Origin of the sequence: Alterotamlana spongicola, from assembly GCF_035818475.1 — a bacterium.
Taxonomy (GTDB): domain Bacteria; phylum Bacteroidota; class Bacteroidia; order Flavobacteriales; family Flavobacteriaceae; genus Cognatitamlana.
Window position 1 is genome coordinate 2,455,745 of sequence record NZ_JAYMGV010000001.1, and the last position, 57,671, is coordinate 2,513,415.

The 57,671-nt window shown below is 34.1% G+C and carries 56 protein-coding genes and 2 tRNA genes (1 of these 58 cut by a window edge); 33 read left to right on the forward strand and 25 right to left on the reverse strand.

Annotated features, from left to right (window positions below; all coding sequences use genetic code 11):
- Window positions 1–50 precede the first annotated feature (50 nt).
- The gene (locus VOI54_RS10560) at window positions 51–518 is read left to right on the forward strand and encodes a DUF6495 family protein (protein WP_326282757.1); all 468 of its coding nucleotides are present in this window, start codon (window positions 51–53) and stop codon (window positions 516–518) included.
- Window positions 519–712: 194 nt separating this feature from the next.
- Window positions 713–2,089, forward strand: coding sequence for a histidine--tRNA ligase (gene hisS, locus VOI54_RS10565; RefSeq protein WP_326282758.1), 1,377 nt, complete (start codon window positions 713–715; stop codon window positions 2,087–2,089).
- 113 nt (window positions 2,090–2,202) lie between these two features.
- On the opposite strand, the gene VOI54_RS10570 is transcribed toward hisS, so the two are convergent.
- Window positions 2,203–3,276, reverse strand: coding sequence for a DUF3810 domain-containing protein (locus VOI54_RS10570; RefSeq protein ID WP_326282759.1), 1,074 nt, complete (start codon window positions 3,274–3,276; stop codon window positions 2,203–2,205).
- A gap of 234 nt (window positions 3,277–3,510) precedes the next feature.
- Between VOI54_RS10570 and VOI54_RS10575 the strand changes: the two genes are divergently transcribed.
- A complete protein-coding gene (locus tag VOI54_RS10575) occupies window positions 3,511–4,971 on the forward strand; it encodes an aminoacyl-histidine dipeptidase (RefSeq protein ID WP_326283154.1) in 1,461 nt (486 codons plus the stop codon).
- A gap of 163 nt (window positions 4,972–5,134) precedes the next feature.
- Here VOI54_RS10575 and VOI54_RS10580 read toward each other — a convergent pair whose 3' ends face one another.
- The 7 genes from VOI54_RS10580 to VOI54_RS10610 form a co-directional block, all read right to left on the reverse strand.
- Entirely contained in the window at window positions 5,135–6,313 is a 1,179-nt protein-coding gene (locus VOI54_RS10580) for an alpha/beta fold hydrolase (protein ID WP_326282760.1), read from the reverse strand.
- Between the two features lie 108 nt (window positions 6,314–6,421).
- Window positions 6,422–7,048 carry a Crp/Fnr family transcriptional regulator gene (locus tag VOI54_RS10585; protein WP_326282761.1) on the reverse strand — a complete coding sequence of 209 codons (627 nt, stop codon included), beginning with the start codon at window positions 7,046–7,048 and terminating at the stop codon, window positions 6,422–6,424.
- Between the two features lie 99 nt (window positions 7,049–7,147).
- A complete protein-coding gene (yidD, locus tag VOI54_RS10590; RefSeq protein WP_326282762.1) occupies window positions 7,148–7,369 on the reverse strand; it encodes a membrane protein insertion efficiency factor YidD in 222 nt (73 codons plus the stop codon).
- 86 nt (window positions 7,370–7,455) lie between these two features.
- Entirely contained in the window at window positions 7,456–8,937 is a 1,482-nt protein-coding gene (gene cysS / locus VOI54_RS10595; protein ID WP_326282763.1) for a cysteine--tRNA ligase, read from the reverse strand.
- Window positions 8,938–8,975: 38 nt separating this feature from the next.
- Window positions 8,976–9,653 (reverse strand): GTP cyclohydrolase I FolE, encoded by a 678-nt coding sequence (folE, locus tag VOI54_RS10600; protein ID WP_326282764.1) that lies wholly within the window; start codon window positions 9,651–9,653, stop codon window positions 8,976–8,978.
- Window positions 9,654–9,840: 187 nt separating this feature from the next.
- Entirely contained in the window at window positions 9,841–11,397 is a 1,557-nt protein-coding gene (locus VOI54_RS10605) for an OmpP1/FadL family transporter (protein WP_326282765.1), read from the reverse strand.
- 27 nt (window positions 11,398–11,424) lie between these two features.
- The gene (locus VOI54_RS10610; RefSeq protein WP_326282766.1) at window positions 11,425–12,549 is read right to left on the reverse strand and encodes a hypothetical protein; all 1,125 of its coding nucleotides are present in this window, start codon (window positions 12,547–12,549) and stop codon (window positions 11,425–11,427) included.
- A gap of 98 nt (window positions 12,550–12,647) precedes the next feature.
- On the opposite strand from VOI54_RS10610, the gene proS reads away from it, so the two are divergent.
- The 4 genes from proS to VOI54_RS10630 all read left to right on the forward strand — a co-directional run bounded on the left by proS (window position 12,648) and on the right by VOI54_RS10630 (window position 17,088).
- Window positions 12,648–14,126 (forward strand): proline--tRNA ligase, encoded by a 1,479-nt coding sequence (gene proS / locus VOI54_RS10615; protein WP_326282767.1) that lies wholly within the window; start codon window positions 12,648–12,650, stop codon window positions 14,124–14,126.
- Between the two features lie 193 nt (window positions 14,127–14,319).
- Window positions 14,320–14,391 (forward strand) — tRNA-Glu (locus VOI54_RS10620).
- A 25-nt stretch (window positions 14,392–14,416) separates the two neighbouring features.
- Window positions 14,417–14,668: a 30S ribosomal protein S20 gene (rpsT, locus tag VOI54_RS10625; RefSeq protein WP_326282768.1), complete on the forward strand. Its 252-nt coding sequence runs from the start codon at window positions 14,417–14,419 to the stop codon at window positions 14,666–14,668.
- A gap of 110 nt (window positions 14,669–14,778) precedes the next feature.
- Entirely contained in the window at window positions 14,779–17,088 is a 2,310-nt protein-coding gene (locus tag VOI54_RS10630) for a DUF7133 domain-containing protein (RefSeq protein ID WP_326282769.1), read from the forward strand.
- Between the two features lie 260 nt (window positions 17,089–17,348).
- Here the strand turns inward: VOI54_RS10630 and rho are convergent, their stop codons facing one another.
- A complete protein-coding gene (rho, locus tag VOI54_RS10635; protein WP_326282770.1) occupies window positions 17,349–18,974 on the reverse strand; it encodes a transcription termination factor Rho in 1,626 nt (541 codons plus the stop codon).
- Window positions 18,975–19,159: 185 nt separating this feature from the next.
- Here rho and VOI54_RS10640 point away from each other — a divergent pair, with 185 nt between their 5' ends.
- Window positions 19,160–19,570, forward strand: coding sequence for a DUF4293 domain-containing protein (locus VOI54_RS10640; protein ID WP_326282771.1), 411 nt, complete (start codon window positions 19,160–19,162; stop codon window positions 19,568–19,570).
- A gap of 109 nt (window positions 19,571–19,679) precedes the next feature.
- On the opposite strand, the gene VOI54_RS10645 is transcribed toward VOI54_RS10640, so the two are convergent.
- A complete protein-coding gene (locus tag VOI54_RS10645; protein ID WP_326282772.1) occupies window positions 19,680–20,108 on the reverse strand; it encodes an FKBP-type peptidyl-prolyl cis-trans isomerase in 429 nt (142 codons plus the stop codon).
- Window positions 20,109–20,264: 156 nt separating this feature from the next.
- The gene (locus tag VOI54_RS10650; RefSeq protein ID WP_326282773.1) at window positions 20,265–20,771 is read right to left on the reverse strand and encodes a metallophosphoesterase family protein; all 507 of its coding nucleotides are present in this window, start codon (window positions 20,769–20,771) and stop codon (window positions 20,265–20,267) included.
- Between the two features lie 398 nt (window positions 20,772–21,169).
- Here VOI54_RS10650 and VOI54_RS10655 point away from each other — a divergent pair, with 398 nt between their 5' ends.
- From VOI54_RS10655 to VOI54_RS10695, 9 genes are all read left to right on the forward strand, one after another.
- A complete protein-coding gene (locus tag VOI54_RS10655; RefSeq protein ID WP_326282774.1) occupies window positions 21,170–22,573 on the forward strand; it encodes a tetratricopeptide repeat protein in 1,404 nt (467 codons plus the stop codon).
- Between the two features lie 10 nt (window positions 22,574–22,583).
- Window positions 22,584–25,292 (forward strand): TNT domain-containing protein, encoded by a 2,709-nt coding sequence (locus VOI54_RS10660; protein WP_326282775.1) that lies wholly within the window; start codon window positions 22,584–22,586, stop codon window positions 25,290–25,292.
- A complete protein-coding gene (locus VOI54_RS10665; RefSeq protein WP_326282776.1) occupies window positions 25,279–25,854 on the forward strand; it encodes a hypothetical protein in 576 nt (191 codons plus the stop codon). Before VOI54_RS10660 ends, VOI54_RS10665 begins: the two co-directional genes overlap by 14 nt.
- Window positions 25,855–25,858: 4 nt before the next feature.
- Entirely contained in the window at window positions 25,859–26,107 is a 249-nt protein-coding gene (locus VOI54_RS10670) for a hypothetical protein (protein WP_326282777.1), read from the forward strand.
- Window positions 26,104–26,247 (forward strand): hypothetical protein, encoded by a 144-nt coding sequence (locus tag VOI54_RS10675; protein ID WP_326282778.1) that lies wholly within the window; start codon window positions 26,104–26,106, stop codon window positions 26,245–26,247. Before VOI54_RS10670 ends, VOI54_RS10675 begins: the two co-directional genes overlap by 4 nt.
- A gap of 728 nt (window positions 26,248–26,975) precedes the next feature.
- On the forward strand, window positions 26,976–27,698 hold the full coding sequence (locus tag VOI54_RS10680) for a hypothetical protein (RefSeq protein ID WP_326282779.1): 723 nt from the start codon (window positions 26,976–26,978) through the stop codon (window positions 27,696–27,698).
- An 8-nt stretch (window positions 27,699–27,706) separates the two neighbouring features.
- Entirely contained in the window at window positions 27,707–28,033 is a 327-nt protein-coding gene (locus VOI54_RS10685; RefSeq protein ID WP_326282780.1) for a hypothetical protein, read from the forward strand.
- 590 nt (window positions 28,034–28,623) lie between these two features.
- The gene (gene truA, locus VOI54_RS10690; protein ID WP_326282781.1) at window positions 28,624–29,367 is read left to right on the forward strand and encodes a tRNA pseudouridine(38-40) synthase TruA; all 744 of its coding nucleotides are present in this window, start codon (window positions 28,624–28,626) and stop codon (window positions 29,365–29,367) included.
- Complete coding sequence (locus tag VOI54_RS10695; protein ID WP_326282782.1) at window positions 29,368–31,134, forward strand: ABC transporter ATP-binding protein; 1,767 nt, start codon at window positions 29,368–29,370, stop codon at window positions 31,132–31,134.
- 133 nt (window positions 31,135–31,267) lie between these two features.
- Here the strand turns inward: VOI54_RS10695 and VOI54_RS10700 are convergent, their stop codons facing one another.
- Genes VOI54_RS10700 through folP form a run of 3 tightly spaced genes read right to left on the reverse strand, consistent with a single transcriptional unit; the run spans window position 31,268 to window position 33,602 of the window.
- Window positions 31,268–32,053 carry a diadenylate cyclase gene (locus VOI54_RS10700; protein ID WP_326282783.1) on the reverse strand — a complete coding sequence of 262 codons (786 nt, stop codon included), beginning with the start codon at window positions 32,051–32,053 and terminating at the stop codon, window positions 31,268–31,270.
- A 35-nt stretch (window positions 32,054–32,088) separates the two neighbouring features.
- The gene (locus VOI54_RS10705) at window positions 32,089–32,772 is read right to left on the reverse strand and encodes a hypothetical protein (protein ID WP_326282784.1); all 684 of its coding nucleotides are present in this window, start codon (window positions 32,770–32,772) and stop codon (window positions 32,089–32,091) included.
- Between the two features lie 5 nt (window positions 32,773–32,777).
- Window positions 32,778–33,602 carry a dihydropteroate synthase gene (gene folP / locus VOI54_RS10710; protein ID WP_326282785.1) on the reverse strand — a complete coding sequence of 275 codons (825 nt, stop codon included), beginning with the start codon at window positions 33,600–33,602 and terminating at the stop codon, window positions 32,778–32,780.
- 105 nt (window positions 33,603–33,707) lie between these two features.
- On the opposite strand from folP, the gene VOI54_RS10715 reads away from it, so the two are divergent.
- The 12 genes from VOI54_RS10715 (at window position 33,708) to VOI54_RS10770 (ending at window position 45,585) form a co-directional block, all read left to right on the forward strand.
- Window positions 33,708–34,253: a DUF1599 domain-containing protein gene (locus VOI54_RS10715; protein ID WP_326282786.1), complete on the forward strand. Its 546-nt coding sequence runs from the start codon at window positions 33,708–33,710 to the stop codon at window positions 34,251–34,253.
- A 29-nt stretch (window positions 34,254–34,282) separates the two neighbouring features.
- Window positions 34,283–35,377 carry a BT_3928 family protein gene (locus tag VOI54_RS10720; RefSeq protein ID WP_326282787.1) on the forward strand — a complete coding sequence of 365 codons (1,095 nt, stop codon included), beginning with the start codon at window positions 34,283–34,285 and terminating at the stop codon, window positions 35,375–35,377.
- A gap of 67 nt (window positions 35,378–35,444) precedes the next feature.
- Complete coding sequence (locus tag VOI54_RS10725) at window positions 35,445–36,521, forward strand: ABC transporter permease (protein WP_326283155.1); 1,077 nt, start codon at window positions 35,445–35,447, stop codon at window positions 36,519–36,521.
- A 76-nt stretch (window positions 36,522–36,597) separates the two neighbouring features.
- Window positions 36,598–37,077, forward strand: coding sequence for a TlpA family protein disulfide reductase (locus tag VOI54_RS10730; RefSeq protein WP_326282788.1), 480 nt, complete (start codon window positions 36,598–36,600; stop codon window positions 37,075–37,077).
- A gap of 66 nt (window positions 37,078–37,143) precedes the next feature.
- Window positions 37,144–37,893, forward strand: coding sequence for a triose-phosphate isomerase (tpiA, locus tag VOI54_RS10735; protein ID WP_326282789.1), 750 nt, complete (start codon window positions 37,144–37,146; stop codon window positions 37,891–37,893).
- Window positions 37,894–38,101: 208 nt separating this feature from the next.
- On the forward strand, window positions 38,102–38,539 hold the full coding sequence (locus VOI54_RS10740; RefSeq protein WP_326282790.1) for a hypothetical protein: 438 nt from the start codon (window positions 38,102–38,104) through the stop codon (window positions 38,537–38,539).
- A gap of 1 nt (window position 38,540) precedes the next feature.
- Window positions 38,541–40,592, forward strand: a complete 2,052-nt coding sequence (locus tag VOI54_RS10745) for a DUF8740 domain-containing protein (RefSeq protein ID WP_326282791.1) — start codon at window positions 38,541–38,543, stop codon at window positions 40,590–40,592.
- Window positions 40,593–40,597: 5 nt separating this feature from the next.
- Complete coding sequence (locus tag VOI54_RS10750; protein WP_326282792.1) at window positions 40,598–41,689, forward strand: LamG-like jellyroll fold domain-containing protein; 1,092 nt, start codon at window positions 40,598–40,600, stop codon at window positions 41,687–41,689.
- Between the two features lie 137 nt (window positions 41,690–41,826).
- The gene (locus tag VOI54_RS10755; RefSeq protein ID WP_326282793.1) at window positions 41,827–43,779 is read left to right on the forward strand and encodes an ATP-binding protein; all 1,953 of its coding nucleotides are present in this window, start codon (window positions 41,827–41,829) and stop codon (window positions 43,777–43,779) included.
- Window positions 43,769–44,401: a response regulator gene (locus VOI54_RS10760; protein ID WP_326282794.1), complete on the forward strand. Its 633-nt coding sequence runs from the start codon at window positions 43,769–43,771 to the stop codon at window positions 44,399–44,401. Before VOI54_RS10755 ends, VOI54_RS10760 begins: the two co-directional genes overlap by 11 nt.
- A gap of 39 nt (window positions 44,402–44,440) precedes the next feature.
- The gene (gene prmA / locus VOI54_RS10765; protein ID WP_326282795.1) at window positions 44,441–45,277 is read left to right on the forward strand and encodes a 50S ribosomal protein L11 methyltransferase; all 837 of its coding nucleotides are present in this window, start codon (window positions 44,441–44,443) and stop codon (window positions 45,275–45,277) included.
- Window positions 45,278–45,309: 32 nt separating this feature from the next.
- Window positions 45,310–45,585: an ATP-dependent Clp protease adaptor ClpS gene (locus VOI54_RS10770; protein ID WP_326282796.1), complete on the forward strand. Its 276-nt coding sequence runs from the start codon at window positions 45,310–45,312 to the stop codon at window positions 45,583–45,585.
- A gap of 3 nt (window positions 45,586–45,588) precedes the next feature.
- Here the strand turns inward: VOI54_RS10770 and VOI54_RS10775 are convergent, their stop codons facing one another.
- The 6 genes from VOI54_RS10775 to VOI54_RS10800 form a co-directional block, all read right to left on the reverse strand.
- Entirely contained in the window at window positions 45,589–45,858 is a 270-nt protein-coding gene (locus VOI54_RS10775) for a heavy-metal-associated domain-containing protein (protein ID WP_326282797.1), read from the reverse strand.
- A gap of 12 nt (window positions 45,859–45,870) precedes the next feature.
- Complete coding sequence (locus VOI54_RS10780; RefSeq protein WP_326282798.1) at window positions 45,871–47,280, reverse strand: MBL fold metallo-hydrolase; 1,410 nt, start codon at window positions 47,278–47,280, stop codon at window positions 45,871–45,873.
- Window positions 47,281–47,423: 143 nt separating this feature from the next.
- Window positions 47,424–48,215 carry a sulfite exporter TauE/SafE family protein gene (locus tag VOI54_RS10785; protein ID WP_326282799.1) on the reverse strand — a complete coding sequence of 264 codons (792 nt, stop codon included), beginning with the start codon at window positions 48,213–48,215 and terminating at the stop codon, window positions 47,424–47,426.
- A 1-nt stretch (window position 48,216) separates the two neighbouring features.
- Window positions 48,217–48,630, reverse strand: a complete 414-nt coding sequence (locus tag VOI54_RS10790) for a DUF6691 family protein (protein ID WP_326282800.1) — start codon at window positions 48,628–48,630, stop codon at window positions 48,217–48,219.
- Window positions 48,631–48,640: 10 nt separating this feature from the next.
- Entirely contained in the window at window positions 48,641–49,198 is a 558-nt protein-coding gene (locus tag VOI54_RS10795; protein ID WP_326283156.1) for a YeeE/YedE family protein, read from the reverse strand.
- A 176-nt stretch (window positions 49,199–49,374) separates the two neighbouring features.
- Entirely contained in the window at window positions 49,375–50,010 is a 636-nt protein-coding gene (locus VOI54_RS10800) for a Crp/Fnr family transcriptional regulator (protein WP_326282801.1), read from the reverse strand.
- 254 nt (window positions 50,011–50,264) lie between these two features.
- On the opposite strand from VOI54_RS10800, the gene VOI54_RS10805 reads away from it, so the two are divergent.
- Window positions 50,265–50,338: transfer RNA gene (locus VOI54_RS10805), tRNA-Arg, on the forward strand.
- Window positions 50,339–50,729: 391 nt separating this feature from the next.
- On the opposite strand, the gene VOI54_RS10810 is transcribed toward VOI54_RS10805, so the two are convergent.
- Window positions 50,730–51,626, reverse strand: coding sequence for a hypothetical protein (locus VOI54_RS10810; RefSeq protein WP_326282802.1), 897 nt, complete (start codon window positions 51,624–51,626; stop codon window positions 50,730–50,732).
- Window positions 51,627–51,670: 44 nt separating this feature from the next.
- The gene (locus VOI54_RS10815; RefSeq protein WP_326282803.1) at window positions 51,671–52,240 is read right to left on the reverse strand and encodes a dihydrofolate reductase family protein; all 570 of its coding nucleotides are present in this window, start codon (window positions 52,238–52,240) and stop codon (window positions 51,671–51,673) included.
- Between the two features lie 526 nt (window positions 52,241–52,766).
- Between VOI54_RS10815 and VOI54_RS10820 the strand changes: the two genes are divergently transcribed.
- The 3 genes from VOI54_RS10820 (at window position 52,767) to VOI54_RS10830 (ending at window position 55,245) form a co-directional block, all read left to right on the forward strand.
- Window positions 52,767–53,195, forward strand: coding sequence for a GNAT family N-acetyltransferase (locus VOI54_RS10820; RefSeq protein WP_326282804.1), 429 nt, complete (start codon window positions 52,767–52,769; stop codon window positions 53,193–53,195).
- A 494-nt stretch (window positions 53,196–53,689) separates the two neighbouring features.
- On the forward strand, window positions 53,690–54,574 hold the full coding sequence (locus VOI54_RS10825) for a helix-turn-helix domain-containing protein (RefSeq protein WP_326282805.1): 885 nt from the start codon (window positions 53,690–53,692) through the stop codon (window positions 54,572–54,574).
- 173 nt (window positions 54,575–54,747) lie between these two features.
- Window positions 54,748–55,245, forward strand: a complete 498-nt coding sequence (locus tag VOI54_RS10830) for a hypothetical protein (protein ID WP_326282806.1) — start codon at window positions 54,748–54,750, stop codon at window positions 55,243–55,245.
- A gap of 69 nt (window positions 55,246–55,314) precedes the next feature.
- Here the strand turns inward: VOI54_RS10830 and VOI54_RS10835 are convergent, their stop codons facing one another.
- The 3 genes from VOI54_RS10835 to VOI54_RS10845 all read right to left on the reverse strand — a co-directional run.
- Window positions 55,315–56,211, reverse strand: a complete 897-nt coding sequence (locus VOI54_RS10835) for an oxidoreductase (RefSeq protein WP_326282807.1) — start codon at window positions 56,209–56,211, stop codon at window positions 55,315–55,317.
- Window positions 56,212–56,307: 96 nt separating this feature from the next.
- Window positions 56,308–56,853, reverse strand: a complete 546-nt coding sequence (locus VOI54_RS10840) for a Crp/Fnr family transcriptional regulator (protein WP_326282808.1) — start codon at window positions 56,851–56,853, stop codon at window positions 56,308–56,310.
- A gap of 745 nt (window positions 56,854–57,598) precedes the next feature.
- Window positions 57,599–57,671, reverse strand: the end of a protein-coding gene (locus VOI54_RS10845) for a hypothetical protein (RefSeq protein ID WP_326282809.1). It continues 677 nt past the right edge of the window; 73 of the gene's 750 nt are visible here — the last part of the coding sequence; the start codon falls outside the window, past its right edge; it ends in the stop codon at window positions 57,599–57,601.

Consider the following 57,671-nt stretch of genomic DNA (forward strand, 5'->3'; position numbering starts at 1 on the left):
TCTTCTAAACGGTTTTTTTTTGAAAATTAATTTTATATTGAGGCAATAAAATGAAATATTCAAGACTTACAAAAGAACAGTTTGAAGAGCTTCATCAGGAGTTTATTAATTTTTTGGCTACACAATCCATTACAGCTGATGAGTGGGCAAACCTTAAAGCGAATAAGCCGGAGTTAGCTGAAACAGAGTTGGACGTGTTTAGTGATTTGATTTGGGAAGGTGTTTTAAACAAAGCCGAATACTTAGAGCATATCTCTCCGCAACACATGTATTTATTTAAATTGGGAGAGGAGAACATGCAAGCCATTGTGCTTAATCTAAAGAACGATGTTGATATAACGACTACTGAAGGGTATAATTGGTTACGTGAAAACTTGATGGATGACAATGTAGAGTTTTTACAAGCTGATAAAGATTATACAGAAGATAAAAACTTAGATAAGTTCAAAATGATTGAACAAGGCGCGGTTATAACCAAAGGTGATTTATATAGATATTTTGATAAGCTGATAAATTAATCTTTTTGTTGTTATTGTGAAGAGGTGCAAGGTGGCAATTTGTTAATTTCAAGTCAAAAAACTATTTTAAAGAACAATATAGAAATTGCTTTGCTTTTTTTATTAAAAAACTCGCCATGACGTTTGGGTTTTTTATTTTTGTCTTTTCTGTTGAGACAGGAATTCAGTTTAAAATTTTATTTCAATACTATTAAATGGCTCAAAAACCAAGTATACCAAAAGGAACAAGGGATTTTAACCCGGAACAGGTAGCAAAACGAAATTATATTTTCAATACCATTCGTGGTGCATTTGAAACCTATGGATTTCAACCTATTGAAACCCCAAGTTTTGAGAACTCCAGTACGTTGATGGGGAAGTACGGTGAAGAAGGAGATAGATTGATTTTTAAGATTTTAAATTCAGGTGATTACTTGGCAAAAGCAAACGGAGAAGCTTATGCTGAAAAAGATTCAAATAAATTAACGGCTTCAATCTCTGAAAAAGCCCTTCGCTATGATTTAACAGTGCCTTTTGCCCGTTATGTAGTGCAACACCGTAATGAGATTGAGTTACCATTTAAACGTTATCAAATACAACCGGTTTGGCGGGCAGATAGACCACAAAAGGGGCGATTTAGAGAGTTTTATCAATGTGATGCTGATGTGGTTGGTTCTAAATCTTTATGGCAGGAAGTGGAGTTTATTCAACTGTATGATACTGTTTTTTCTTCCTTAAAACTGGAAGAGGTCATTATTAAAATCAATAACAGAAAAATACTTTCGGGTATCGCAGAGGTAATTGGTGCCGGTGACAAGTTAATTGATTTTACAGTGACATTGGATAAACTGGATAAAATAGGAGAGGAGAAGGTAAAAGAAGAAATGCTTGGTAAAGGTATACCGCAATCAGGTATTGATAAGCTCAAGCCGTTATTTACATTATCCGGTACTTTTGAATCTCAAATAGAAAGTTTAAAAGCTATTCTAAGTACTTCAGAAGATGGCCTTAAAGGTATTGAAGAACTAGCGTTTATTGATAATGCTATTTCTGATTTAGGCTTATCTACAGCTTCTTTACAATTAGATGTGACTTTAGCTCGTGGATTAAATTATTACACAGGAGCTATTTTTGAAGTGTCTGCTCCTAAAAATGTGAAAATGGGATCTATTGGTGGCGGTGGTCGTTATGATGATTTAACCGGCATTTTTGGGCTAAAAGATGTTAGTGGGGTTGGTATTAGTTTTGGTTTAGACAGAATTTATCTGGTTTTAGAAGAATTGGGCTTATTTCCAGAAACGGTAAATAAAAATGTTGAAGTCTTATTCATTAACTTTGGTGAGAAAGAAGCTTTGTTTAGTTTAAAAGCCATTAAAGAATTACGATTAAAAGGAATTAATGCAGAATTATACCCTGATACTGCTAAAATGAAAAAGCAAATGACTCATGCCAATAAACGGGATATTCCTTTTGTGGTTTTAGTGGGTGAAGAGGAAGTCAATTCCAATAACTACACCTTAAAAAATATGCGTTCCGGTGAACAAACAAAAGTATCTCTTGAAACGTTAATACAAACTACAAAAGAGTCTTGAATGCTAATTCAGAGCTTTAAGTATAGTTAAATAGGGGGTGATTTTAGGTGTGAACTGATTAAAATAAGCTATTTAGGGTTTAGGGTATGTATAACAAAGCCTTGTTTTTTATTTTATGAAGCAGCCTTATTTAATTTAAAATAGTTGACTAAAAGCGCCACTACATAATTATAACTTTGTATGCCCTGACTTTGTTTGTTGGCTTTCAAAAAATTGCCGTAAAATAATTTGAATAAAGGCTCCGCAGGGTTTTGGTGAGCCTCCCAAAATTCCCGTACTTCTTCGTAATTTTTTAATATTCCTATGTTTACAGTTTCTACAATGTCTTCATATAATGCTTCGTCTCTTCTATAAATTTCATTTAAACAAAAGCGTAGTCCGAAAGTATACCCGGCATATCTGAAATGAATATCATCATGATTTATACTTGCTAAACAACCTATAAAATTTGCTTCGTTTTCGGCGGCATAGCCCAATTGATGTGCAACCTCATGAGCAGATGTTGTAGGGAACTTATAAATAGGAATTAAACCATCAACCTGAGCTTCGTTAGTTAACGGGTTTAAATACCCACTAAAGCCCATATATGTTAAAGGGTAACTAAATAAAGACCTTTTTAAACTCTTAGGATGGTATTCTAAATGAGGGAAAATGGTTTTTAAGTTTTCATAGCCCTTTGGGGTCATGCTAAAAATAGCACTTTTGCTAAAAGGAATGTCAACTTTAACAGTATCATTTTTAGTAATTTTAAAATGTAGACTGTTGGATATTTCAATTAGTTTTTCAGTGACATTGACCAATTCTTCAGTGGTGTAGTCGTGCTTGATCTTCAAACTTTTATGTAGTGGTAACCTATGGTAGTTCATACCCCAAAATAAATGGAAAGCACCATATATTATTGCTAAGGCAGCAAACACATCAATAAACCAATTTTTAGTGTCCCATCTTAGGCGTTTTCTGTTTTTATAAAACCACCTAAGTATATAAACAATGGCAGCAGTATATACAAAATCACCAAAAGAAAACGGTAGCCATCCCAAGGTAAACCTGAAACCTTTAGAGATTATTGGGTATAATCCATTACTATAATAACGCTCAATAAAATCGGGGTAGTTAGATAAAAACTTTATCAGTAAAACTTGGGGGATTAGTGATAAAGCTAATATTGTTTTTTTCTTTTTCAGCATAACCCAAAAATAGTAAAAATTTATCCCCAATAGTAATTGCTCTTTTCCAATGGATGTTCCTGTTCTAAGTTATATTTTCTGGTGTTGAATTTATTTCAGAATCTCGTCTAATTTATTTTTATTATAAGAATCAGTTGTTTTTAGCATATGCACAAGGAAGATGCTATTTCAATGCATGAATCGCAATCAAATCAGTCTGTTTTTGCTACCTTAGCAAGCAGAAAAAAAACTAAAATGAGTACAGAAATAAGACAACTGGAACCTAAAGATTTATGGAATAAATTTGCGGATTTAAATGCAGTTCCCAGACCCTCAAAAAAAGAAGAACGCGTTATTGCGTTTATGAAAGATTTTGGAAGAAATCTGGGATTGAAAACTACTGTAGATGAAGTAGGCAATGTGATTATCAAAAAACCGGCAACAGCAGGAATGGAAGATAGGGCTACTGTAGTAATGCAATCGCATTTAGATATGGTACATCAAAAAAACAATGATACGGTTTTTGATTTTGATACGCAGGGTATTGAGATGTATATTGATGGAGATTGGGTACGTGCCAAAGGCACAACTTTAGGGGCAGATAATGGTTTGGGGGTAGCTACAATTATGACCATATTAGAAAGCACAGAGATTGAGCACCCTGCTATAGAGGCATTGTTTACCATAGATGAAGAAACAGGGATGACAGGCGCTATGGGGTTAAAGGGAGGTTTGCTTTCTGGAGGCATTTTATTGAACCTGGATACTGAAGAAGATGATGAAATTGGTGTAGGTTGTGCCGGAGGAATTGATATCACTGCAACCCGGAGCTATAATCAGGAAGAAACACCTGAATTTAAAATAGGATATGCTATTTCAGTAAAAGGGCTGCAAGGAGGGCATTCCGGGATGCAAATTCATGAAGGACTGGGTAATGCCAATAAAATTATGAACCGCGTTTTATTTGATGGCTTTGAAAATTATGGGTTACGTATTTCAGAAATTGATGGAGGTAGTTTAAGAAACGCTATACCCCGTGAGAGTAACGCGGTTGTGGCGATTGATGCTGTACATGAAGATGCTTTTTTACTGGAGATGGCATTGGTTACTAATACTATTAAAAAAGAACTTAAAACTATGGAACCCGATTTGAAAATTGAGGTTTCTAAATGTGAAACACCTGAACAAATTATGGATTTAGGAGTTCAGGAAGGGGTTACCAGGGCCATATATGCAGCAACAAACGGGGTGTATAGAATGAGTGCAGATATTCCCGATTTAGTTGAAACTTCAAATAATATTGCCAGGGTAATCATAAAGGATGGTAAAATACATATAGGCTGTTTAACACGCTCGTCAGTTGAGAGTTCTAAAATGGATTTAGCCAACACATTAAGGGCTACATTTGAGTTAACCGGATGCGAAGTAGAATTTTCGGGAGCTTACCCAGGGTGGACTCCAAATATGGATTCGGCTATTTTAAAAGTAATGGCCGGGTTATATGAAGAATTAAATGGGGAAAAACCACATGTAGCAGCTTGTCATGCAGGGCTTGAATGCGGAATTTTGGGAACCAACTATCCGGATATGGATATGATAAGTTTTGGGCCGAATATAAAAGGAGCACATTCACCAGATGAACGGGCACAAATTTCATCGGTTCAAAAATATTGGACATTTGTTTTGGAAATATTGAAGCAGATACCAAAGAAATAAAAACTAGTCATTATAGGGAGTATTTCGTTTAGTAATATATAGTAACTGATTAAAAAATTTACTTTTCATTAAGAACAAGAGTTAAAGTATAAAACAAGAACGTACAAACTGTTGATGTTTGTGCGTTCTTATCTATTATTAATACAATTTATTGTTTCTGCTGTTATTGATTCTTAATTTCCATAAGAATATTAGCAAGTTTTTCCGGTTGAGAGAAGTTTGGAGTATGGCTCGAATTTAAGGTAAACACTTTTTGAACCATCCCGTTATACATCGCTCTTTGTATTTCAATTGGAATAGCTCTATCTTCTGTACATTCAATATAATATTTTGGAATATTTCCAAAATTTTCATCTGTAATCTCCAATTTATACATTAACGGAGAGGATGGTTCAGGGACTATATAAGGTTTGGCTCCATTAAAAGCTTCTTTTGGAATATCATGAGCAAAAGCATTTTGAATTTCTTCTTCTTTTACCAATGCATATGTTTTATCTTCAGAAAGATAGAAGTTATCTACTGCTGAAGAGCCTTTTACACCTTGTACTGCTTCATAAAATGAACCTCCATTTGGCAGTAAAAAGGCGGTTAAATAAACAAGTTTGTTAACTTTATTTGGCCTCAATTCGGCTGCCCTACTAATGGTTATGCCATTAAAACTATGGCCTACTAAAATTACCGGCCTATCTTGCTTATCAAGTATTTCTGTAAGTGTTTTTACATAGTCCTCCATGGTAATATCTTTAGGGGAAGTCTTATCATTTCCGTGGCCTGGTAAATCAGGAGTAATAACTGTATGTCCTTTTTCCTCTAAAGTTTTGGCTACATTTTTCCATTCCCACCCACCTAGCCAGGCAGCGTGTACTAAAACGTAGGTTTCTTTTTGTGTATTCATAGTATTATTGTTTTTATATTGTTCTTTTACTTCAAAATGATCTTCTTTTAATTTCCAGTTCCCTTCTGTTTTAACCCAGGTTTCATTGGTGATAATACCTTTGCCAACATTCATACTCCAATTAGAAGACACAATGGCTTTTTTATCACTTATTATTTTTACCTGAGTATTGGTATATTTTAGATCTGATGCTCCGGATTGAATGAAAGAGGCCCAAAACTCACTGATGGCTTTTCTGCCTTCAAAAATTCCGAAAGGTTTAGTAACCATAACTGCATCTGTAGCATAAGCATTAGAAATTTCAGTAATATTGCCTTGATTGAAATTGAAGATCCAGTTTTTACTCGCTTTTAAAACTTGCTCTTCTGCTTTTTCAATATTAGAGCAACCAAGCAGAGTTATAAAGAGTAACGTTAGAGCTATTAAATAATTAAGTTGTAATTTCATATTATCTTATTTTTAATTTGTACACTGCAAATCTAGATCAGTAAATAAGATAAAACCTGTATCTTTTGATACAGGTTATAGAATACTGTTATTTTTTGAAGGTTAACTCTAGAGTAACTCAATCTTTTTGAATCCCAGACTAAGAATACCATCCAGCTCAAATTGTTTTAAGATTTTTGAAACCATTTCGCGTGTTGTGCCAATTTCGTTAGCTAATTGACTGTGGGATAGGTTTATAATAGGAGATCGATTCTTTTTGCTTTCAGATTTCAGATAATCCAATAAACGTTTATTAACCTTATTGAAAGCTAGATTTTTGTGTGAAAGCAGTAAGTCTTCATAGCTAATAATAAATGAATCTGTAGTAAATTTATTCCAGGATTTGTATTTAAAGCTCCATTCAGAAACTAATCTAACAGGGATTTTTATAAGTGTTGTTTCTGTTTCCGTTTTAGCATTTATCACACTTTTACAATCTCTAAATGTTGCGGAAAGTGATAATGCACATGTTTGAATAGGATTAACATAGTAAAGTAATATTTGCCGATCTTCATTACCTTGCCATACCCTTACCCGTCCATTGATAACTATTGCCAGCCATTTAATGTATTTATCCTGTTCTACTATAAATGTATTTTTAGGAACGATCTGTAATTCTCCAACTTTTGTGATTTCTTTTTGAAGCTGTTCTTCTGAAATGTTTATTGCTTTAAACAGCTGGTTAAATTCATTCATTAATTGATAAAATAAAAATAAAGTTTTGTTTCATTGAACTTTATCAGTTGCAAAACGAAAGTAGTTGAAGTTTTTTATAAAACTTTGAACATATGATAACTAAGGTACTGGGTCATATCCTGATCCGCCCCAGGGATGACAACTAAAAATACGTTTAACAGCTAGCCATCCACCCTTAAATAAACCATATTTTTTTAGGGCTTCTTTACTATAGTGAGAGCATGTTGGAGTGTATCTGCATGTAGCAGGGGTTAATGGAGAGATAAAGATTTGATATACTTTTATCAAAAACAAAAAAGGCGTTATGAGTAATTTTTTCATTATAACAAAATACCAGGTTGAGCACAGTCTGAAACCTATTTTTATGTCTAACTCCTGATTGTTTTATAGCATAACCAAAAGCAAATCTAATTAACGGAAAATGTAGTACCGTCTTTACCATCTTTAAGTTGAATGCCAACTTCGGCTAACTCATCACGTATTTTATCCGACAGCGCAAAATCTTTATTGGCTCTGGCTTCTTGCCTTAATTTAATCAATATATCTACAGTGCCAGATAGTTTATCAGAACCAGAATCGTTTTTAGCAACATTTTCAAGACCCAGAACATCAAATACAAATGTATTTACGGTACTTTTTAAAATCTCCAGATCTTCAGAAGAAATAGTTTCAGCACCATCTTTTACTTGGTTAATGTACTTAGCCGCTTCAAACAAATGCGCAATTAAAATGGGCGAATTAAAATCGTCATTCATAGCATCATAACATTTCTGTTTCCATGCTAGTATATCAAATGATGATTGCTTTGAAATTGGTAAGCCATTTAGAAGGTTTACAGCATCCATCAATCTGTAAAAACCTTTTTCGCTAGCTAATAACCCATCATCTGTTAAGTCTAAAACACTTCGGTATGATGATTGTGCATTAAAGAATCTAATCACACCCGGAGCATAAGCTTTGCTGAAAAACGTATTATTACCGGATAATAACTCATCAGGATTTACAGTATTGCCTGTAGTTTTAGACATGCGCTGTCCGTTTAATTCCAGCATATTGGCATGCATCCAGTAATTTACAGGCGATTTACCTTTGGCAGCTTCGTTTTGAGCAATTTCACATTCATGATGAGGGAATTTAAGATCCATTCCACCGCCATGAATATCAAACTGTTCGCCTAAGTATTTTGTGCTCATAGCAGTACACTCTAAATGCCAACCCGGGAAACCGTCACTCCATGGCGAAGGCCAACGCATAATGTGTTGGGGCTCTGCTTTTTTCCAAAGTGCAAAATCCTGCGGATTCTTTTTGTCGCTCTGCCCGTCTAATTCCCTGGTATTGTGAATTAAATCATCAAGCTTGCGCTTACTTAATTTACCGTACTCATTGGTTTCATTAAATTTATGAACATCAAAATATACGGAACCATTGACTTCATAAGCAAAACCATTCTCAATAATAGTATTTATTAATTCAATTTGTTCAATAATATGCCCGGTAGCAGTAGGTTCAATACTAGGAGGTAAAAAATTGAATATATTTAGGATGTTGTGGAAATCTACGGTGTAACGTTGCACCACTTCCATAGGTTCAATCTGCTCTAATCGCGCTTTTTTCGTGATTTTATCTTCACCCGCATCAGCATCATTTTCTAAATGGCCGGCATCAGTAATATTTCTAACATAGCGAACTTTATACCCCAGATGTTTCAAATATCTAAATACCATATCAAAAGACATGAAAGTCCTTACATTTCCTAAATGTACATTACTATAAACCGTTGGTCCACAAACGTACATACCTATATGGCCTTCATTAATAGGTTTGAATAGTTCTTTTTTTCCGGTAAGTGAATTGTATATTTTTACTAGTTGTGACTGGTATAATGGCATGTTGGTTTACTAATGAATTATTTAATTTGCGTTAAAAACTAAAATGAAGTGTCTAATTTGATATAATCAAGAAACTCACGCCTTGTAGCCATATCTTTAAATTTTCCGCCAAATTCTGAAGTTACGGTACTACTTTCAATATCTCTAATGCCTCTTGAATTAACACATAAATGTTTTGCGTCAATAACACAAGCTACATCTTTTGTGCCTAATACGTCCTGAAGTTCTCTAACCACTTGAATGGTAAGACGTTCCTGAACCTGTGGGCGTTTAGCAAAATAGTCTACAATACGATTCATTTTGGATAAGCCCACTACCGTTCCGTTAGAGATGTATGCAATATGAGCTCTTCCAACTATAGGTAAAAGATGGTGTTCACAAGTTGAGTATACGGTAATATTCTTTTCAACCAACATTTCACCGTATTTGTACTTGTTTTCAAATGTAGAAGCACTTGGTTTTTTATTAGGGTCCAAACCACCAAAAATTTCTTTAACAAACATTTTAGCAACCCTGTTAGGCGTACCTTTTAAACTGTCGTCAGTTAAGTCCAAGCCTAGAGTTTCCATAATATGACGCACATCATCTTTAATGATATCTATTTTTTCTTCCTTTGAAAGTTTAAAGGCATCACTGCGCAATGGTGTGTTTTCTGAAGTACCAATATGCTCGTTTCCTAAAGCGTCAAAATCTTCTAAATTATTATCAAATTTCATCTGTAAAAGCTCAAAATTTAATTTGCAAAGATAAGCATTTCTCTTTTGTTATGCCTGGTGTTAGCAAATAATTAATATTTGGGTTTAGTCTGTTTTATTTGTGGTTAATTACATAATTTATTAGTAAATCAATAAAGCCTGAACTAATAGTTCAGGCTTTTCTAAAACAGTATTACATCAGGGTTTCTTATATATTGAAAGCCAAAGATAGTGTAATGTTTGAATTTTTTTGATCTATTGATGCGGTGTCTATTAATCCAAAACTGTAAAGCGGCGTAGCAAAAGAACGTTCAGCTTCATCATAAGTAATATCTAATTTGGTGTTGCCAAAATTAATGCCTATTCCAACCGAATACCCGGTTAGATCTCCAATAGTCACACCATCTGCATATGGGCTTTCTTCAAAGCGATAGCCACCTCTTAAGCTAATCTGTTGTATTTTATATTCTGCTCCAACACGGTAGGTAGAGGCATCGGTTAGTATATCGTTCATTATTTGATTTTGGTCAGCAAAAAACGGATCGGAAGTTGGTTTAAATTTTGTTTTGCTGTAGTTCTTTTTAGAATAGTCAAAACTAATAAGTCCTTGCTTAGCAAATATATATGCCAAACTTCCGGTTATCTTTGAGGGCGATTGCAATCTGTACCTTGGATAAACATTTACTACATTAGGGTTTATTGGGTCAAAACCTTGATTAGCCAATTCATTGGTGTCTATAAATTGTGTTGTTTCCTCATCAATAGAGTACCATGTAGGGGAATCATAAACAAGACCGGCTCTAAATTCAGGAGTCAGCCTTAAAATTCCTCCTAATTGAAAAGAAAACCCAACTCCTCTGGTAGATAAATTGTTTTTAAAATCTATGTAATCTACAATAGAGCCATTATTATTGTCTTCTTCCAATATGGTAGTTCGGTTATAATTGATAAAATGCGAGTTTAAATTGATTCCTAATGATAATTTATCTTCATACTGTGTAGCAAGATTAAAAGTCATTTTACCATTGTATCCGGTAGCAATGTAAGCATAGTTATGATCAAAAAAACCAGGTTCAACATTAGCAAAATAGGAAGTGTTCTCGTCATCATCCACTTCAGGATCTAAAATAAAAGATTCATACCCTAAAAAGGCTTGTTGATGAGAGAAGCCAAACGAATCACCTATAGCTCGATAGGCATCAGTTATAGATTCTCCGGGTAAAACTGAGATGTCTGCTAATCTTTTACCATCAGCGGATAAAAAAAAGTATCCAGCAATAGAATTTGCAGGAGATAAGACTTCGTTATTATCATTTACAAAAACCTCATCATTAGTATTTAAACCTCTTGCGTACCAATTATCATAGTGATTGTTAGTTCTTTCATAGTTAAAGGATAAGGCAAATTTTTTCCAGGGAGACCTTTGGTCATGGTTTGCAAATACAAATGCAACACCACCTTGATTGATGGTAAAATTAGAATCACTTGAGCTAACTAGTCCATTAAAGTATCTGGTAGTGTTATCAATGCTGCTATTAGACCCTGTGAATGAGGCATGGCTTTGGCTGAAGACAACAGAACCGGCAGGGTTTAAACTTACAGCGCTCATATCACCTCCTAAAGCCCCAAATGCTCCGCTTAACGCTCTAAAACGAGCAGTTCCTTGAATTTCATTTTGCGAATATTTCAGTGCGTCGCTAATATCTTGTGCGTAAATTGTAGACATAGATAACACACTAATGAATAGTAAATTTAACTTTTTCATATCGATTATTTTCTTTTTATGTTAGGGTTAGCGTCTTCTTCCTCCACCAGAAGACCTTGATGCACCGGAGCTTCTGCCTGAACTGGATGATCTTGACATAGAGCCGCTACTTGAACTAGAACTTCTGCTAGGTGAATAAGTAGAATTATTTGAAGATGAAGGCCTTCTATAGGTACTTCCAGAACTTGATCTACTTGTTGTAGACGGTTGTCTGTATATGGTACTTGAGCTTCTTCTTACTGTTGAAGATGAAGATCTTGTAGTTGAATTTGTTGAAGGTGTTCTGGCTACCGTTGACCGTCTTGTTGTACTTGAGTATGTACGGTTATTAGTAGGGGTAGCAGAATTATAACTTCTTCTATATGTTGTAGATGCTGTGCCTGAATTTCTGGCAACACTGCTTCTTCTTGACGTGTTGTATTTTGATTGTGTAGGGGTTTTAGAGTTCACAGAGCTACGTCTTCCCGTACTGCTTGTTCCGTTAATAGAACTACGGGCTGTAGAACCATTATAAAAAGAACTGCGTCTTCCGTTCTGTGATCTACTATAATTTCCAGCATAGTAACTTCCTCTTCTACTGGCACTATATGAGAGATGTCTTCTGCCATAATAGCCGCCTCCCCATGTAGGTGGATATCCCCATCCCGGGTACCCCCATCCCCATCCGGGACCCCAATTATTCCATCCCCACCAGCCATTCCAGCCCCAGTGGTTCCATCTCCAGCTATTCCATCCCCAGCCAAAGCCAGCATTCCAACCCCAATTGTTCCAGCCGTTATCAACATAATTGATGGTTACACTATTACTGGTTTGACCCCATCCACCATAGCCTTGATAATCATTAACTAAGGTGTCATTTTCAGCATAGTTAGGGTTCTCATAAGAGTCTATATCAGTAAAAATAGCATCTTCTTCATTAATAAAATTTTCAGATTCTATAGATTTTGTTTTAAAATAGTTTTCATAGAAATTACTATGCTTCTCCTTTGGAGCTTCAACAATTTCAACTTGATTTTGTGCTACAGGATCGCCATAAATACCATCATTGTCCACACCAACATATTGATAAGAACCACATGAAACTAAACCAAATAGCAAACCAATTAAGGCCGTTATTGGCGCTTTTCTTTTTAAGTAGTTGTTAAATCGCATATCTCTAGAATTTTATTGTTGAACATCACAAAAATAGTTAGTTTTGCTAAACTATTTTTTATTTAACTAAGTCACAACATTTGTGCCAAAAAATTAATATGAGCAAAAAACTTACTAGCAGAGCAGAAGATTATTCCAAATGGTATAATGAATTGGTTGTCAAAGCAGACCTGGCAGAGAATTCTGCAGTTAGAGGCTGTATGGTAATTAAGCCTTATGGTTATGCAATTTGGGAAAAAATGCAGGCAGAATTGGATAGAATGTTTAAAGAAACCGGGCATCAAAATGCTTATTTTCCATTATTTGTTCCGAAAAGTTTGTTTGAAGCTGAAGAAAAAAATGCCGAAGGTTTTGCTAAAGAGTGTGCTGTTGTTACTCATTACAGGTTGCAGAATGATCCTGATAAAAAGGGGAAATTACGTGTTGACCCGGAAGCCCGGTTAGAAGAGGAACTTGTAGTAAGGCCTACCAGTGAAGCTATTATTTGGAATACTTACAGGGGTTGGATTCAATCTTATAGAGATTTACCGTTATTGATAAACCAATGGGCCAATGTGGTGCGTTGGGAAATGCGTACACGTTTGTTTTTGCGTACAGCAGAGTTTTTATGGCAAGAGGGGCATACTGCCCATGAAACTAAGGAGGAAGCTTTAGAAGAAGCAAAGTTAATGAATAATGTATATGCCACTTTTGTTGAAAAGTTTATGGCAATTCCGGTGATCCAGGGTTTAAAGACAGAAAGTGAACGCTTTGCAGGAGCAGATGAAACGTATTGTATAGAAGCCTTAATGCAGGATGGCAAAGCTTTACAGGCAGGAACATCGCATTTTTTAGGGCAAAATTTTGCTAGGGCTTTTGATGTGAAATTTGCTAATAAAGAAGGGAAACAGGATTACGTATGGGCTACTTCCTGGGGAGTATCCACCAGATTAATGGGTGCTTTAATTATGACACATAGTGATGACAACGGATTGGTATTACCTCCAAGTTTAGCACCAAATCAAGTGGTAATTGTTCCTATATATAAAAGTGAAGAGGATTTAAATGCTATTACAGAGATTGCAAATAGCATTTTAAGTGATTTAAGAGGGAAAAGCATAACCGTTAAGTTTGATAACAGAACAACTCATAGGCCTGGAGCCAAGTTTGCACAGCATGAACTACAAGGTGTGCCATTGAGAATAGCTATCGGACCAAAAGATCTGGCAAATGGCACTGTGGAAATTGCAAGGCGTGATACCTTAACCAAAGAAATTGTAGCCCTTGATAATTTAAATGATAAAGTAGAAGGTTTATTAAAAGAGATTCAGGAATCCTTATTTAATAAAGCTTTGGACTTTAGAAATGAACATATAACAGAAGTAGATACTTTTGATGCATTTAAAGAAGTTTTAGATGCAAAGACAGGCTTTATTTCGGCACATTGGGATGGTACTGCAGAAACCGAAGACAAAATAAAAGAATTGACTAAAGCTACCATTAGGTGTATACCTTTGGAAGGAAAAGAAGAGGAAGGGGTTTGTATTTATTCTGGTAAGCCTTCAAAGCAAAGAGTATTGTTTGCAAAAGCGTATTAAAGCTGTCAAAATAAGGGTAAAGTAAATTTTTTTAAAAAAAGATTATTTTGCTCTTGCAACATTTAAAAATAGTTGTATTTTTGCATCCGCAATGGAAAACATTGTGAAGTTATTTGAAAAAGAGAAGTAAAAAATAAATTTAAAAGTTGCAGTTTGGCAAATTAAATTTATCTTTGCGCACTCAAAAACAAATGGCCCGTTCGTCTATCGGCTAGGACGCCAGGTTTTCATCCTGGTAAGAGGGGTTCGATTCCCCTACGGGCTACAATATTTTAATAAGAAAGAATAAAATGGCAAATCATAAGTCAGCATTAAAAAGAATTAGAAGTAACGAAGCTAAGCGTTTACTTAACAAGTATCAGCATAAAACTACTCGTAATGCAATCAAAAAATTACGCGAGTCAACTGATAAGAAAGAAGCTGAAGCTTTATTTCCTTCAGTAGTTTCTATGCTTGATAAATTAGCTAAGAAAAATGTAATTCATGCAAACAAAGCAGCTAACCTTAAATCTGGTTTAGCAAAGCATGTTGCTGCGTTATAAGAATTAAAAGCTCATAATATATAAAAGGCTTCTCATTGTTGAGAAGCCTTTTTTTATGCTCTATAAATTCAGTATTTTTACCCTTACTTATTTAATTTCCGTCATAAAAGATGCCTCAGATTAGATTATTTTTTAGATTCATTACGTTCCGTTTTTTAGGCAATGATTTATGCTTAAAATTATATGTATTATTGGTTTTGATATCAATAGCTACTGCCTGCAAACCAAAAACTTATAATGAACCTGATATCTCTCTTGAGCAGTACCAAATAGAGAATGGTTTTGAGTTACAGGTTGTAGCGTCAGAGCCATTTATTGAGGCACCGGTTGCTATAGATTTTGATAATAAGGGTAGAATATGGACGGTAGAGATGAAAGGTTATATGCAAAGCCTAGAAGGTACGGGAGATGAAATGCCTAATGGGGTTATTTCTATTTTAGAGGATTATGACAAGGATGGAATTACAGATCATTCAAAGGTATTTATAGATAGTTTAATCTTACCGCGAGCTATTGCTCATGTTTATGGCGGACTCCTATATGCCGAACCTCCTAATCTTTGGTTTGTGGAAATAAAGGATGATAAACCTTATAACAAGGTGCTGGTAGATTCTTTATATTCTGATGGTGGAAATGTTGAGCACCAGCCAAATGGTTTGATGATGCACATAGATAATTGGATTTACAATGCAAAATCCAATTTTAGATATCAGCGTAAAAACAATACGTGGATCAAGGAACCTACTACCTTTCGTGGTCAGTGGGGAATTAGTAAAGATAATTTTGGAAGGCTTTATTATAACACCAATTCAACCCAGTTAATAGGTGATTTTGTCTTGCCAAATACAATAATTAAAAATGTACACTATAAGCCTACTGAAGCTTTAAAAAGGAAGCTTACTGATAGCCAAAGAGTTTACCCTTTACATGCAACATCAGTAAATAGGGGGTATGTAAAAGGTGTATTGGATAAGGATAGCCTTTTGATAAATGTTACTTCAGCTTGTGGGCCATTAGTGTATAGAGGAGACAAGTATCCAAAAGACTATTTGGAAAATGCCTTTGTTTGTGCGCCGGAGGCTAATTTGATTAAACGAAACATATTAACCTTTGAACCTAGTAAGATTAGTGGTAAACAGGCTGTAGCCGGTAGAGAATTCATTGCTTCAACAGATGAAGGTTTCCGTCCCGTAAACCTTTTTAATGGCCCTGACGGAAACATGTATATTGTTGATATGCATAGAGGTATAATTCAGGACAAAGCGTTTTTAACCTCTTATTTACATAACCAAATTGCAGAAAAGCAATTGGATACTATTATTGGGATGGGACGTCTTTTAAAAGTTGTGAATAAGAATAGCGCTTTAACAAAGCCTATTGATCTGGAAAGGTTAAATACCTTAGAATTGGTCGGCTTACTGGATCATTCTAATGGTTGGTTACGCGATAAAGCGCAGCAGTTGTTGATTTTTAATAATGATAAGGAAACCATCCCTTTATTGTTAAAAGCACTTGATAATTCCGATAAACCTATTCTTCAAATGCATGTTTTGCATACGTTAAACGGTTTGAATGCTTTGAATTATAATGTTTTAGAAAAATTTATTTATGCTAATAACCATAGCCAACCTATAAGTCATGCATTTGTTTTGTTGGAGCAATTTGCAACATTAGACCGTATGCCTTCTTTAATTAAATTGACAGATAACCTAATATTGAAGAATAACCCAGAAATAGATTTGTATGTTTTAAGTGCATTGGGTGAGTGGATGATGCTTTCTCCCCGGGATTTATTTCCAAAAGTATTTGAGCTTTTGAATAAATATGATTACGATCTTATTTATCAAGAAGGTTTAATGAATAGCTTAAGGGGTAATGAAGAACTATACTTGTCATTTTTAAATGATCAGAAAATAGATACTGTCAACGAAGCATTTTTAGAGAACTTACAAGCAATAATTTCTAATAAACAGAAGAATAAAAAGAGTTTTATTTATACTAAAAAAGGATCAAATACAGATACCAGAACGGCGGGGTATAATATATTCAGAAATCTTTGTGCTACTTGTCATGGTATAAATGGAGAAGGGGTTGAAAATCTGGCACCTCCTTTAAAGCATTCAGAGTATATAACAGAATCGACAGAAAGGCTGGTATTGATAATATTACATGGCTTGTCAGGGCCAATTCATGTTAATGGTAAATTATATGAGTTCAATACCGTTATGCCTGGGTTGGCTCAGAATGTGGAGTTTACAGATGAGGATATTCAGAATGTTATTAGCTATGTAACCAATGCATTTTCAAATGAATCCCAAAAACTGGAATTAGATAGAATAAAAGCACTACGTAAGCAAAAGCCCAAGAATGTTGGCGGGTATACAGAAGAAGAGTTGCTTCAGTTGTTGCATAATAAATAATCTAAGATTTTTGATCCTATTAGATGATTTGCTTTGTTCTACTTAAAGTGTTCGTTAAGTTGTTGCCAAGTTCCTCTTATTTGGCGTCTATCTTTATTTTTAGTTGTTTTTTATAAGGCTCTGATATTACTGATATTTGAGTGAAAATCTCTATAATGTTTAAAAATCAAAAAAAGAGAAGCATTGCAATAAAAAAGCCTTAACAAATTTTGTTAAGGCTAATTTAGTTTAGTTAATTAGTTAGTTAGTGTAGTTAATGATTATCCATTCATGGATATTAAAAATTCTTCATTATTTCTGGTTTGTTTAAAGCGATCGTTTGTAAACTCCATGGCTTCCACTGGATTCATATCTGCAAGATATTTACGCAGTACCCACATACGTTGAATGGTCCCGTCATCAAGTAAAAGGTCATCTCTACGTGTACTTGAAGAGGTAAGGTCAATAGCAGGGAAAATTCTACGATTAGAGATTTTTCTATCCAATTGAAGCTCCATGTTACCAGTACCTTTAAATTCTTCAAAAATTACTTCATCCATTTTTGATCCGGTTTCAGTAAGTGCTGTAGCAATTATAGTAAGGGAACCTCCATTTTCAATATTACGGGCTGCACCAAAAAAACGTTTTGGTTTGTGTAGTGCATTGGCATCAACACCACCACTTAATATTTTACCAGAAGCAGGTTGTACAGTATTATAGGCTCTGGCTAAACGTGTAATTGAATCTAAAAGAATAACTACGTCATGACCACATTCTACAAGCCTTTTTGCTTTTTCAAGAACAATATTTGCAATTTTTACGTGTTCATGAGCTTCTTTATCAAAAGTAGATGCAATAACTTCTCCGCGTACATTTCGTTGCATATCAGTTACCTCTTCAGGACGCTCATCAATTAATAAGATCATTTGATATACCTCAGGGTGATTTGCAGCAATGGCATTAGCAACATCCTTAAGTAACATGGTCTTACCTGTTTTAGGTTGAGATACAATCATACCACGCTGTCCTTTTCCTATAGGAGAAAACAAATCCATGATTCTTGTGGAAATAGTACTTTGCCTTTCCGCTATATTGAATTTTTCTTGAGGGAATAAAGGGGTTAAATGCTCAAAAGAAACACGGTCTCTTACCACATTTGGGTTTTGGCCATTAATTTTACTTACTTTGATTAATGGGAAATACTTTTCACCTTCTTTTGGTGGGCGTACATGCCCTAAAACAGTATCTCCGGTTTTTAAACCAAATAATCTGATTTGAGATTGTGATACATAAATATCATCTGGTGAGGATAGATAATTATAATCTGATGATCTTAAAAAACCATAACCATCTTGCATGATATCCAAGACACCTTCACTTTCAATGATGGCATCAAATTCAAAATCAGGCTCACGATAACGGTTTCTGTTGTCTTTATTGCCTTTGTCAACATTACCATTTTTTTGGTTTCTATGCTGGTTTTTATTTTGATTTCTTTGATTTGATCGTTGCTGATTATCGTTTTGGTTCTTTTGCCTAGGGTTGTTATCCTTTTTTGGCTCCTCCTTTTGTTGATCTTTTTGTTGATTTTTTGATGTGTCGACTTTGGGTTCAGCTTCCTTTTTAATATTAGTAGCTTTAGGTTCAGCTTCTTTTACAGATTTTTGAACACGTTGTCTTGGTTTTCTTACCGGTTTTGCTTCTTTATTTTTAGGCTCAGCTTTTTCTACGGGTTCAACAGGAGCGACTACGGCTTTTACAGCTTTTGGATCTGCAGCTTGTTGATCCAGTATTTGATAAACCAGGTCCAGCTTTTTAAGCGAACGGTATTTTGGAATGCTCAGTTTTTTTGCTATCTCCTGTAAATCAGTGAGTTTTTTTTCTTTTAATTGTGAAATTTCAAACATTGATGTTTAATTGAATATTTTGTATTGAATACTATCTTGAGTAATTCTAAAAAAATGATTTTTATTCTGAAGAATTAACCACTTGTTATAGCGGTTGTTGAGAATTATTACTGCAATTATACAACTTTATTTTATTTTTTTGCATTTATTCTGTTATTTTTGCATTCTAGTTTTTTAAAAATTATATGTTACAACGTATTCAAACCATATACTTATTATGTGCTGCAGGAGTTTCAGCAGGGCTAATTTATGTTTTTGAATTATGGATTACTGAAGACCAGGTAAAAGTATTTGCAGCTGATATTAATTATGTGTTTGCAGCTTTTTTAACATCGGCATTTTTTGCTTTGGTAACAATATTTCGCTATAAAAATAGGAAGTCTCAATTTATGTTGGGGCGTCTTAACATCATATTAAACTTTTTTTTACTAGGATTTTTCGTGTATCAATCTCTAAATTTATCTGGAGAAACGGCGGTTTCTGAGAAAGGTATTGGGATGCTTCTCCCTATTGTTTCTATCGTGTTTTTGGCTTTAGCCAATAAGGCCATCAAGAAGGATGAAGATCTTGTAAAATCTGTAGATAGATTACGTTAAACCTAACATCTTAGTAGTATTAGTGCGTTAAAACCCAAAGTGAAAACTTTGGGTTTTTTGATACTTTATCTCACGCCCTTCCTTTTGAGAAGGGGTTAGGAGGCACTTTTTATTTTATTTCAATAAGTTCTAAATCGAATGTTAAATCTTGCCCTGCCAATGGGTGGTTAGCGTCTACAATGATATGATCTTCTTTAACTTCGGCAACTCTAAATTGCACTTCATTGCCATTAGGGTCTTTTGAAGCTAATGCCATTCCTACTTCAGGGGCTATCTCTGGTGGCAATTGCTCTTTTTTTACCTCATATAATAATTCTTGTTGTATATCGCCGTAAGCTTCAGAAACTGGAATATTGATTGTTTTTTTCTCATTTAACTTCATATCAATGATCCCTTTTTCAAAACCAGGAATTAGCATACCTTGACCTAAGGTAACTTCTAAAGGTTCTCTTTCTAATGAACTATCAAAAACTTGACCGTTACTTAACCTTCCTGTGTAATGCACTTTTACCGTATCATTTTCTTTTACTTGACTCATAAATAATTATGTTTTTAAAATAGGCGCAAAATTACAATTTATCATTTGAAAACAACTGATTTATAGTATAAATAAACTATAATGAAAAATATGGCATGCAATTTTTATTGCTGAGGCTCGCCAATTGATTTTGTAGCCAAAAATTTAAATTTTGAACTATAATTTAGGATGCCTTACAGGAAACTCAATGACTTCTAAACCATCTATTTTTTTACCATCAATAGTAAACCTAAGCATGGTTCTGGTTTTATGAAACCCATGTTTTCCAACGGCTCCGGGATTCATATGGATCAAATTCAGCTTTTTGTCAGGCATAACCTTTAAAATATGGGAATGCCCGCAAATAAATAACCGTGGCGGATGTCTTGTAATACCGTCTTTTACTCTACTGTTATATTTTGGAGGGTATCCACCAATATGGGTTATCCATACATCAACTTCTTCACACATAAACCGGTTATGTTCCGGAAATTCTGTACGTACTTTGGTGTCATCAATATTACCATAAACACCTCTTAGCGGTTTTAAGGCTTTTATGGCATCCGTAACACTTAAATCTCCAATATCGCCGGCATGCCATACTTCGTCAGCTTGCCTTACATATTTGAGTATGTCCTGATCTATATAGCCATGAGTATCTGATAAGAGTAATATGTTTGTCATTTTTGGAGCTTTAAGTTTGTCGGGTAAAGTTATAGAAATGTTTTAATCATTAACAGGTAATGGTTATGGATTTTCTTTTAACCGGCTTATTTAAAAATACAGAACAGTGCTTATATGGGATAGAAAACATACTATGTCGAATTTGTTTCAGTATTAAACAAAGCATATTTTTTAGGGATAATGGGTTTAGTATAAGCCTTGTAAAACACTTCAGAATATTTTTTTTAATGAAAGGCATGTAAAGTAATAATTTATCATATGGTAAGTTTTTTCTTTCTTTTTTGTTTTAATCTTGTATTGGTAGTCAAAGATTTAGTCCTGATTATCAACAAATCAAGAAAACTATTATGGAACAAAAATTAAGCTATAAATTCATCTGCACATGTTTGTTTTTAAGCATGACAATTAGTGCTCAGAAAAAAGTAATAGACTGTGGGGTACATATCCGTGAAGCCATCACATACCTTGAAGGTACTCCGGAGGTAGTTAGAGACTCCTTAAAGGCAATTAACTACTTAAAACCCTGTGTAGCACAAGCCAACCCCAATGCCCAATTATTAATGGCGCGTTTATATTTACATAGTGGTAAGCCAAAGCATTATAAAAAAGGATTTCAATTAACAAAAAAAGCAGCCAAACAAAACCAGGCAGTAGCAGCCTCAGATTTAGGTGATTTGTTTAAATATGGTATAGGGTGCAAACTAAACTATAACAAAGCCAAAAGATGGTATAGAAAAGCCCACAGGCTAGGAGATACTAAAGGAACTTATAGCCTGGGCTATATGCACTATAAAGGCCTGGGAGCAGTAAAACAAAACTATAAAAGAGCAGTAAAGCACTTTAAAAACAGTACCCATCCTATGGCAAAGCATTGGCTGGGTGTTTGTTATTACTTTGGTTATGGTGCCAAAACAGATAAGCAAAAAGCACTTGAGTTATTAAAAGATAACCCCATAGAAAATAGTGATGTGATGTTAGACTGTATGACATTCCATTTAAAAGCAACTCAAGATACAAAAACAAAATCCCATTTAGACAAACATAAAATCCTGGATGCTGGTATAGCACCAAATCAGGAATTTTCAGCAACACAATTACAGGGAAGCTGGGAAGGTTCTTTAATGAAGCTGGATTGGTCCGGTAAGCAAGTGGAACAAACCTTTCCATTAACACTAAGATTGACTTATAATACAGATGCGGAAACCACCGATTATACATTGATTCTTAATGAAAACAAATACAGCGGAACAGCGATCAATAACAACAATACACTATTCTTTGAAAATTTAAAAATAAACCTAAAACGGCTATACTTTAATGCTAAAGAAGAACAATATATAGATTATAATTTACGCTCAGGTCATTTTGCTTTTAAAACCTATAACGATAAACCTTATTTAACAGCAAGTATAGAGACTTATATAGAAAGCATGAAAGAACCTGGTAATAGGTTTGCTTTAGTTTTAACAAAAAAAGTAGCAAGTAAGACAGAAAACGGAAACATGCTCTCTGAAGAAGCGGCCTTAGAGCTTGCTAAACAATCAGATAGTTTTATAAAACTCTATCCCAATCCATTTCAAACCCATTTATACATAGCCTATACATTAGAAACTCCTGGATTTGTACAAGTAAAAGTATCTGATTTGCATGCCACCGGGTATCATGTTATAGAACAGGATAAAATGCAAACCCCAGGAGATTATATCTACTATTTTGATGGAACAGCACTTAAAAAAGGCATCCATATCATTACCCTGTCAGTAAATGGAAGCACACACACCAAACGCATTATAAAAAAATAGAACCCCCAAAATGAAAAAAATATACAAACACATCCTTATAGTCTTTCTGTTTATTGGAATTGGTATCTCTGGTTTTGGACAAATAAGAAGGTTTCAGTACCAACATTTTTTAAGGCATTATAAATTAGCAGAATACCAAACTCCGGATGCAAGAAACATATATCGAGGCATTAGTCGCTCATGCAATTGTGAATCCGGTAAAGTTCCTGATTTTACATTCAAGACCCACGGTTTATCCAACGCTCTTTACTTAGACGGCTTATTGCAGCGTGCCAGAGATAAACGGTTAACCCGATGGTTCAATGACCAAAAAAACATCCTTAAAAAAGAAATAGAAAAGCAATTAGGTAGAAAATTCACAAATTTTACAGCAGCTCAAAAAGCCATTTATAAAAATAGAGAAAGGACCAATGTTTTAAATAGCATAGGTAAGGTTAGTAGAAATTATAGAAATAAAGTAGATGTTAAAAACAAGACAAGAGCCAGATGCCTTAGAAACCTTAAACTTTTAGATTTTAGAGCTAAGGAGATAAAATCCGGAAAAATCAAAAACACCCAATATGGGCATTTAAAGTTTAAGAGTACCCCTTTAAGCCAAATAACATCCATAAGTCAGATAAATACTTTAAAAAAAGCTGAAATACATGAATTTACTAATAACCAATGGCGCTTAGATAAAGAATTAAAGGCTCAGAAAGTGCTTAATGAAATAAACTCTAATGCGTTTCACAATAACCCAAATCATGAGTTGTTAAATGAGTTATATAACAAACAACTGTCTTATTATAACAGTTATGGCTGGGATAAATGGAGGCAGTTAAACCTTATGCAGCTATATGTAAATGATGTAGATGTATCTGTTTTGATAGTTAAAAATACCCGGTTAAAATATTATGGATACAGTAATTATGTAGAAAACTATGCACTGAGAAAAAGTCCTGCAAACCTATCTGTATTCCATAAGGATTATTGGAGGCGTCTGGTACCTTATTATCATCGACAACGAGTACCAAACCCGTATTCTGCGGCACAGGCGCAAATGCAAAAATTAAGAATTGAAGCTATTGATGCTGCTTTAAACACCCTATCTACTGATACACTTTTAAGAGACGCTGCCATTGCCGGATTAGGGGGCAGAAATGAAAAATATATAAAAGAAAGGCCTAATCTAAAGGCAGAAATAGCAAACTATTTTAAGCTTAACAATTATTCAAAAACATCAAATGATTGTATTAATTATTTACTAAACCAGTATCTGGGTAACGGACATTTTTCTCTAGACAAAGATTACTATACATCCAAAGCAAATCCTGTATTTAACAGTGCAACAAATCCAGGTATTGCTATGGGAACATCCCTGAATAAGATAGCTGTACAAGACGCCTTTACCTATTTTAACAATGTACTGGCAGCCCTTTTAAACGATAATGTACACAGACCAGAGTATAAAGGGCAGATTATAAGGGAAATGTTCCAGGCCAATGGTGTAAACGTACCCGCAGGAATAGATAATGCCCAGTTAAGCAACTATTTTAATTTTGCACACACGACCGGTAACAAGATACAAATAGACCATACCAGAGGACATGGCAATAAATCTAATTTAGACCGGTATTTAAGAGACTTAAAGGAGTTTCATAATCAGGTACAGGGTTTACTTAGCAATTCACCTCCTGCGGGCTCCAGTGCTTTTGCCTATATAGATTATGAAAACCGGATAGCTGAAGTACTTCAATTCACCAATGACAGTGATGCTTTAGAGGTTGCCAAACTCTTCCAAACCGATGCCGCACAAGATGCCTTTTTAAACCTGACACATCATAATGCCATAGCACATTGTGGGCGCAATATACTTCAAACAGGCTTTTCAGAACAACTGGAGTTTAAAAAACTGGATGCAGAAGGGCTTGAAATTATAGCCAAAGAAGCCGCCCAAGTAGCAGCAATAGAAGACATAGCTGAAGAACTAAACCAAAACAGTAGCTTCTGGCCACAAAATGCACAGGAATGGGGAGCCTTTGTAGAAATTATGGCTCCATTAATAGGGGAGCTGGTCTTAGGTTTTGTACCGGGCAGTGATGCTATAGAGCTATTTAGGTCTATAAGTAATAAAGATGTGTTGGGTGCTTCAGTAGCTATGGCGGGCCTTATTGTAGATATTGCCGGACTGAGTGCAGTTAAAGGTGCTATAAAAGGTGTTAAGGTTTTTAGGAAAGCTTTAAAAATTTCCCGTAAATTAGGCCGTGTTTTAAGAGCTGCCGGTAAAGCTGCTAAAAAAGGGTTTAAAACAACCCTGGATGCCGCTGGAAATTTAGTTCTTAGAAAAGGGGATAAGGTTATCGCCCAAGGGGATGGGCCTGTTAAGGAATTCCTTGAAAAAGCAGCAAGGTGGACAGACGAAGCAGGTAATATTAAATGGCCACCTAATAATGGGTTTAAAGGAGCTATTCAAAATATCAATTTACCAGTAGGTCTTCGAATTGATAGATACGGAAAGCCTACAGGTAAATTTACTTCTCCTACTGGTACTCCGAGAGGTCAAAGAACATTAGCTCCAGGGACTACCGAAGAATTAAGCTCTTATAGAGTGATTCAACCAATTCCAGCAAAAGCAGGAGAAGTAGCGCCTTGGTTTGATGAAGTTGGAGGTGGTACTCAATATCAATTTGAAAACTCTATTCAATGGTTATTAGATAATGACTTTCTTGAAAAAATATAAGTTTATGAATCTAAATAAGTTAAAAATTATATTCTCAGAGAGAAATGTTGATAGTTCATCATATTCAATAAATCAGACCTGTTCTGAGAATACTTATTGTGCTAATAATTCAAGTGGAAAGTGGGAGGTTTTTTATTTTAAAAACAGAGAAAAAAACATGCTAAAGATTTTTGCTTCAGAATCAGAAGCAGGAACATACCTTTACGATCTTGTGTTTAAAGACCCTAGTACTAGAGTAAAAAGAAATATTAAAGATATTGATGCTCTCAAAGAAAGACTCAATGACTTAGGAGTTAGAGAAAGTGATTATGTTTTAGGGTTTTTTTGGGATGATAAATTCTCTATAATAAAAAATGAACAAAACAAGTGGGAAGTTTTTTTTAGTGAAAGAGGAAATAAAAATGACTTACAAGTATTTGATACAGAGTATGAAGCTTGTGAATACTTTTTTAATTATATCACTGGTTTTGATTTTATAATGAATGATTTAAAACCAAAAGAAGAACCTAAAAAAAAGGGTTTATTGGGTAGGTTAGGATTTAAATGTACCAATACTGAATAACAGAATGATACAAATTTTGCAAAATTTTGGAAACTTTGAAGCCTTTTTTACCCCTGCAATAATGCTAGAAGATATTTACATAGGGGATGTATTTGATAAAAATGGTAATCTAAAAACAGATGTAAAAAGAAATGATGACTATCAAATATTGACATTAATTAATAGAGAAGAGTGTTTTAATTATGAACTCTCTGATTTTTTACCATCTGAGTTAGACCCCAAAAAGCCAGGTTTATTAAAAAATATGTTTTGAATTATTCGGAAGATTTACCTCCTATATTTAGAATAAATGAATCACCTAGTAAGATTTTTGTAACAGATAAAGCAAAAGAAGCATTAGAAACTAATGGTGTTAGAGGATGTGTTTTTGAGAAAGTTGAAGTAATATCTTAGAAAAGTTGTTCTAGTATATAAATTACAGAGAGATTAATAAGGTTAGTTGTTACTAGTTAAAGTCAGGAGCTTTCTTAACTAGAAAAGGTCTCTATTCTAAACTTTAAAAGTAGATAAAATATGCAGTTACATTTTAAGCAAACAATTACATTAACAATAAATACAAACACATGAAAAATTACAACACTTTAAGACAATGGATGGGCATAATAGCCTTTACCGTATTTGGGGCAATGATGCATTAATCCCGAAATAACATTAGAAGTTACAGGACGCTGGCAAGGCATGAAAACGCTTTTAAATGATATATGGGGTATCCCTGCGGGCATTGTTCTTGTATTAATTGCACTTGTATGGGCATATTTCCTTTTAAAAAAACGTGCATAATGGCTTTACTAAATTAAAATCACCTTTAAAAGGTACATCTTAAAAACGGTCGGCTACCGCCCGTTTTTAACGAGTGGCGTCAACAATAAACTATAACTTAATATAGGAAACACTTTTACGTTTATGTAAAGGTGTTTTTTTATATAGCTTTAATTTTACGTTATTAATCATAGCATCGAGAGCATACAAAATACATCCCTTGTCTTTATCAGGAAACTTGGTAATATCGTTAAGCCTATTAAGCCTTTCAGGGTTACTTGATAAATTAGTTTGCTCTACAAGGTTTTGTACCGGGCAGTGACGCCATAGAATTATTTAGGTCTATAGGTAATAAAGATGTGTTGGGCGCCTCAATAGCCATGGCGGGCCTTATTGTAGATATTGCCGGACTGAGTGCTGTTAAAGGCGCTATAAAAGGGGTTAAAATTTTTAGGAAAGCTTTAAAAATTTCCCGTAAATTAGGCCGTGTTTTAAGAGCTGCCGGTAAAGCTGCTAAAAAAGGGTTTAAAACAACCCTGGATGCCGCTGGAAATTTAGTTCTTAAAAAAGGGGATAAGGTTATTGCACGTGGGGATGATGCTGTGAAAGCTTTCTTAAAGGCTTTTGGAACAAGGATAGATGATGCAGTTGTTGATATTACAAAAGTAGATTTACCTCCCTCTGTAGCAAATACATTTACTGATGGTGCTTATAGAACAGTAAAAACATCCGAACCAGTCAGTTTAAACAGGGCATTTGGAGGAGATGCTAAATTGAATGGTGGTTTTGCCACCACAAAAGTAGATGCTACAAGAAGTGAATTAGCATTATTGGATGAATGGAATAATACTATGCGTTTTGAAGCCAAAATAGACGTTCCATCGGGAGAGACATTGAATATAGGAAAAGTAGCACCTCAAACGAGTTCTGATGGCTTGCAAACTTTAGCTGGTGGTGGAGACGAAATTTTAATGCCTCAAAATTGGGATGCTCAAAATTGGGTGGGTGAAATCATTGATAAAACAACAGGGAATACTTATACTTATGAGCAATTCATAAATGCTTTCCCTAATTTGATTAATTAATAATATGTATGGATTTAGATAAACTAATAGATGCTTTTAAAAATAAAGAGCTTCAAACCATAGGTACTATATCTATTTATGGTAATTATTTTGGTAAACCAGGAGATACTATTTCTAAGATAAAAGATGTTTCTATGGAAGGGGAAATCTTAGTAATATCATTAAGTGACAAAACTATTTTCGTGTCATCACCAAAAAAAGTAAGTTATAATTATTATTCAATTGATATAGAAGATTGCGATAGTGTAAAAGTTGATGATAAAGAATATCCTTGTAAAGAAAATGAAAAAGCTTTTCATCTTTATAATTGGTCAGCAAAATCGAAAGGTCAGTAGTTGATATTTTTTATATGCTATAAGCAAGTTTGATTTTGGCATCACGGATATTATTGTTCATTTTCTTGAAGGTTTTGAGATTTGAAGTAGTTCTTTGTGTTTTTTGGAGTGATTAGCATTTTTTTCTTTAACTGAAAAATCTGCGGTAGTGATAAAGTGATTACTAGTGGAGATGATGCGATAAGACGAGTTTTAACAAATCTGCAGTTTTAGAGTTGCAACCTTAAAAATATTTAAATACGAATATAAAACCGAAGTTTAACAGCTTCGGTTTTTTTACGCTACATAATAGCTTTTAATTTAGATTGTTTTATGAATGCGTCAAGCATTGCAAATATGTGTTCTTTACTTTCTTTAGGTAGTTTTTGAATACCCCGTAAGCGTTGTAAAGTCTCTTTGTCAATTTGCTCGCAACCTCTATAGAAGATACCATTATCATATTGAACAGAAGCGAATTTTATGGAGCAGAGCTAAGTAAGCGGATGGCGAATGCCTGTAAAAAAATCTTTTAATATTTAATTAAGACTTGAGGTGTTTTAAGAATAACAAATCTGTCTATCTTTGTGTTTTTACAAAAGTATTAAAGCACGTTGAGGTATTTTATAGAACTTTCTTATAATGGTAAATCTTATCATGGTTGGCAAAATCAGCCCAATGCTATATCCGTTCAGGAAGTTATAGAAAAAGCACTATCAACATTACTGGGAGAGCAAACTGCTATTGTTGGAGCAGGGCGTACCGATGCCGGGGTGCATGCTACTCAAATGTTTGCCCATTTTGATACAGCAGTTCATTTGGAAAACTCTAATCTGGTATACAAACTAAACGCGTTTTTACCTGTTGATGTGGCTATACATCATATTTTTGCTGTAAAACCGGAAACACATTCCAGGTTTGATGCTCTAAGCAGGGCTTATTTATACCGGATAACATTAACCAAGAATGTGTTTAATTATGAAAAGGCTTATTATATAAAACAGGAACTGGACGTAGATAAGATGAATACTGCAGCAAAAATTCTATTTGAGTATAAAGATTTTCAATGCTTTTCCAGGACTAATACCGATGTAAAAACGTATAATTGCGACATCATGGAAGCCAAATGGATTTTTAAAGATAATGAGCTTCATTTTGTGATTAAGGCCAATAGGTTTTTACGTAATATGGTAAGGGCCATTGTGGGTACTATGATAAATATAGGGCTTGGAAAAATTGAAGTTGATGCATTGCACAGTATTATTCAATCCAAAAACAGAAGTAAAGCTGGGTTTTCTGTTCCTGCTCATGGCCTGTATTTAACTGATATTGTATACCCTGATGATATAAAATTATAGATGAGTAAAGCAAAAGAAAATATTTTTGATTTTAAATTGTTCAAACGTCTTTTTGAATATATAAAACCCTATCAACTCGTATTTTTTTCATTGATTGTTTTGGTGATTATGCTAGCTATATTTAGTGTTGCCACACCAAAGATCACAGAATATGCCATTGATGATAGTATTGCAAAGCAAGACGCTAAGGATTTTTTGTTTTATATCATGATCATGCTTGGTGTACTGGTTTTTCAAACCGTTTTTCAATTGTTTTTTATTTACTATGCCTCTTGGTTAGGACAAAACCTGGTTATGGACGTAAGGGTAAAACTTTTTGATCATTTGCTTAAATTTAAAATGAAATATTATGATAGTTCCTCTGTAGGTGTCCTGATAACAAGAGCTGTTACAGATATGGAGCGTATTGCAGACATTTTTGGGCAGGGTCTTTTTATGATTGTAAGAGATTTGTTGACCATGTCTGTAGTTTTTGGTGTTATGGTATATACCAACGTCAAACTAAGTTTGATCGTTTTTTTAATGCTCCCGGTATTGCTTTATGCCACACGAATTTTTCAGAAGTATATGAAGAAGGCATTTGAGGAGGTAAGAACAGAAGTATCTAATTTAAATTCATTTGTTCAGGAGCGCCTTACGGGAATGAAAATTTTACAGTTGTTTACACGTGAAGTTATAGAATCTGAAAATTTTAAAACTATTAATGAACGTCATAAAAAGGGATGGTTGAAAACCGTTTGGTATAACTCTATTTTCTTTCCGCTGGCAGACTTGTCATCATCTATAACTATTGGGCTTGTGGCCTGGTATGGTGGTTTAAACGTTGTGTTAGATGGTCAGGTTACACAAGGGGTATTGGTGTCATTTATTATGTTTATCCCTATGTTATTCAGGCCGCTACGTCAAATAGCAGATAAGTTTAATACGCTTCAAATGGGAATGGTAGCTGCTACCAGGGTATTTAAAGTTATAGATACCACTTCACAAATAGATGATCACGGAACTTATGAGGCTCAACATTTTGAAGGTGACTTAAAATTTGAAAATGTTTACTTCAACTATGTAGAGGATGAAGCTGTTTTGAAAGGTATTTCTTTTGAGGTTAAACCAGGAGAGACCGTTGCTATTGTTGGTGCTACAGGAGCAGGGAAATCTACCGTAATTAATTTGTTAAATCGATTTTATGAGATTAATGACGGTGCTATTTCCATTGATGGAATTAATATAAAAGCTGTGACTTTAGCTTCATTGCGTACACAAATAGCTGTAGTGTTACAGGACGTGTTTTTGTTTGCTGATACTATTTTAAATAATATCACTTTAAATCACCCGGAAGTTACAGAAACACAGGTAGAACAGGCTGCTAAAGCTATTGGTATTCATGAGTTTATTATGACCTTGCCTAACGGCTATCATTATAATGTGAAGGAACGCGGGGTGATGCTGTCTTCAGGGCAACGCCAGCTAATCTCATTTTTAAGGGCTTATGTTACCAACCCAAGTATTTTGGTATTGGATGAGGCCACATCTTCGGTAGATTCATATTCAGAGCAACTTATTCAAAATGCTACAGATAAAATAACAAAAGGAAGAACCTCAATAGTTATTGCACACCGCTTGGCAACAGTCAAGAAAGCCGATAAAATTATTGTCATGGATGCTGGTAAAATTGTTGAACAGGGCACTCATAGCGAATTACTTAAAAAGGAGAACGGGCATTACAAAAACTTATATGAGGTTCAGTTCTTACAAGAAGAAGTCGCTTAATGTTATAATTAAAAAACGTTTCACTTATATGTTCAAAAAGATTTTTAAGGGGCAATCGTTTTCTAATGACCTTTCCTCCACAAGAGTTGGAGTAATGACTTGTTAGAGCTAGGGGCTGTTTTTGTGAACTGGATCAGGTTAAATCTTTTTTTATCATGATATTAAGTTCATTGGTGTCTTCAAAAACAACAAATTCACCATCTTTAAAATAGGAAATATGCCCGGTTTCTTCACTAACCACTAAGGCCAATGCATCTGTTTTTTCAGTAACTCCAATGGCTGCTCTATGGCGTAATCCGAAGCGAAGCGGGATATTCTTTTCGTTATTTACAGGGAGAATAACACGTGTGGCTTTTACTATGTTATTACTCACAATAATGGCCCCATCATGTAAAGGGCTGTTTTTAAAGAAGATACTTTCAATAATGGGTTGAGTGACTTTAATATTCATTTCGTCACCAGATTCAGATAAAAAATCTAAGTTGTTATTGCGTTCAAAAACAATCAATGCCCCGGTTTTAGACATTGACATTTTACTGCAGGCAGAAATAACTGCATTGACATCAGTTTCATCTGCGGTTTCAGTTTTTAGAAATTTAATATGTTGTAAAAATTTACCTCTTCTTCCAAAATTAGTAGACCCAACCATGAGCAAGAATTTCCTGATCTCAGGTTGAAAAACAACAATTAAAGCAATGATTCCAACTTTCATAAACCCGCCAAAAATTCCGGTGAGGAGTTCCATGTTTAAAAAATCGGTCAGTCGCCATGCCCCGTAAATAATTATGATTCCTATAAAAATATTGATTGCTACAGTACCTTTAATTAACCGGTAAATGTAGTAGAGTAATAAGGCTACCAAAATAACATCGATAATGTCTACAACGGTAAATTTTAAAAGGTCTTTAAAGATATCCAATGGTGATGGGTTTTGGTAAATTTAAGAAAATATGGTTAATTATCGAGAAACTCTTTATTTGATATTGTGGCGTGATTTATTTCAGCATCCAGGATTAAAGATTTATAGGTTATATAATCCTGAAACGACAAGTTTTTGTTAAATCTAAAAGACAGTATGTATCCTGTGGAATCACCTTTTTTTAAATCATCAATAAGTTGATACTTATTTGATTCTGTTACAAAAGGCTCTGTATTAGGGTTTAAAATATATATAATGCCATCTAAATTAAAATTTATAGCTTTTATGTTTAAGGAATCCTTCGTATTTAAAATTTTTGAAGCTATATTTTCTTTGAAACTCTCCTGATAAGTGATATTGGTAAAATCGATAAACCCTAAATTATTTTGACTTAAATCATGGCAGGTAAAATAATTTCTGACATGTTCATTTTTATGGCTGGAGTTTCTTTTTTTCTCTTGCAAAAATTGAATATGAGGAATAACTTGTTTTAAAGTTAAACGCTTATCAACATTAATTAACCAGTTGGTTGTACTAATCAGGTTTCTTCTGTTTAGTTCTACACTATCCGGTTGAGTTTCATCATAAAACAGATAAGCAGCAGAAACATCCATTACTGCTGTAATCTCTGAATGGCTAATTTCCGGTAATTGTATAATCTTATCTTTTCCACAGGACATGCATGTTAAAATGATAACAGTAAGTAAAATAGTCTTCATAGTTTTTAAGCACTTAAAGATTCAACCAGTTTTATACATTCAACCGCTTCTTTTACATCATGAACACGTAATATGGAGGCTCCTTTTTGCAGAGCAATAGTGTTTAATATTGTAGTGCCGTTTAAGGCGTCCAGAGCAGAAATTTTTAATTTTTTATAGATCATAGACTTTCTGGATATACCAACCAATAAAGGCTTTTCAATCATTTTAAAAAGTTCCAGAGTATTCAACAACTCATAATTCTGTTCTAAGGTTTTAGCAAATCCAAAGCCGGGATCAATTATAAGATCTACAATTCCTAAGGATTTTGCAGCTTTAATACGTTCAGAAAAATAGAGTATAATATCATTGGTCAAATTATCATATTGAGTTTGTTGTTGCATGTTTTGCGGAGTACCACGCATATGCATCATAATATACGGTACATGCAAACCTGAAATGGTTTGCAACATGTTGGGGTCCAGGTTTCCGGCAGAGATATCATTAATTAATGCTGCTCCGGTCTCAATACATTGTTTGGCAACCTGGCTTCTGAATGTGTCAATAGACAATAAAGTTTCAGGAAACGCTTTTAAAATCAGATCAACAATGGGTAAAATTCTTTTCAATTCATCAGCTTCACTAACATGATTGGCATTTGGCCTGGAACTGTAAGCTCCAACATCAATAAAAGTGGCACCTTCAGAAAGCATTTTTTCAACTTGATTTAATACATCGCTTTCATTTTTATAGATACTGCCATCATAAAAAGAATCTGGAGTAATATTTAATATTCCCATGACCTTTGGAGTGGATAAATCAATGAGTTGCCCTTTACAATTTATAGTCATTTATACTGTTTTGTATGGTGTTTGTACATAGTTTAAAACTTTAAACCGGAAACTTTGAAGGTTTTAATTATTTATACGAAATTTACACAAAATTCATATTTATACATGCAAGATACTTCAAAACAATACGATGCCATAATAGAAACTTGCAAAAGTTTATTTATAAAGAAAATGAGTGATTATGGAAGTGCATGGAGAATCCTTAGGTTGCCCTCTCTAACAGATCAAATATTTATTAAGGCACAGCGCATTAGAAGCTTACAGCAAAATGAAGTTAGAAAAGTTGATGAAGGCGAAGTAAGTGAATTTATAGGAATTATAAATTACTGTATTATGGCCCTAATTCAATTAGAAAAGGGTGTTGTTGAGCAACCTGATATGTCTACTGAAGAAGCCACAAAGCTATACGAAGAAAAAATAGCTATAACAAAACAGCTCATGGAGGATAAGAATCATGATTATGGTGAAGCGTGGCGGGATATGAGAGTAAGTAGTTTAACCGATTTAATTTTACAAAAGTTATTACGTGTTAAACAAATTGAAGATAATAAAGGTAAGACTCTGGTTAGTGAAGGCATTGATGCTAATTATCAAGATATGATTAATTATGCCATATTTGCCATGATTTTACTTGAGCAGGATTCAGAATAAATTCCAATTTTTTAAAAATTTAAATCATAATGAAAGTATTAGTAGCATTAAGTAGAATATTTGTTGGGGTTTTATTCATTATCTCAGGGTTTATAAAGCTGAACGACCCACTTGGGTTTTCATATAAATTACAGGAATATTTTGGTTATGATGTGTTAAATATCCCTTTTTTAGAGCCCTATGCGTTAGGAATATCTATTTTGGTTGTGGTGTTTGAAGTTGTTTTAGGAGTTTTCTTATTGATAGGCTATAAGCCAAAATTCACAGTATGGAGCTTATTGCTTATGATTTTGTTTTTTACGTTTTTAACGTTTTATTCAGCATATTTTGATAAGGTAAAGGATTGTGGTTGTTTTGGAGATGCATTAAAATTAACACCATGGGAAAGTTTTACTAAAGATATTGTATTATTGGCCTTTATTTTGGTGTTGTTCTTTGGGGTTAAATACATTACCCCCATATTTGGTAAATTACCAACAACAGTATTGGCGCTATTGAGTTTTATACTAAGTTTATGGTTTGGATATCATGTACTGGAGCATTTACCGGTAATAGACTTTAGAGCCTATAAAATAGGAGCAAACATCACTGAGGGGATGTCAGTTCCTGAAGATGCTCCAAAACCTGTTCAGGAATATACATGGACGTTTAACGTTAATGGGGAAGAAAAAGTTATAAAAACAAATGGCTCATATCCTTCGGTTGAAGGCGACTTTATTGGTGTTGATACCAAAGTTATTCAAGAAGGGTATCAACCACCTATTTATGATTTCTCGATAGAAAGTACTGATGAAGATCTTACTGAAAGTTTTTTAAATGAAGCCCGTTTAATTGTGGTTATATCTTATAGCCTGGAAAAAATAGAAAAAAATGGGGCTTTAAAATTAAGATCTTTACAAGACCTGGCGATGAAGAAAGGCTATAAAATTATAGGATTAACGGCATCAGGTGAAGATGCCAAACAACGTATTAAAGACACGTATAATTTAGATTTTGATTTTTATCTATGCGATGAAAAGGCTCTAAAAACAGTAGTGCGATCTAATCCGGGGGTTTTAGAACTGAATAAAGGTACTATTAAGCAAAAAGTACATTGGAATGATATTGAGCTTTTAGAATTATAAAGCATAAAAAGATGATTAAAGCAAAAAGTATAAAAAATAACCTTTATAGTTCCCAAACAATAAACAACTGATAAACTATCTATTACATAAAGTCTTTTATGCTATACTCACATTATTTGGAGTAATAACAGTTATTTTCTTTTTATTTAATGTACTTCCCGGTGATCCGGCACAAATGATGCTAGGGCAAAATGAAGATAGTGAACAATTGGCATTAATTAAGCAAAAATATGGATTTGACAAACCAATAAGCACACAATATTTATACTATATAAATGATTTGTCTCCACTCTCATTTCATTCTAATAATCCAAAGGATTATACATTTATGAGTATAGGAAAGTATAATGGGAAAAAACTATTTTCAATAGGAGAAACAACTGTGATATTGAAATATCCATATTTAAGAGAATCTTTTACAAAGCAAGGCAAATCTGTAAGCCAGGTTTTGGGCGAAACACTACCAAATACATTTGTATTGGCAGTTTCGGCAATAATAATAGCTATGATTTTAGGAGTTTTACTTGGTATTGTTTCGGCATTATATAAAGACCAATGGCTGGATAGAACTATTCAGGTTCTAAGTACATTGGGAATGAGTATCCCGTCATTTTTTAGTGCCATCTTATTTGCCTGGTTTTTTGGTTATATACTTCATGAATATACCAATTTAGAAATGACAGGAAGCCTTTATGCACTTGATAATTTTGGAGAAGCCATGCAAATCAAATGGAAAAATTTAATACTACCGGCTATTGTTTTAGGCATTCGTCCGTTGGCAGTCGTAATCCAATTGATGCGTAATTCATTATTAGAGGTATTTAATCAGGATTATATTAGAACGGCCAGGGCTAAAGGGCTTAGTGAATTTCAAATTATAAAAAGGCATGCGGTTAAAAATGCATTGAACCCTGTAGTTACTGCAATATCAGGTTGGTTTGCCTCAATGTTGGCAGGAGCAGTTTTTGTAGAGTATATTTTTGGGTGGAATGGCCTTGGAAAAGAAATAGTAAACGCCCTAAATACTTTAGATCTGCCAGTTATTATGGGGTCAGTATTAATTATTGCCTTGTTATTTATAATTATCAATATTTTTGTAGATCTAATCTATGTTTGGTTGGATCCCAAAGTTAAACTTGAATAGTTTGTTGCATATGTTAGTTCAATGTAAATATAAAGACTGATAAGGCATAAAAACAAACACATTAAAAATGAAAAAGATGAACTACTTACTGGTTTTATTAATTAGTGTTTTAAGTTGTAATACAGAAACACCTACTAAATTTTCTGAAGAAGCTTTAAATGATACCTTTATAAGTTTAGAGGGTAATACTATTGCTTTTAAAGATATTTTAGAACAACACAAAGGAAAATCAATAGTTATTGATGTTTGGGCGTCGTGGTGTGGAGATTGTATAAAAGGTATGCCAAAAGTAAAAGCATTACAAAAAGAGTATCCGGAGGCGAGTTATATCTTTTTGTCTTTAGACAGGAAGCAAGGTGCGTGGAAAAGAGGAATTAAAAAATATGACGTTCAAGGGGAGCATTACTATATGAAATCAGGTTGGGAAGGGCCTTTGGGAAAATTCATTGATTTGGATTGGATACCAAGATATATGGTTGTTGGCCCTGAAGGGGGTATAAAATTGTTTAAAGCTATAGAAGCTGATGATAATCAGGTAACCAAAGCTTTAAAATAATTACTTTTGCATTTTAATATTAACAAATAATAAAAAGCCTTTTGGTGAAGAAGGTTAAAAACAATTATGAGAAAACAAATTGTAGCAGGAAACTGGAAGATGAACAATGATTTATCACAAACAGAAGCACTTATTACAGATTTAAAAGCACAGGAAAAGACAACAAATGCAGAGGTAATGGTTGCTCCAACCGCAGTGAACTTGTCTCAGGCTTGTAATAGTGTCAAAGGTTCAAACATTGAAGTTATAGCACAGAACATGCATTTTGCGGAAAATGGAGCTTATACTGGTGAAATTAGTGCAGATATGCTAAAAAGTATAGGTGTAAACACTGTTATTTTAGGACATAGTGAGCGTCGTGAGTATTTTAATGAAACCGATGAGATGCTAGCTAAAAAAGTTGATGCAGCTTTAGCTAAAGGGATGCGTGTTATTTTTTGTTTTGGAGAAGAATTGGCAGATAGAAAAGCAGGTAATGAAGAAACTGTGGTTGAGAGTCAAATAAAAAATGCACTATTTCATTTAGAGGCCGCTGCTTTTCAAAATATTGTTTTGGCCTATGAGCCGGTTTGGGCTATAGGTACAGGAGAAACGGCTAGTCCGGAGCAAGCTCAGGATATGCATGCGTTTATTAGAAAAACATTAGCAGATACTTATGGAACGGAGGTTGCAGATAATATGTCTATCCTATACGGAGGAAGTGTTAAGCCGGCAAATGCTGAGGAGATTTTTTCTAAACCAGATGTTGATGGAGGCTTAATAGGTGGTGCATCACTTAAGGCAGAGGATTTCTTCGCTATTGTAAATGCATTTTAAATAATTTATTTGGCGTTACCTTAATCCCTAACGCTAAAATAAAAATCATAAAAGTGTCTTGTTAGAAGCATTTAACAAGGCATTTTTTAGTAGCAAATACCAAGTAAGGGTATTCCCTGATTTTTTATAAATCAGGGAATGCCCTTACTCTTTTTTATAAGGCTGAAAGTAACTTGCAAATAGTTATTAATCAATAAAAGTAAGTCTTATGAAAATTTTAAAATTTGCCCTTTTAGTAATGATATTTAGTAGTTTGTTTGTGCAGTGTACATGTTCTGACGAACTGGAGGATGATAATGAAGCTCCTGTCATAGAAGTGCTTTCTCCAAATGACAATGCCATTTTTTATACTGAGGATAGTACAGAGGTCATTACATATATAATAGCGAATGCTACTGCAACAGACAATAATAAAATTGCCAGCGGTTCAGTGACTATAACTAATGTTAACGGAGACATTGTTCATTCACATTCAGAATCCACATTTGAGGTTTATACCTCCTTTTCAACTTTAGAACCCGGAACATATACAGTAACTTTTGAATTTACAGATCCTAACGGAAATACTTCATCAGTATTCAGAAATATAGTCTGTCAAGAGTCAATAGATGACGGCGAAGGAGAAGAGCAAGCAAAAAAATACTAGAATGAAAAAGCTCATAGTACTCTTTCTGTTCTTTCCAGCCCTTTACTTCGGTCAACAAGGGATTAATTACAAAGCTGTGATTTATGATGATGGTACTGTTATACAAAATCAACAAATTACGTTATATTTTACCATAATTGAAGAAGCAATTACAAATGTTTATGCTGAAACCCATGTCTTAACCACGGATGAAAACGGTTTAATAGTAACGGATATAGGGGAAGGCACAACAACCTTAGGAGATTTTGAAACTATAGATTGGACCAAAGAGCAGTATCTAAAAGTACAGATAAACAAAGGTAATGGTATTGAAAACTTAGGAACCACGGCTTTTAAACATGTACCCTATGCTTTACATGCCAAAACAGCCAGCACTATTACGGGTACTATTCCTAATGTAGGAAACCTTGTAAAGGTTATAGAAAATGGTAATACGGGTTATCGGCTGATAGATTCACCGGCACCCCACCATGGAGATATAGGCGCTAACGCTATTGATTTGTCCAATCAGTCTTATGAATCTGAAACCTCAGGTGCCACAGGAGAGAGTGCTTTTGCAGCTGGAGATAATACTAAGGCCACAGGGGTGGCTTCCGTAGCACTAGGCCAAATAACAGAAGCCGTAGATTTTGGTGTGGCCATGGGATATGGGTCTAAAGCATTAGATAATTATGCAACGGCAATAGGCTATAATAACATTGCAAATGGAAGGTATTCCACTTCAATTGGAGGTAGTAATTATTCTGCAGCCGATCACTCTACTACATTGGGGTGGGGTACAAGCGCGCGAAGCAACTCAGAAATAGCAATCGGTAGATATAATACTGTTTATGTTCCGGGATTAAGCTCAGGGTGGGACTTAAATGATAGGTTATTTGTTATAGGTAACGGTAGCAGCGCAGGTAATGAAAGTGATGCGCTAATCATTAAAAAAAGCGGTAATACAGAAATAAATGGTTCATTAACCATAGATACTGCCAATGATGATACCGGGTATACCTTGCCTGCTACCAAAGGAGAACAAGGGCAAGTATTGGCAATGAATGCGGGTAACTCAGGGACGCATTGGAAAGCAGCAGGCCATCTTGTAAAGGTTAAAGATGATGTTAACGGACATATGGGGTATAGGTTATCCAATATTAATTATGCGGCCTACGGCACTATTGGAGCCAATGCAGTGGATTTGTCCGTGCAAACCACCTCACCATCAAATAAAGGGGCAACAGGAGAAGGGGCTTTTGCATCCGGAATAAATACTGTCGCATCCGGAAGAATGTCTGCGGTCATGGGAAATAATACAGAAGCATCCGGCCGGTTTGCTTTGGCCTCAGGCTATTATGCTACAGCTTCAGGAGATGTAACATTTGCTATGGGGGACTATGCAGAGGCCTCTGGTAGTCATGCTATAGCAATGGGAAGGGATAATGTTGCCTCAGGAGGAGAGTCTATGGCCATAGGAGGGAGTGGGAACTTAGCTTCCGGAAGATCTTCGGTAGCTATAGGACTAAACAACGTTGCTTCAGGAATTCATGCAGTTGCCTTAGGCGTTGGTAATATTGCCAATGCAGATCATCAAATAAGTATAGGTAAGTTTTGTACAGATGATACAGGTTCTCCCAGGCGCCTTTTTGTAATCGGTAATGGATTTGATCCTACTTTAAGGAAAGATGCATTAGTAGTATTAGAAACAGGTGATACAACAGTAAATGGGGACACAACGATTAATGGCGATTTAGAAACCGATGAAATTCATGCCGAAGATTCCGGTGATGCAGACATGAAAGCCTACATCTATGGTATGGTGTCCTCCAGCGGTGTTAAATCCGTTGCATCTTCAGGAGGTTTTATTGTTCAAAAAATGGCTTTAGGGGTATATAGAATTACCTTTAATAATCCGCCTCCCAGCCATGTGTCCTACATGGTTATGGCTTCTCTGAATAATTTAGGATTTGTGAAAACAGACAGAGCTCAAAATTACATCACCATAAGTACTTATAATGCTTCCGGGATATTATCAGACAAGGAATTCAATTTTGTAGTTTATAAAAAATAAGCACAATGAGAAGGATTACATTAGTTTTGGTACTTATTGTTTGTCAGTCTTCCTTTACGCAGGTAGATATAAAAGTGTTTAGTGTTGATAGTGGAGGCGGAAGCTTTAATGTTTCAACGGTCTCTGTAGTATCAACGATTGGCGAAGTAGTTATTAATGAGTATTCCGTAAATACACTTGGAGTATCTGAAGGATTCATTGGGAAAAGTCAATTAGATAATCAAGTTGAACAAAATTTAAATTGTGTAGCACCACCAAATAGTTTAATAAGTTGGTGGGCAGGAGAAGATAATGCCAATGATTCTGTAGGTAGCAATGATGGAACCCCACTTAACGGTGTGTCTTATACCTCTGGGGTTGTAAATAAAGCCTTTTTGTTTGATGGTGTAGATGATGTGGTTATAGTACCCAATAGTGCAAGCTTAAACATTACAGGCGATCTTACAATAGAATTATGGGTACGTCGAATAGGTTATGCTAACAGGTCTCAAACAGTTATCTGTAAAGGAGCTGGTTATGTGCCTGATGACAAGCCTGCAGTATTTGCCATGCGTTTTGAGAACGATTTAACGGAGTTTTTGTTTGAAGACATTAACGGAAACAATGTAATTACTAATGGTCCGGCCTATGAAGATTCACAATGGCACCATTACGCTTATGTGCGTCAGGGTAATCAACATATAGTGTATGCCGATGGCTTTGATTTTGGGTGGACTTCATTTTCAAATCTGCCTGAAAGTGCAGATGGTTTACCATTAACTATTGGTGCACAGTATCATAACCCAACCAATGCGCAATACGATTACGATCATTTTTTTCACGGTGAGGTAGATGAAATAGGGGTTTATAATAGAGCATTATCAGAATCAGAAATTCAAAGTATTTATAACGCAGGTAGCGATGGTAAATGCGCCACAACCTTGAATATTGAGGATTATGATGTTGTAGAGAATAAGATAAGACTATATCCAAACCCTGTTAAGAATATGTTTATATTAAAGTTAAATGAAACCCATAAAAATGTGTCATTAGAATTATATGATGTGTTTGGGAAGAAGGTAAAAAGAATAGAAAATTTTAGATTTAGATGCGGCTAAAATCAATATTAGCGATCTTAAGAACGGACTATACCTCTATGTAGTTAAAAACAAAACCGTTATCTTAAAATCAGGTAAACTGATTAAGCATTAATAGTCAATATTTTTATTACATTTAATAAATAAATTTTATCCTTTTGAAAAAAGTAATTAGCGTAAGCCTTTGCCTTATTTTTAGTTTATGTTTAGCAGCACAGACAAACAAAATTATTGATAGTTTAAAAGTAGAACTCAAGTATAGTAAAGCTGATACCATAATTTCCCAAACGTTGAATGAATTGGCGTATTACTATTTATATGAAAATACAGATAGTGCTTTAGTTTATGGCAAAAAGGCGTTAAATAAATCCAGAGCAGTTCATGATGTAAAAACTGAAGCAAAAGCCAATTTATATATTGGTAATGCATTTTTGTTTACCAATCGTTATGATTCTGCAAGGTTTTATTATAAACAATCATACAAGATTTTTGATGAAAAGAGACTAGACAAATCTGCAATATATTCCTCCTTAGGGATGTTATATAAATCTGAAGGAAACTATGAAAAGGCTATCGAAACTTACTTTAAAGGAATTACTTACGATGAGAAGAATTCCAACGAATATGGTAAGTTTATTAAGCTTCTTAATCTAGCCAATGTATACTCCATTATAGAAGATTATGAGAAAAGCTTAGAGTATGGGTTTCAGGCAGAAAAGATTTCAAAGAATTCGGAGAATCCAAATATAAATTATGCTCTAGGAACAATCCTTAATAATATTGGAGGGAGCTATTCAAAATTGAAACAGTACGATAAAGCGTTAGAATATTTTAATTCGTCATTGTCGGTAAATATCAAGAATGAAAATCGTAAAGAAATAGCGAGAAACTATAACAATATAGGAGCAATTTACGAAAAGAAAGGAGAGCCTCAAAAAGCTCTAGCTTTATTAAGAAAGGCTCTTGAAATTAGAGAAAGACTTAAAGATGAGGATGAAATAGTAGAAACTCATTTAGAATTAGCTATTTGTTATAGTAAGCTTTCGAAAAAGGTATTGGCGAATTTCCATTTTGAAAAAGCAAGCTTTCATGCCAAAAAGGTAAATGATTTGGCATTGCTTTCAGAGGTTTATAATGCAAAAAGTGAAGCAAGTTTGGCCAATAATAATTTTAAAGAGGCGTTGGAAAGTTTTAAAGCGCATTCGATTTACAGAGATAGTATTCTAAAATTGGAAAACCTGAAAAATATTAATGAGATTGAAACTAAATACGAAACGGCTAAGAAAGACAACGAAATTGCTACCCAACAATTAGAACTCAAAGGCAAAGAAGCTGAAATTCAAAAAGAGAAAACCCAAAACTATTACATGTTGGGTACTATTGTGTTTTTAGTAGTGGCAACAATTTTATTGGTATTTTTATTTAAGCAACGTCAAAAAAGGAAAAATCAAGAGTTGTTGACTTTAAAGCGTGAATTTCAAATAAAAACCTTAGAATCTTTAATTGAAGGAGAGGAAAAAGAACGCCTACGGGTGGCTAAAGAATTGCATGATGGAGTAAATGGCGATTTATCAGCTATCAAGTATAAACTATCATCACTTTTAGAAATGAATAATAATGTGATTAAGGAGGCCATTACCATGATAGATGATTCTTGTAAGCAGGTGAGGGCCATTTCTCATAATTTAATTCCACCATCCTTGGAAAACTTTAACTTACAAGAAGCAACTCTGATATATTGCGGTAATTTGAATGATGTCACCCCAAACCTAGACATCACGTTTCAGCATTTAGGAGAGGCTATAGATTTGCCTAAGAAAGCCGAGGTTAATGCCTTTAGAATCATTCAGGAATTGGTAACAAATGCCATAAGACATGCGGAAGCATCTAGCATTAATGTACAGATAAGTTCTAGATATAACATTATACAAATTACAGTAGAAGATGATGGAAAAGGCTTTGATGAAAATAATTTAGAAAGTGACGGCATTGGTTTAAGTAATGTACAATCCAGAGTAGCTTATTTAAATGCTACCACAGATTTTATATCTAATAACTACGGAACCTCTTATACGATAGATATTGATAAAGATAAATTAAATGGTAACTAAAATAGCAATAACAGATGACCATGAAATGGTGCTACAGGGCATAGTCTCTATGCTTGAAAACACCTCAGAAGTTACCTGTGTCGGTACTTATAAAAATGCTTCTGAAACTATAGAAAACATCTCAAATGATAACCCTGATGTGTTATTGTTAGATATTAATTTACCAGATATAAATGGTATAGATTTAAGTAAGCAGTTGCTTAAAAAACATCCTGATTTAAAAATAATAGGTTTAACAAATTTTGAAGATATTTCATTTGTAAAGCGGATGCTTAAAAATGGCGTGCACGGGTATTTGTTGAAAAATACGGACAAATTAGAGCTCATTACAGCTATTACAACTGTACTTTCGGGAGAACTATTTTTACAAAAGGATATCCATAAGAAACTATGGAGTCAGAACAATACCGCCTCAGATAATGGTTTAAAACCGAATTTAACGAGACGCGAACACGATGTTTTGGTTGCTATTTCGGAAGAGTTGACCACTCAGGAAATTTCAAAAAAATTATTTATTAGCCCTAAAACTGTAGAAACACATCGTATGAACATTATGAGTAAACTAGGAGCAAAAAACAGTGTAGGGATAATTAAAATAGCACTAGAGAAGGAGTTGTTGTAATATTAACATCTATATTTGTGGTCAAAAAATAAACAGACCATGTCCAACATCATTTATATGGGTTACGAGTTTAAAGTAGCTCCCTTACAGCCAGCTGTGGAAATCTTGATTGCAGAATTAGGTTATGCTGGTTTTGAGAGTTTTGTAGAAAACGAAACAGGTGTTACTGCATATATTCAAAAGGATGATTGGTATGATGCTATTTTAAACAATATCCACATTTTAAATTCAGATGAATTTGAAATAACCTATACCTTTTCAGAAATAGAACAAACCAACTGGAATGCAGAATGGGAAAAGAATTTTAACCCTATAGTCGTGGATGGAGTTTGTGCTGTTAGGGCTCCATTTCATGAATCGTTCAATACAGATTATGATATTATTATAGAACCTAAAATGAGCTTTGGAACGGGGCATCATGAAACCACTCATATGATGATTCAGCAGCTTTTAAAGAATGATTTGAAGGGCAAATCGGTTTTAGATATGGGGTGCGGTACAGGTGTCTTAGCTATATTAGCAGAGTTAAAGGGTGCAAAGCCTATTGATGCAGTTGATTATGATAACTGGTGTTATTTAAATAGTATAGAAAATGTTGAACGCAACCGTTGTACAAATATTACGGTTATAGAAGGTGATGCTTCTGTTCTTAAGGGAAAGACCTATGATATTATAATAGCCAATATAAATCGTAATATCTTATTACAGGACATGGCAATTTATACCTCGTGTTTAAATAAAAACGGAACCTTGTTTTTAAGTGGTTTTTACAATGATGATATTCCAATTATTAAGGCTGAATGTGAAAAGCATCTGTTAAAATTTATAGAAAAACTGGAAAGAAATAACTGGGTGTCCTTAAAATTTTTAAATTAGTGGAGTGATTTATCTCCAAAATTATTAGCACTATGAGTGGAAAAGAGAAAATATCTGAAGAACTACTACTCGAAGAAGATGTTTTAAAACTAAATGAAATTGTATTGCACAATGATGATGTAAACACGTTTGACCATGTTATTGAAACCCTCATATATGCCTGTGACCATACTTCAGAACAAGCAGAACAATGTGCCCTACTTGTGCATTATAAGGGTAAGTGTACTGTGAAAACAGGGGAGTATGACGATTTAAAGCCGCGTTGTTCAATGCTTCTTGAGGCAGGGCTTAGTGCCGAGATCATTTAAGTGTTAATTACTCACTCGTCCTATTGCACAACTAACAAAAGACTTAGCTTTTGTAGTTAGGGCATTTTTGCTACCTACAACCGGATATCCTATTTTGTTTAATACCTGTCTTACCTCTAAAAGAGTAGAATCATTTTTATGAACAAATGTAACAAGACTGCTTTCTGTATTTATATGCAAATCTGAAATATCTTCCAGATTAGCTAATTTGTTTTTAATGGTATTGGCGCAACCGTTACATTTTAAATTTTGTATTTCAATACGTGCTTGCATAAATTCCAAGTATTATAAAGTTGAAGGACAAACATAGTTAGTTGTAGGCAGATCAGAATTTTTAATTGCAGAAAACCCTCCCGCAATATCAATAACATTAACCCCTCTGGCTTTTAAGATAGAAGCAGCAATAACAGAGCGATACCCACCGGCACAATGTATGTAATACTCCTGGTTTTTGTCAATAACATTCATATTTTCATTGATATAATCAAGAGCAAAGTGTTTGATTTGATCTCCTTTTAAATGTTCAGATTTATACTCTCCGTCTTTTCTAACATCAAGAACATTAATACGATCACTGTTAAATATTTTAGAAAATTGGTCTACAGGAATGGAAGTGATACTTTCAATGTCTTTCGCTGTAGCTTTCCACGATTCGATACCACCATTTAAATAACCTAATGTATTATCGTATCCAACACGAGATAACCTTGTAACGGTTTCCTGTTCTTTTCCACTGGGTGTAACTAATAAAATAGGTTGTTTTAAATCTGTAATTAATGCGCCTACCCAAGGAGCAAAACCTCCATTTAATCCTATAAAAATAGAGTTTGGAATATGTGCTTTAACAAAATCTTGTTCTGTTCTTACATCCAGAACTAAGGCTCCTTCAGTATTTGCCAAATATTCAAATTTTTCAGGAGTTAAAGGTGTATTTCCTTTTTGTAAAATAGAATCAAAATCATCATACCCGGATTTATTCATCATAGCATTTTTTGCAAAATATTGAGGAGGAGGCGCAATACCGTCTAAAACTTCTTTTATAAATTCAGCTTTAGTCATACTGGCTCTTAATGCATAGTTGGTTTTTTTCTGATCACCCAATATACCAATGGTTTCTTTGCTTAAGTTTTTACCACATGCAGACCCGGCTCCATGTGCAGGATATACAATTATATCATCCGGAAGTGTCATTATTTTTTGTCGCAATGAATCATAAAGCATCCCCGCTAAATCTTCCTTGGTCAAATCAGATTTGATGGCAAGGTCAGGTCTGCCTACATCTCCCAAGAATAAAGTATCTCCTGAAAAGATAGCGTGCTCCTTTCCGTTCTCATCAACTAACAGAAAAGTAGAAGACTCTAAGGTGTGTCCGGGAGTATGCAACACTTTAATGGTTACATGTCCTAATTTAAAGACTTCATTATCTTTGGCAGTATGAATATCGTAAGTGGTTTCTGCACCGGGGCCATACACAATAGTAGCTCCCGTTTTTTTAGCTAAGTCAACATGACCCGAAACAAAATCAGCATGAAAATGTGTTTCAAATATGTATTTGATTTTAGCATCCTCAGATTCAGCTTTATCTACATATTGTTGTGTTTCCCTTAAAGGATCAATAATAGCAACTTCACCATTTGATTCAATATAATAGGCTCCTTGAGCTAAACATCCTGTATATATTTGTTCAATTTTCATTTGTATGTTATTTTTAATTCTGTAAGACGTAATATGCTATTAGAATTATTATTGTATTTGAATTAATTGCTTACCTCTCGAAATAATTTTATCCAAAATTACTAAACCTTAATGGTATACTCTGTGACTAATGTCACATTACGCTATCTTAACTCTTTGTAGATAATATAGGTTGCCATTATAAGAACAAAATAGCCAAAGCTTTTTTTCAACTTTTGACTGCTTATAAACTTTGAAAGAAAAACCCCCAGGATAATTCCTAATATAGCTATTAATGTAAAAGATAAAAGAAACAACCATTCTATTTCTAAAGTTTGCATATCTCCTGTAAAACCTATTAATGAATTAATAGTTACAATAATCAATGAGGTTCCTACCGCTCTTTTCATTGGAATATTAGCCCAAAGTACCAGTGCAGGAACATATAAAAAACCACCGCCGGCCCCTATAAGACCTGTTACAGTACCTATTACCAAACCTTGCATAAAGGTTTGGTAATAAGGTTGTTTTACAGAGGTTTCTGATTGCTCTTTTCGTTTCCTTATCATTGAAATTGCTGCTAAAAACATGATAAAAGCAAAGAATACCATGATAGCCATGTCATTGGTGATATTAAAACCATTTACCGAAAAAATAGTATCCGGTATATTGGGTACCAAATACCGGCGTGTCAAATAAACGGCAATGAATGAGGGGAAAGTGAATGCTAAACCTGTTTTAAAATCTACCATTCCTTTTTTATATTTTTGGTAAGTACCTACCATTGAAGATGTTCCTACAATAAAGAGGGAGTAGGCTGTTGCTGTAATAGGGCTATAGCCTAAAAGGTACACTAACAACGGAACCGTAAGTATAGAACCGCCACCTCCAATTAGCCCTAAAACTAATCCAACAATCAATGCGCCAATATATCCTAGTATTTGGGTGCTATCCATATTAATGAGGGAGTTTGTTTTTTAATACCCCATAAATGAAAGTGCCTAGTATTGCAGCCGCAATTACAATAATCATACTCCAAACACCGGTACCTAAAAGAATATACATAGGACCGGGACAGGCCCCAATAAGTGCCCAGCCAAAACCAAAAATGGTTCCGCCAACAATATATCTAATAACCCCCTTTTCTTTTTTAGGAACAAAAATACTGCTCCCCTTAATAGATGTTATCCATCCTCTTTTAGAGGCTTGTAAAAACAAAATTCCGGAAGCTATAGCCGTTCCTATTATACCATACATGTGAAAAGACTGAAACCTGAACATTTCATAAATACGATACCAGGATACTGCTTCAGATTTTACTAAAACAATACCAAAGAAAATACCAACCAGTAGATATTTTAAAAATTTCATAGTCAAAAGATTAAAAGATTATAGGTAAAAGAAAGTTGGTCATTATTAAGCCACCAATAAAAAAGCCAATAACAGCTATTAGTGATGGTCTTTGTAAGCTGCTAAGCCCAGTTATTGCATGTCCGGAAGTACATCCCCCGGCATAGCGAGTACCAAAGCCTACTAACAAACCACCTATTATCAGGAGTGCCAATGCCTTAGGCGAAGCTAAAATATCCAGGCTATACATTTCATCAGGAACTAATGTCGCTCCGGGTGTTTTAAAACCCATATTTTGTAATTCAGTAACTGTAGCTGGGTTGAGCGTTGTTCCATTGTCATTTGATAAATAGTTAACAGCTATATAACCTCCAATAATAGCTCCGGCTACAACGGTCAGGTTCCACAGTTGATCTTTCCATTTAAAATTGAAAAACTCAGTAAATCTTCCGGCACCTCCTATGGCACATAAGGTTCTTAAGTTTGATGACATACCAAATGTTTTTCCAAAATAGAGAAGAAGTGCTAGTACCAATGCAATCAATGGCCCGGATATATACCATGGCCATGGACTTAATATAAATTCCATCATTATTTAGTGATTTTGCACAAATTTATAGCCTTACCAGCTATGTTTTTGTAATAAATGTTACTTAGCCTTAGATGTGCTTTATATTTAGTTAGTTATTGAAGCGGTTCAGTTAGATCCACTAATTACCTGAAAATAGAGGTGTAGAAGAGTGTATAGGGTGGTGTCATGAGGTTTTAAATGCTAAAAACCTCAATTTTATTTCTGCTTAATTTGATTTTGTTTTCGTTTTCTAATTGTTTTAGAAGCCTTGAAATAACAACGCGTGAGGTATGTAAGTCTTCAGCAATGTCCTGATGTTTGATTATAACAATATTTGAGGCATGTAACTTAGTTTTATTATACAGGTATTTGTACAAACGCTCATCCATTTTCATAAAAGCAAGATTATCTATGGTTTCAAGCATTTCGTCAAAACGTGTTTGATAAGCTTCTAAAATAAAATTACGCCAGCTTTTATTATTGTCAAACCATTTTTGCATATTTTGAACCGGAATCATAATAAGGCTGGAATCCATTTCAGCAACAGCTCTTATTTTACTTTTAGTAGTGCCCATACAACAGGTTAATGACATTGTACAGGTTTCACCGGCTTCCAGGAAATAAATAAGTAGTTCGTTTCCTTCATTATCTTCTCTAAGTATCTTGATGTTTCCACTTAATAGCAGTGGGATGAATTGTAACGGCTGATTGATGTCAATTATAATGTCATCTTTTTTAAATGTTTTGAAAACACCTATGTCATGGATTTCTTTGATAAGATGCTCATCTAAAATATGATTGTACTTTTCTTGTAATAAATGTTTTGTCATAGCTCAAAAATAACATTTAATAGTTGAATAAGTCTTTTATTTATAATTAAATATAGTGTTTGTAAGCCTTCATTAAAATAGGTATAGCTTAGTTTTACGACTAATTATATATTTTACATACCGGTCATATAAAATTATACCTCAAGTTCTAATTAGAGTGTATTGTTTTTAATTAGTAACAATTAATAATTACAATTTTACACAAAAAATTGGTCGGCTTTTAATAAAAAATGTATATTTGCACGCACAAAAAAGGCCTCGTGGCGCAACTGAATAGCGCATCTGATTACGGCTCAGAAGGTTGCAGGTTTGAATCCTGCCGAGGTCACTTAAGAATGAAAAGTCTGCACAAATGTGCAGACTTTTTTGTTTGGATGAAATTTGAATTTATTCAAGGATTGAAATACAAACAAAAAAGCACAAATCTCTGATTTGTGACTTTCCATTTAGACTATGGAGCATAAAGGATCTGCAATCCTGCCGAGGTCAAGAATAAATCAACAAAAAATTGAAGATGAGCGAGTTCTAAGTAAAAGAGCTCGCTTTTTTATTTAGGGGGGGAAGAACTGTCTTCTTTTGTTGATTTTCAAAGCGGAGCTTTGTCGGGATCATGAAATAATCCTGCCAAGGTCACAATAAAAACCCGTATATATCTTGTAATTAAGTTGTTGTAGGTGTTTTATTTTCAGCGCTATAAAACTGCATTTTGACCATGCTGTTCATTGTACTTTCCATATTACCTTTTTACCATTTTTCTCCTCTAGTAAAACCAAATAAGGTTTGGGTGTACTTCCGTCAAAAATCAATTTAGATGAAAACAGAAGCTTTTCATGGCCTAAAAAAGCTACCCAATGAGGCGTTAGCGGTTCTTTTTGCTGAAATATAGTTTGTTTTTTTCCGCTTTCATCAATAAGTTCAAAAGATCTTTTGCCCCAATAAGCAAAAAGTAATTTTCCGTTTTTGTAATCTATATCGAATATCTGGTTTCTATTTAAAGGTGCATTTTTTACGTCATTGTCTATTAACTTATTCCATTGTTTCAAAATAGTTCCATTTTGTTGGGTCAGATAACAGTCATTGCTATTTAATAAAAGGATTTGGTTGTTTTCAACAGCTCTTATTCTATTAATGGGTTGGTCGAATTCAAAATATTTTAAAGGTTTTTTGCCTTTTTCAAGACAATATATTTTAGGAAATTTGCCAAAGACCATTTTATCGTCGGAAAGCATAAAAAAACCGCTTTCACCAATTCGCCATTCATCCTTGAACCAATTCCAGATTACTTTTGGTTCTGTGTTTATAGTGGTTTTCAAGACTCTAACTTCAAAATCTTGCGTAGTTTGTAGATGTCTTCTTTCTATAATATAGATTTCGTCTAAGTTGTTGTAAAGCATAAAATCACTTGCGGTATATTCAGACTGGATAAATATTTTAGGTTTTGACTCTTTGTTCCAAATCATTATACAAGCTTTATGATTAGGGTCATCAATAGGGTTTATATAAGACCAAAGAACATTATCTCCAACAGTTATCATATTTCCAGTCGGATGTGCAAAAGTGGCTAGAGATGTAAAAAGTATTGATGCTATGATTATTATGTTTTGCGTTTTTTTCATTGAATTCGGATTTTGTTCTTTTAATGACCGCCAATGGTTCGTTTTTATTCTATTAGGTCATAGTGTTGAATTACAATCCCACTATCACACGTAATAGACTTCCGTAACTTAAGTTGTTGCCAATTATCTAATTGGTTAAAAATAGGTACACCTTGCCCTAATACAATGGGGTTGACAAATAAATGAAATTCGTCTATTAAGTTTTCTTTGACCAAAGCTGAGACAAATGAACTACCTCCGTAAACAATAATATCTTTACCGTTTTCATTCTTTAATTTCTTTACTTGGTTCACCAGGTTTCCTTTTGCAAGTACCGTATTTCCCCACTTAGATTTTTCAAGGGTTTTCGTAAAAACGATTTTCTTTTGACGTGCTTTGATTTTTGATAACTCATACATCGGGTCGTTTTGTTTTGTCGAGATCTCAAGCCAATATGGAATATAGTCAACCGCTAATTTTCTCCCAATAATCTCAGTATCGGCAGAGTCCGCTAATTCCAAGACATATTGTTTGATTTCATCCCATGCCCATGTCACCCATTTTTGCTCGTCATTTGGACCTGTTGAATTAAATCCATCCAAGGAAACTTGCATTTGTAATTTTAATTTTCTCATGATATGAATTTTTTCTTCTAATGACCTCCAACGTCGAACTAAAATGAGTATGCGCTCTAGTTACTAAAAGCTTTTGTTTTCAGTTGGTTTTGAAACAATTCGTATAATTTTACTTTGTTGTTTCTCCATTGTTTCACCTGATTTATTCAATAGTTTAATAAGTCAATCATAAAATTAAGGTACTTTAACTTAGGTTCAAAATCTGGTCGCAATAACTAGCTAATTAAATTATTAGAATACCTGTGTGCTTTATTGGTCAGAGTTAATAATGATCATGTTTAGGGAATAGTATTTACGGATACTTGTCTGATAATCATTGGAATAATAGGGGTTTAAAAGGCCCTGGTGTAAATTGAGATTACTTAATAGCAAAAGGAGCTACAATTTTACAAATAGAAAGAGCTAAGCACTGATAGAGTATTTTAAAAGCAAAAGGGTTTCATAGATAAATTTTCTTGGTTATAATGATTAAATGTGTAGAAAATTTTGTTTCTTAATTTTTCATAAATAACAAAATTCAAAATCTATGGAAATTTATGAAGTAAAAAATATTTCTGATGATATTTTAAACGCTTTTAAAAAACTAATACCACAACTTACAGGTGCTAATGTATTTCCTGAAAAAGAAGACATAGAAAGCATTATAAACACAGATAATACCGTGATGTTTGTTGCAAAAGAAGAAGGCGTCATTTTGGGTACTCTAACGATAGTATTTAATAAGATACCTACCGGAAGTAAAGCCTGGATAGAAGATGTAGTAGTTGATGAAACAGCAAGAGGAAAAGGAGTGGGTAAAAAACTAACACAATTTGCAATAGATTATGCTTTGGGTAAAGGCATTACAAAAATAGATTTAACATCAAGCCCGGAAAGAATAGCAGCAAATAAGTTGTATCAAAAACTAGGTTTTGAAAAACGAAAAACGAATGTGTATAGGTATGGTTTAAAATAGTTGAATTTCAAAAAAAACATACCTATTTAGTTTTATAATTTATATATAACTGCTATAACTAGTGGTTCCATAATAGAATATCCAAGTTTATTTGGATGAACACTATCATGAGCATACTTTTTGGGTAAGCCTTTTTGTCATCTACCAAAACAGCATGATAATCTACATACAAAATGTTATTCCTTTAACTTATGTGTACTATTCTATAACTCACCTGATCCAAATGTTAATGTATAATCAGGTTATAAATTATCTTGAAGCAAGAAATGTTTTTCTTCAATATTTTCGGCAGTAGTTCCCATTAAAACAGGTAACGCCCCCTGAGTCATTGTTTTGTAAAATATGTCTTCTGTTTCCACCTTTTTGACCTTTATCTTACTGTTTAACCTTAAAGATGAAAATTACAGGAAAACATGAATAATAATAATTAAAGTAATGATTATTTATTATAACCAATGTTATTGCTATTTTTATAAAACTAAAAACTGCCATCGATGATATGCACTACGATCCAATCGCTTTTAGAGGAAATGAATATTTCAAGATTTCAAAAGCATCAGGATTTCCATATCTTAAAGTTCAAGGACCATTTGGATGATATCCCAATGGAAACCGATACGAGGCAATGTGACTTTTTTCAAATAGTCATTACAAAAGAGCATAATGTTGAAGTGGTTGTGGATAATGTTACATTTTCGGCTCTGGATCACAGCATTACTTTTATGGCACCGCTACAGATGCTTTCAACCAAAGTAAGAAGCATTGAACATTTAGGGGTAGGATATATGTTGGTCTTTAATTCTAGCTTTTTGCGTTTGGGGCTTTCAAACTTTAGCCTGTTTCAAAAGTTCCCATTTTTCAACATAAACCATTCTCCCGTTTATTTTTTAAAGAAGAATGAAGGGTTATTTTTTAATTTAATGGAAAACATCTATAATCTTTTTCAAGACTATAGCGAAGAGAATATAGAAATCATCCGTTCATATCTGGTTATTTTGCTCTATGAAGCGCGTAAGTCATTTTTAGGTGGGAGCATTAAGAATAGTGTGACTACCCGGTACAATGAAATAGCATTTTCTTATGAGAACCTGATCAAGACCAGCCCGAACAAGAGAGTCTCTTTGGAATATTATGCAAATAAACTCAATATAAGTACCATTTATTTAGCTGAATGTGCGAAGAAGGCTACAGGAAAGACCGCCAAGCAAATCCTGACCGAATATATTATTCTTGAAGCATCGTCATTATTATTGCAATCAAGAAAGACCATTGATGAAATTGCCTATAGTGTAGGGTATTCAAGTGCTTCCAATTTTGCTCTTTTCTTTAAAAAACATACCGGTTTAACACCATCAAATTATCGTAAAACACACATATAATCCATCTTAAGATCAAGGTATACCATAACCGGAATAAAGAACCTGATTATCTGCTAAACATTAGTTTTAAAAATCATTGACCTTATTTTTAATAATATTTACCTAGTTTTTGATATTAAAAAAATGGTATTGTCCATGTACATTTGCATCAAATTATCATAAAAATATTTATTATGTCAAAATCTATAACTACTAAGTCTAAAAGAGATTTTATCTGGCTGATGCTTACCTTTATTTCGTTGACAGGTTTGGGAACAGTCGAATTATTTGAACAGATTACGTATGTGACCAACTGGCTTGTTGGAGATCCTGTTGTTAACGCTGAGCGTTTTAGGCAGTTTCACCATGCAGTGGATGCCGGGGTATTCCATTTTCCTGTTTCCACTATTGTTTTGATCGGGTTTATAATGCTGGTCATAAAAAAATCCGGTTTCATGCAAGATCCAGTCCAAAAGAGAGCCGTTTGGATAGCGTTTATTGCATATTTGATTACTTACGGGATCTCTATATATATAATTACGGGAATCAACGTACCAGTATTCAATGAAAATATTGTGCCTGTCAAATCCATACCTGGAAAGTTAAAAGCATGGGGGATCTTAAATATTTTCCGTTTTGTACTACCTGCTTATGGAGTTTATAAGTTGAGTAGCCTATTAAGGTTGAAATAAATCAACAAAAGGTGTCAATGATGAGATCAATACTAATCTTTCCATAAGATAATTGATACGTAATGTATTTTAAAACTCATAATTGACACCGGTTTTTTTCTCACTAAATTCCCATAAGCTTTTAGCCTGTGTTTCGTCAAAAACGATCTCTTTTAGTTTTGAAGGTTTTGGATACCCTCTTATAAACCACCTTGGACCAAAATATGTTTTCCCTTCAACATTTTCGGCAGTAGCTCCCATTAAAGCAGGTAGAGCACCAATTTTTACGGGCTGAGCCATTGCTTTATAAAACCAGCCCTCCGCTCTTCCTTTTTGCCCTTTAGTGGCTGAAAGACCGGGGTGTGCTCCCACAGAAACAGCAGAATAATTATGTCTTTTGAATAACCGGTCTAATTCAACCATAAAAAGCAAATTAGCTAATTTACTGGCACCGTAACATTTTACTCTGTCATACTCTCGTTTTTCCCAATTCATATCGTCAAAATCCAGTGAAGCAAAAAGGTAACCACCACTTGACATGGTAACTACCCTTGCATTAGGTGATTGTTTAATTTGTGGCAGTAGTAGCCCTGTTAATGCAAAATGGCCTAAATGATTGGTAGCCATATGCATTTCAATGCCATCTTTAGTGACCTGATACTCTTTAAGGCTAACTACTCCTGCATTATTAACCAGTATATCTAATTGCTTATGTTTTTGTTTAAATGCGTCTGCAAATTCCTTAATTGAGTTTATATCTGTTAAATCCAAACAAATGACTTCATAATTAATTTTTTTATTAAGCGTTTTTTCTATGGCTTGAATAGCCTTTAAGCCTTTTTCTTTTGTCCTGCAAGCCATGACAATTTTAGCATTTTTACGAGCTAATTCTAAACTGATTTGATAGCCCAGCCCAGTATTACCACCGGTTATTATAGCAACCTTATTATTAAGATCAGGGATATTATCTTCATTCCACTTTTTCATAGTTCTTATTTTTGACAAATTATTCTTATCACTGTTAAACCAGAAGTGCAAAATTGCAGACAATAAATCGTTTAAAACTGAAACTAATTTCAGAAATCAAAGTTTATGCTTCAATTTACTCAGCCATTGCGGGGTAATTCCCAAAAAGTTGGCAATATACTTTGAAGGAACCTGCTGAATGATCTGCGGTAAGTTAGTATGAAGGTATTGCAGCATTTCTTCGCTATTCAAACTAATTAGCATGGCTCTTAATTCATTTTTATCCAACAGGGTCATTATTCCATAGTTTTGGAAAATTTCGGCAAATTCAGAATCGCTTCTAAGTTCTGTTATAGTATCTTTAGAAATTTCAATCAGTTGAGAGTTTGTAAAGGTAGCAAGACGGTATTTAGAAGGTTTATCATAGGCGAATGATTCGGCAATCGTAGCTATGGGATGATAGTCCGGAATAAAGAAATTTATGGCCCTTTCTTCTCCTGTTGTTGGATGAATGTGGTATAGTACAACACCTCCCTTTTTTACAAAAAATAATTTCCGGGCTATTTCATTAAATTCAATTAATGTTTTATGGCTTTGTAAATTAACAGGGGTGCCTGCTTTTTCAAGTTTCCGGGATAGTATGTTGAAGTCGTTATTAATCATTTTTAATATTGGTAAGGCGCACCATGTCCTTTATACAAAAAAATCATATAGCTCAGTTTAAGTAACCAAGATAGCAAAAAGTGCGAAGATTTTCCAGAAGGTAAATCAGGCTTACCTGTCGGCAGGTAGAAGCCACACATTTATAGATTTTGTTAGCTCTCGTTTTTTGCCCATTTAACAGTGGGGTCAATCCATTCTGCCAGAGGTTTGAAGATAAACCCATGACTTTTACCGATTTGCATGTAGAATCTGAAAAAACCTGCTCGCAGCTACCTCCAATAGTATCCGATTCCTCAAAAATGGAGAGAATTCTTCCGTAAAGTTCAATGTCATAATTCATTCTAACCCAGTTATTACAGTTGGCCAATATGATGTAGTTGATATCCTTATTTTGTAATTGAGTTGACGTAAGCATTGCAATAAGAGCTCCCTTTGAGGCTCCTACAATAGTTATGTTTTTTGGATTAGTTCCTGCATCAATCAGCTGTCGGACTTGTTTTGTCAGTTTAATTGCGTATTCATTAACATTGGTATATTTTCTTTTTCAATTATTCTACTGTCCGTAATTACAAATGTATATTCGGTATCAATATTTCCAGTTGAAGGTTTCAGTTTATAACAATAATCAATTATCTTTTGTAATTCATTATGTCTAGGTTAATATAAATTAACAAAGCATACAATCCTTGAATGTATGCTTTGCTTTTAACTTTGATTTTTTTTAATAATATAACAATGCTATACCTTAGTCATTGTTATAAGTATAAGTATACGTTGTAATATCACCTTCGTCATCTTCTGTAGTTACTCTAGGGAAA

What these genes read in the sequence shown, in the direction of transcription:
- VOI54_RS10790 (WP_326282800.1), bottom strand. Translation starts at nt 48,630, where the DNA reads ATGAAATTTTTAAAATATCTACTGGTTGGTATTTTCTTTGGTATTGTT.
- VOI54_RS10715 (WP_326282786.1), top strand. Translation starts at nt 33,708, where the DNA reads ATGCAAGATACTTCAAAACAATACGATGCCATAATAGAAACTTGCAAA.
- VOI54_RS10815 (WP_326282803.1), bottom strand. Translation starts at nt 52,240, where the DNA reads ATGAGAAAATTAAAATTACAAATGCAAGTTTCCTTGGATGGATTTAAT.
- VOI54_RS10685 (WP_326282780.1), top strand. Translation starts at nt 27,707, where the DNA reads ATGGATTTAGATAAACTAATAGATGCTTTTAAAAATAAAGAGCTTCAA.
- VOI54_RS10730 (WP_326282788.1), top strand. Translation starts at nt 36,598, where the DNA reads ATGAACTACTTACTGGTTTTATTAATTAGTGTTTTAAGTTGTAATACA.
- VOI54_RS10750 (WP_326282792.1), top strand. Translation starts at nt 40,598, where the DNA reads ATGAGAAGGATTACATTAGTTTTGGTACTTATTGTTTGTCAGTCTTCC.
- VOI54_RS10605 (WP_326282765.1), bottom strand. Translation starts at nt 11,397, where the DNA reads ATGAAAAAGTTAAATTTACTATTCATTAGTGTGTTATCTATGTCTACA.
- yidD (WP_326282762.1), bottom strand. Translation starts at nt 7,369, where the DNA reads ATGAAAAAATTACTCATAACGCCTTTTTTGTTTTTGATAAAAGTATAT.
- VOI54_RS10775 (WP_326282797.1), bottom strand. Translation starts at nt 45,858, where the DNA reads ATGCAAGCACGTATTGAAATACAAAATTTAAAATGTAACGGTTGCGCC.
- rho (WP_326282770.1), bottom strand. Translation starts at nt 18,974, where the DNA reads ATGTTTGAAATTTCACAATTAAAAGAAAAAAAACTCACTGATTTACAG.
- VOI54_RS10830 (WP_326282806.1), top strand. Translation starts at nt 54,748, where the DNA reads ATGTCAAAATCTATAACTACTAAGTCTAAAAGAGATTTTATCTGGCTG.
- VOI54_RS10660 (WP_326282775.1), top strand. Translation starts at nt 22,584, where the DNA reads ATGAAAAAAATATACAAACACATCCTTATAGTCTTTCTGTTTATTGGA.
- VOI54_RS10645 (WP_326282772.1), bottom strand. Translation starts at nt 20,108, where the DNA reads ATGAGTCAAGTAAAAGAAAATGATACGGTAAAAGTGCATTACACAGGA.
- cysS (WP_326282763.1), bottom strand. Translation starts at nt 8,937, where the DNA reads ATGCCATTATACCAGTCACAACTAGTAAAAATATACAATTCACTTACC.
- VOI54_RS10585 (WP_326282761.1), bottom strand. Translation starts at nt 7,048, where the DNA reads ATGAATGAATTTAACCAGCTGTTTAAAGCAATAAACATTTCAGAAGAA.
- VOI54_RS10825 (WP_326282805.1), top strand. Translation starts at nt 53,690, where the DNA reads ATGATATGCACTACGATCCAATCGCTTTTAGAGGAAATGAATATTTCA.
- VOI54_RS10795 (WP_326283156.1), bottom strand. Translation starts at nt 49,198, where the DNA reads ATGGAATTTATATTAAGTCCATGGCCATGGTATATATCCGGGCCATTG.
- proS (WP_326282767.1), top strand. Translation starts at nt 12,648, where the DNA reads ATGAGCAAAAAACTTACTAGCAGAGCAGAAGATTATTCCAAATGGTAT.
- VOI54_RS10770 (WP_326282796.1), top strand. Translation starts at nt 45,310, where the DNA reads ATGAGTGGAAAAGAGAAAATATCTGAAGAACTACTACTCGAAGAAGAT.
- tpiA (WP_326282789.1), top strand. Translation starts at nt 37,144, where the DNA reads ATGAGAAAACAAATTGTAGCAGGAAACTGGAAGATGAACAATGATTTA.
- VOI54_RS10650 (WP_326282773.1), bottom strand. Translation starts at nt 20,771, where the DNA reads ATGACAAACATATTACTCTTATCAGATACTCATGGCTATATAGATCAG.
- VOI54_RS10810 (WP_326282802.1), bottom strand. Translation starts at nt 51,626, where the DNA reads ATGAAAAAAACGCAAAACATAATAATCATAGCATCAATACTTTTTACA.
- hisS (WP_326282758.1), top strand. Translation starts at nt 713, where the DNA reads ATGGCTCAAAAACCAAGTATACCAAAAGGAACAAGGGATTTTAACCCG.
- VOI54_RS10570 (WP_326282759.1), bottom strand. Translation starts at nt 3,276, where the DNA reads ATGCTGAAAAAGAAAAAAACAATATTAGCTTTATCACTAATCCCCCAA.
- VOI54_RS10820 (WP_326282804.1), top strand. Translation starts at nt 52,767, where the DNA reads ATGGAAATTTATGAAGTAAAAAATATTTCTGATGATATTTTAAACGCT.
- prmA (WP_326282795.1), top strand. Translation starts at nt 44,441, where the DNA reads ATGTCCAACATCATTTATATGGGTTACGAGTTTAAAGTAGCTCCCTTA.
- folE (WP_326282764.1), bottom strand. Translation starts at nt 9,653, where the DNA reads ATGAAATTTGATAATAATTTAGAAGATTTTGACGCTTTAGGAAACGAG.
- VOI54_RS10800 (WP_326282801.1), bottom strand. Translation starts at nt 50,010, where the DNA reads ATGACAAAACATTTATTACAAGAAAAGTACAATCATATTTTAGATGAG.
- VOI54_RS10560 (WP_326282757.1), top strand. Translation starts at nt 51, where the DNA reads ATGAAATATTCAAGACTTACAAAAGAACAGTTTGAAGAGCTTCATCAG.
- VOI54_RS10760 (WP_326282794.1), top strand. Translation starts at nt 43,769, where the DNA reads ATGGTAACTAAAATAGCAATAACAGATGACCATGAAATGGTGCTACAG.
- VOI54_RS10705 (WP_326282784.1), bottom strand. Translation starts at nt 32,772, where the DNA reads ATGAAGACTATTTTACTTACTGTTATCATTTTAACATGCATGTCCTGT.
- VOI54_RS10670 (WP_326282777.1), top strand. Translation starts at nt 25,859, where the DNA reads ATGATACAAATTTTGCAAAATTTTGGAAACTTTGAAGCCTTTTTTACC.
- VOI54_RS10640 (WP_326282771.1), top strand. Translation starts at nt 19,160, where the DNA reads ATGTTACAACGTATTCAAACCATATACTTATTATGTGCTGCAGGAGTT.
- VOI54_RS10655 (WP_326282774.1), top strand. Translation starts at nt 21,170, where the DNA reads ATGACAATTAGTGCTCAGAAAAAAGTAATAGACTGTGGGGTACATATC.
- VOI54_RS10610 (WP_326282766.1), bottom strand. Translation starts at nt 12,549, where the DNA reads ATGCGATTTAACAACTACTTAAAAAGAAAAGCGCCAATAACGGCCTTA.
- folP (WP_326282785.1), bottom strand. Translation starts at nt 33,602, where the DNA reads ATGACTATAAATTGTAAAGGGCAACTCATTGATTTATCCACTCCAAAG.
- VOI54_RS10575 (WP_326283154.1), top strand. Translation starts at nt 3,511, where the DNA reads ATGAGTACAGAAATAAGACAACTGGAACCTAAAGATTTATGGAATAAA.
- VOI54_RS10630 (WP_326282769.1), top strand. Translation starts at nt 14,779, where the DNA reads ATGCCTCAGATTAGATTATTTTTTAGATTCATTACGTTCCGTTTTTTA.
- VOI54_RS10780 (WP_326282798.1), bottom strand. Translation starts at nt 47,280, where the DNA reads ATGAAAATTGAACAAATATATACAGGATGTTTAGCTCAAGGAGCCTAT.
- VOI54_RS10740 (WP_326282790.1), top strand. Translation starts at nt 38,102, where the DNA reads ATGAAAATTTTAAAATTTGCCCTTTTAGTAATGATATTTAGTAGTTTG.
- rpsT (WP_326282768.1), top strand. Translation starts at nt 14,417, where the DNA reads ATGGCAAATCATAAGTCAGCATTAAAAAGAATTAGAAGTAACGAAGCT.
- VOI54_RS10695 (WP_326282782.1), top strand. Translation starts at nt 29,368, where the DNA reads ATGAGTAAAGCAAAAGAAAATATTTTTGATTTTAAATTGTTCAAACGT.
- VOI54_RS10785 (WP_326282799.1), bottom strand. Translation starts at nt 48,215, where the DNA reads ATGGATAGCACCCAAATACTAGGATATATTGGCGCATTGATTGTTGGA.
- VOI54_RS10835 (WP_326282807.1), bottom strand. Translation starts at nt 56,211, where the DNA reads ATGAAAAAGTGGAATGAAGATAATATCCCTGATCTTAATAATAAGGTT.
- VOI54_RS10720 (WP_326282787.1), top strand. Translation starts at nt 34,283, where the DNA reads ATGAAAGTATTAGTAGCATTAAGTAGAATATTTGTTGGGGTTTTATTC.
- VOI54_RS10580 (WP_326282760.1), bottom strand. Translation starts at nt 6,313, where the DNA reads ATGAAATTACAACTTAATTATTTAATAGCTCTAACGTTACTCTTTATA.
- VOI54_RS10745 (WP_326282791.1), top strand. Translation starts at nt 38,541, where the DNA reads ATGAAAAAGCTCATAGTACTCTTTCTGTTCTTTCCAGCCCTTTACTTC.
- VOI54_RS10840 (WP_326282808.1), bottom strand. Translation starts at nt 56,853, where the DNA reads ATGATTAATAACGACTTCAACATACTATCCCGGAAACTTGAAAAAGCA.